Here is a 57,671-nt window from a genome sequence, read left to right as displayed (position 1 = left end):
TATTCCGAGCGCCTGTTTAGTCGTCGCGTACGCGACGGTGTTCTTGACCGCCCCAATTAGGCTATTCGCGCTCTCGCTCATCGGGCTAATCCCAGTGGCTCTCGGCTACATCGGGCTCGTGTTTCGCCCCTCGTTTGAAGGCGTAGTTGATCCCGTCGCAGATGATTTCATTGTGAGAATGGAATGAAGTTCAGCGACAAATTCTTGACCCCTCTGCGTGCCGAGACCTCGAGCACCGCCGGCGACCGGCCCGTACGGTTTTTCACTAGGGGAGAGAACGGCGATCAAGCGTTTGCTGAAAAGTACTTACCATCTCAACAGGTTCAAGACCGACCACGAGATTGATTGAGAGAGCTCGTCTATCTTAGAGGGACAATCTGCGAATTCCCAGGGACGTCAGTTTGTTTTGCGCCCCTCAGCAACACAGCGAACTCGCCACGTCGTACGCGTTCGAGATCGGCGTCGTGGAGACCGTACGAAATCGCCGGTTGGTCGGTCTCCGCCACGAGGACGATCGGCGTGGTGAGAACATCGTCCACATAGAGGTTGAGGAAGTACAGTCCATGCGACGGGATCACGATTTCACACTGCCCGTGAATTGTCGTGAAAACATAGCTTGAGGAAGAGGTGACGTGGGCGGTCGTTATTGGCGTTACCTGACGACTCGCTGCGTTTACGAGGTCGACTCGAATCGTATGCGCGCCGGCTGGCATGAAAAAGGCGCCCGCGAGCATCGCTGGAAATCGCAGGGGATACGAGCGCCAATAAACCACCATCAATTCACCCTCAAAGCGCAGGCGGGTGCCGTCAGCTATGCAGTTGTGGCAGATCGTCCAGTACACGACTTTGGATTCGCGTGACTCTTCTATTACAGCGTCGACGCAAGCTCGCTGCTGTTCAAGGAGCGCCCTGTTCAACGTCGCGGGATTCTGAGAAGGTGCCTCTTGCGTGAACTCGTGCGGCATTTCGCCAAAGTACAGGGGACGGCGCCCAAGAGTGTGCCCGTCAATGCTGAACTCCAAGAACGCCGGGCCGGGCCCCTGAATGCTCGCGGTCAGCACCCTTTCCAACTGAACATCCTCAGTCGCGTATAGAACGTTGACCGTCTCCGAGAGAAGCGACTGACGTTCATCTCCGCGAACCAGCACGAATGTCGCCTCGCGTTGACCCACGGGGCCCCAAAAACGGGCCGAGACCATGAAGGTAACGCGCGCGGGGTATTCACTTGACGCGAGTGCAGTGAAGACGCCGTTGAATTCCGTCGAGCCCGCATCTCGGTCGACGGTGAGACAGGTGAGGAACCGGGTGAGGTTCCACTTGAGTATGGGCGCGGAGACAGCGGGAGCATAGTCGTGCACCCGGCGCGGGACGGGCGGCCCTGACAACAGGGCCGCAGGTTCCGTGACGGCAATTTGATCGCCGGATGTTAGATCTGTCTGAATCCATCGTCCGGACACCATCTCCATAGTCCGAGCTGGCGATGCGGACCCTCGAGGGTCGACCGTCATGAATCCGTAGCGAAGAGGCTGAATCCCGCTCTGCGTGAGTGCCACCACTTGCGGCAGTCCGCCCACAGTCGGCACGCCGATCCGTGAAAGCTCGTCCATGAGTTCCCACAGCAGCGAGTCGGTCCGGTCCTTGAGGCCGGGGAGGCCGGCCAACGTTGGATAGACGACCGCAAGGCGGGACTCGACGACATCTCCGGATCCCAGCACCTTGTAGCCGCTTGCTAATTCATGCCCGACGAACGTCGGCGAGGCAAACCACCACGTAAGCACTGCCCCGGAATCCGTGACACCGCCCAGCATCAGGGCGACGGATGGCTTGTGGCCCGTACGACTCACGTAAACCCCGTAGTAGTACTTAGCTACGCGCGGGATGTCCGCGGCAAGTTTCCGCACCGTCCGCAGGCGTGGCTTTGCTCGCAATCGCTTGCGAATCTCGTTGATAATGAGACCGGCAGCACCGACGCCGCCGGCGTAGCCGATGGCGGAGCGCGGACCGAGCGGAAGTATCTTCTGAAGTGTGTCTTGAGAAACACTCGGCTTTGTCGGCGTTGTGGCGCGCTGCCAGACTGCGCGACTATCGGCGAGCATGATCGCGCCTTCGGGGACCCGGCACGTGAGAATGATAGTCATAAGGTTCAGCTGCTAACGTTGATGGTTCATCGGCGGTTTGCCGATTTTGGAAAGCGTAATCCCTCCGGACGGTTTGGTCAAGGCGCCTCGCTGACAGCTCAAAGTACACCCCAGGTCACGGACGGATGCAAGAGCCTTCGTGGCCTGAGCTTGCGCAAAGACAGGGGGTAGCGCACACCGAAGGAACACCCACCCTCCCACTCCCCCCTAGGCAACGGCAACGGACGGCTGTACGATCGTATCCAACATATCCTGTCGGGGAGATTCGACCGTGAGCCAGCTAAGCGTGGCCACAGATCTCGAGCACATCAACGAATTCCGGCGGCTCCACCGTCCGCCACTGACTCTCGCTGCCATGCACCCCCCAGTGGGCAACCCCAACGGCGACCACCTCGACGCCCTTCTCGAAACCGAGGACCACAGCGCCCGCATCGCTGTCGAAGTGACCCGCGTTTACCGCGGGGACCGTGCCTCGGGAGAGGCCAAGATCGAGGAGCAACTCCTCGGCCGGTGGTACACGTGGCTCCGAGACGTGGCCGTCACGTGCCTTGGAGCACGCGGGTATCGCGTCACGTTCACCATCTATCAAACCGTCGGGCTCATCGATTCAGTACCGTTGATTAAGGAGTTTCTGAGATCCTCTGGAGACCAGACGGCGGTAAGGACCGCCATCGAGCGAGCCCTTCGAACGGCCGAGCGAGACCGCCGGGCCGCCATGATTGGTGTGCGTGAACAGGATCCCACGCCGCTCTTCCGCTGGGCGAGCCATGTGTACGTGGAGCTAATCACTCCCGCGGCGTCGACTGAGGTTGAATACAAGTTTAAGGAACCAGTGCCAGGGGGCGATGCGTACGAGTGGCGGACTCCGATTCCAAGGGTCTTCTGGACGGATACACGATCGCTTATCGATGCGATCGCCGACAAGCAGGCGAAGCTTGACCGGTACCGCAAGCTGGCTGAGGCATCTGGTGCAGGAGCGCTTTCGCTGCTACTGGTCGTGGAAGAGTCCTGTGCCTGGGACCTAATCGGAGCCTTGCGTGGCGATAGGAGCGAGGAGTTCCGCGCGGCCTTGGCGGCGCACCCTCAGTTCGACGAAGTGTATGTGCTGACCAAAGGGCCGTGGCTGCCGGAGGGCTGGGACTTCAAGCGTGATGGTCTCCACAATGCAAGCGGGCCGATTTGGAAACTTGAGCGGCTGTGGCCTCTGCCGCAGCAAGGGCCGGCTGGCGCTCGCCAGAACCAGGCGCAGTCCTAGGATGCTAAGGCTTCGCTCCGAAGATCTCAACGATGGTTGAGTCTTCGTCGGACCGTGGCTCTCCGGCCACTTGGACGATCCGGACGTAATCAATCGTGTCGTAGGCGAAAAGGCCAACCTCGGGGTAGGCCGATCGATCTTTTCCAATTTGGTCTTTCGAAAAAGCATCCACAACGAGTTTCGGTATGTTCTCTATATCCCAATCGTCACCACGTTTGCGAGTGTACAGTCTAAGAGCCCACCAACGAGCCGGTGGAATATTGAGAGGGAAGCTTGGCGCAACAGCGCGGCGAATTTCCTCCCTCTTCTCGCGATCGGAGCCGCCCCAAGTGTGGGCATACGGTATCTTGGCACAGAGGAATTTGAAGTAAGAATCCGTATCGTCAAGGGTCCACGCTTTCATCTTCATCCTCCCACGTCGCTGAGACACTTAAGACTGCGCAGCAGGATCGGCAGACTGACTTGCTTCTGCTACGTGGCGGCGAGACCTACAGATCTACAAAGAGCATTAATTAAGCGCATCTGCTCGATCGTATCGGCCCGATTCGAGGAGCCGAGGACTTGCCACAACGAACGCCAAGCACATCGCGGGCGCAACCGCGACGTTGAGGCGGTTGCGGGAGAAGAGAAACTCTAGGTTGCGGGGCACGTCCTCGGCACTCGACGTGGCCATGGAACAGAAAACAATAGGCGCTTCGCGTCTCTTCCGTGAACACGTCACTCGCCCATACTATATTGTTGCCCAAGGCAGCGTTAGGGGTCTATCATCTGTGACATGTCTACTTTCCAGTCTCCGCGCGATGGGGTGATGTCGGCCGGTTAGTGATCTTTTACTCGAAATTTGGTGCGGCACCGACCAATCAGTCCACATTTGCGGTCATGGTGTCGACCGTGGCGGTGCATTAGAAATCGGTTTATTCATGGCGATGCGAACTTCTTGAGCGTTCTTTTCGGCGGCTGCGGTAGTTTGGTGCATGATAACCTTCATAGCAAAACCCTTGTCCGCGAAACCACTCTTAGAGAGGGTGATTGTGTAGGTAGAAGTCCAGGAGTCCGCTGACTCACCGGGCTTGTTCACGTGGTCGCTGTCGCCGCATATCTTCATATAGAGAGTAGTCGCTGCGTTCTGCATTGTGGTACCAAAATATGCGTGATCGCTTCCATATACGAATGCCCCTGTTGGATCGGACCAAATCTGAGCCACCGCATACCAATCTAATGTCTTCAAACCTATTGCGTTACCGTTATTATCACGGTACACTTGGCCAGCCCGATCGAGTTGCGTGCCAGGAAATGATTTGGCAGGGCACTCCAGATCTTGCGGCCCAAATCGATCCTTCGATACCACCAACTTGACCCGGTGAGCGTCCCACTCGCAGGGGTGCTTGGTTTTCTCCCATTCTTTCAGCGTTTTCCAGTATTCAGAAACTTTTGCTTCGAGAGCGGCGGGTCCAAGATCGATCAGTTCCGTCATCGACCTCGTCTTATCAATCTCGGCCGGTACCATTACAATGCGGCCGAGTTCGCAATCGGCCGCAGGCAAAGCATCGTGCCATTCATCTAGCGCTTCGGTTACCTGATTTGCCAGGAAGTCCTTGATGGTCTGATTCGCATCAATGGCATCCTTGTTGGCTTTGACAACCGCCGCAATCGTCGCTACCGTGAAATTGTATAGACTTCCGCCGAGGGCCGAGAAACGGAAAATTCTCGCCGGCACATTTTGTACTGACGCAGAGGGACCGGTGAGCGCTACAATGTTTGTTAGTGTGGCACTGCCAAGAGTGGAAGATCCCGAAGAGAAAGTAATAGGTCCTAGATCTCTTGACGTTAACACCCCGACAGGGTCGTCGACATACCGGCCGCCGTCGATTTCAGCATCCCGGCGAAGAAAGAGATAGTAACGAATGAGATGTTTCAGTGGTTCGTCGTGCGTTCTTTCGATATTCTTGGGGTCGTTAGGATCAACAGGTTCATCGGGTTGTGCGAGAGCAAGGAAATCTTGCAGCGACACCGGCGGGAGTTTTCCGAATTGCAATCGTATCTGTCTCAGTGTGCTACTAATCGGAACTGAGCATCCAGTAATTAGTAACGCAAGCAGCAGTGGCAGTAGAGTTCGCGCAATTCTGAAAGAAGAAATCCGACGCGCCATCCAGCATCCCCCCGATGGAATGGAACGGACTGTCGGTTTTCAATAGAGATTAAGCGAAACTTAACTACAATATTTAGGGTGATTTTTCTTTGTCGTCGACGAAATCCTCCTGCTTAGGGAGTGGCTGCGTCGCAGCCTCGCCTAGTGCGGGCACCAAAATGCTGCACCGCCGGCTCACCTCCCCTAAGGAGGGCTACTCGACCACGAACTATGGGCAGCGGCTAATGGCATGGCGGATCTGGAAGGCGCTTACGAGCAAATCGATAAGCGCCTGGGGTTTCTCGAGGGCGCCTCGGTTCTCCAGGGGCGGCTGTTCGCCATCTTCGTGGCGAGGTGCGTGGATTGCGTACCGAGCCGCTCGCCCGGATGGACCGTCAATTTTTCTGGGTTCTTGGCCTTCTGGTTATCTCGATACTATTCCCGTACGCCGGGCGAGTCGTCGGTCACTGGCGTCCGGCACGTACGCCTGCGGGCGCGCGCGTCGCTAGAAGTAAAACGCCGAGCCCGGCAGCGCCCTCGTCAGTCCCTGCCCCAGGAGCGCCGCCCAATATTTGGCGAGGTGCATCGGCGAGCCCGCGCCTTGGGCGTCCGCCGGCGTCACCATGAACACCAGGATATTGCCGACCGTGATCAGCGCGTTCGCGCCGTCCTGCTTGACCGAGACCACCGCGCCCTGCCGCAACTGCGGCGTGCTGAGCACCTGGGTGATCCGCCGCGTGATCTCCGTCGCGCGGTCGGCCGCGCTCACCCCGGCCCAGTCGTGCGTGATGCGCGTGATCCAGACCCCGCCGACCGAGACGTCGCGCGGATCCGCGAGCGCCGGCCTCGCGAGGCCGGCGACGACGGCGGCGCCGATGAGAACGGCTGCGATAATAATCGTGCGGCGAACCGGCATGAGAGGCCCTCTCCGTTCGTCTGGTTTAAGGGCTTCTTACCCACTCTGCCGGTAGTGCGGCGCGGACGCCGGGTGGCTAGAACCCGTGGAAGTTGGAGCCCGGAAGCGCCTTGGTGAGACCCTCCGCCAGAAGGCGCGCCCACTGCTTCGCTACATAGAGCGTGGTGCCCGAGCCCTTGGCGTCGGCCGGGGTGACGGTGAAGACGAGGATTTTCCCCACGGTGACCTGGGCGTCGGCCCCGCTCTGGGTGACGGTGACCACGGCCCCCTCCCGGAGCTCCGGGGTGCTGAGGATCTGCGTAATCCGCCGCGTGATTTCCGTCGCGCGCTGCTCGGCAGTGTAGCCGTTCGACGGCTGGGTGATTCTGGTGATGTAGACGCCGCCCACGGAAATGTCCCGCGGATCTGCGAACGCCGGATTCACCGTCCCCGCCACGACGGCGGCCCCGATCAACAGTATGATCGCGCGAAACGCGCCCCGAGCGTGCATGTGCACCCCCTATGTGTTTGGCTCCGGCGTGCCGACGTCCGGCCCGCCGCCCCGCGGTCTTCCGGTCAGGAGACCGGGGCGCCGCTCGGGACGTCCTTCTCCGGCGTCAGCAGAATCACCTGATCCCCGTGGCTGGCCGCGAGCAGCATACCCTGCGACTCCACGCCCCGCACCTTTCGCGGCTGGAGGTTGGCCACGACCACGATCTTCCGTCCGACGAGATCCGCCGGCCGGTAGTGCTGGGCGATCCCGGCCGCGAGCGTGCGGGTCTCGTCCCCGATCTTGATTCGCAATTCCAGCAACTTGTCCGCGCCCGCGACCACCTTGGCTTCGAGAATTTCGGCGATGCGAAGCTCGACCTTCTTGAATTCGTCGATCGAGATCTGGCTCACCACATTCCCCCTTGTCGTAACGTCTCCGTCCCCTGCGGCCTTGGCCTTCAGAGCGGGCGCGGAGCGGGCGACCGCCTGCCCTTTCGCCGCGGGCGTGGTTTCGATCCTCGGAAAGATCGGCTGCCCGGGCCGGACGCGCGTGCCGGCCTGGAGACCGCCCCACTGCGCGGCCTGCGCCAACCGCTGTGATGCAGGTGAGCCGTCGAGGCCCAATTGCTCCCAGGCCCGCTGCGTCGCGGTCGGCAGCCACGGCGAGAGCAGGACCGTCGCGACGCGCGCGGCCTCGAGCGTGTTGTAGAGGATCGTGCCGGCCCGCTCGGTATTGCCGGCGCCGATCTCGCGCCAGGGCGCCTCGCGGTCGAGGTACGCGTTCGCCGCGCCGAGGATCTCCCAGATCGTCTCGAGCGCCGCGCGGAAGTCGAGCCGGTCGATGAGCCCGTCCAGACGCCCGACGACCGCCGCGGCCGTCTCCCGGAGAATCGCGTCGCCCCCCGCCTCCGGGCCGGGGGCGGAGACGCGGCCGTCGAAGTGGCGCTCCACGAGCGGCAGCGTGCGGTTGAGGAGGTTGCCGTAGTCGTTCGCGAGATCGGCGTTGAAGCGGTGGATCAGCGCCGGCTTGCTGAAGTCCCCGTCGGACCCGAACGGAATCTCGCGCAGCAGGAAGTACCGGATCGCGTCGATCGCGACGTCCACCTCGGCCCCCGATTCGGCGGCGATCTCCTGCGCGAGCGCGTACGGATCGAGGACGGTGCCGAGCGACTTGCTGAACTTCTGGCCCCCGAACGTGAGCCACCCGTGCGCGAAGGTCTGCTTCGGGACGGGGATCTTGGCAGCGTGGAGGATGATCGGCCAGATCACCGCGTGGAAGCGCACGATCTCCTTGCCGACGAGGTGGACGTCGGCCGGCCAGTACCGAGCGAACCGCTCCGGGTTGTCGAGGTAGCCGGCCGCGGTGATGTAGTTGGTGAGCGCGTCGATCCAGACGTAGATCACGTGCTTGGGATCGAACGGCACCGGGATCCCCCACGTGAACGTGGTGCGGCTGACCGCGATGTCCTTGAGCCCCGAGCGGAGCAGCGACAGGACCTCGCTGCGCGGGCCCTCCGGCTGGAGCACGTGCGGGCGCGCCTCGATGTACTCGAGGAGCCAGTCGCGGTACTTCGAGAGCCGGAACAGGTACGATTCCTCGGACGTCCACTCGACCGGCCGGTTGGTGTGAATCGGGCAGGTCCTGCCGGGCCCCAACTCCGTCTCCGCGTAGTAGCTCTCGCACGGGGCGCAGTACCAGCCCTCGTAGATGCCCTTGTAGATGTCGCCGGTCTCGAAGAGCCGGGTGAAGATCGCCTGCACCACCCTGGCGTGGCGCGGCTCGGTCGTGCGGATGAAGTCGTCGTTGGAGATATTGAGGCGGCGCCACAGCGCCTGGAACTCGCCGGCGATCCGGTCGCACCACTGCTGCGGCGACACGCCGTTGCGCTCGGCGACGCGCGCGATGTTCACGCCGTGCTCGTCCGTGCCGGTGAGGAAAAACACGTCGTACCCGGCGAGCCGCTTGAACCGCGCCGCCACGTCGGCCGCGATCGTGGTGTAGGCGTGCCCGATGTGCGGTTCGCCGTTCACGTAGTAGATGGGCGTCGTAATATAGTAGGTCGCCATGATGCCCTCCACGGCCCGCTTCATTAAATGGTGGCCGGCGGCGGGCCGGACAAAATAAAATACCCCTCGTCTCGGGGACGAGAGGCGGACGCCTCCGTGGTACCACCCACGTTTGCCCGCGTTGCGCGGGCCTCGGCCGTTCCTCGGCCGGCCCCGTGAAACGGCGGGTCCCTGCCTGTAGAACGCCGCCCTCTCACGCGGGCGCAGCGTCCGCGCCTACTAGACCGGACGGAATCCTGTTCGGGATCCGCCGGGCGGTTCGGCCGGCAGCTCCGGAGCCATGTTCGGTCCGCCGCTCCCGCCGGCTTGCACCTGATCCGGCTCGCTCAGTTCGCGCGACTGCCGCGCGAACTCCGGGTCGGCGGGCGGACGTACTCCCGCTCCGTCATCGCTTTCACTCTACTCTAGGGGGACCGGCCGCGACTGTCAATGACCGCAGTCCGCCGCTCGGAAGTGGGGCCAACCGGCAGTCGCGACTAAGGCGGCACGATGGGCCGTGCGGAGGAGCCGCGCCGTGGTACCGGTGAACCTGGAAGGCATGGCCCCGCGATACGACCTGCTACTCGCCGGCGGCACGGTGCTCGACCCCGCCGAGGGGACGCGTGCCGCCGCGAACGTGGCGTTCGCCGGCGCGTACGTCGCGGCCGTGGATCCCGGCCTGCGGGTCGCGGACGCCGCGGAAACCGTCGACTGCTCGGGCCTCCTCGTCGCTCCCGGGATGATCGACCTCCACGTCCACGTCTTCTACGGCGTGAGCCACTACGGCATCGAGCCGGACCCGAACTGCGTCGCGAAGGGCGTGACGACCGCGGTGGACGCGGGCTCGGCGGGCGCCGACACGTTCCCGGGGTTCCGCAAGTACGTCATCGACGTGGCGGCGACGCGCCTCTACGCGCGGCTCAACATCTCCTCGATGGGCATGCTGAGCGCGGCGGTGGGCGAGCTCGACGACCTGCGATACGCCAGCGTGCCCAAGGCGATCGCGACGATCGAGCAGCACCGCGACGTCATCCTCGGCGTCAAGGTGCGCCTCACGCGGAATCAGATCGTGAGCCGGGACGCCGGGATGAAGCCGCTCTACCTGGCGCGGGAGGCCGCGGACGCGGTGCGCCTGCCGATTATGGTGCACCCGCAAGAAGCGTGGTGCGAGTCGCTCGACGACATTCTGGCCGTGATGCGGGACGGCGACATGCTGACCCACTGTTTCCACGGACAGTCGCACGGTATCTTGGACGACGACGGCAAGGTCCGCCGTTCGGTGTATGCGGCGATGGAGCGCGGCGTAATCTTCGACGTCGGGCACGGCCGCGGTAGCTTTTCGTGGCAGGTGGCGGAGCGCGCGCTGCGCCAGGGCGTGCAGCCGCAGACGATCTCGAGCGACCTGCACGCCTACAACGTAAACGGCCCGGCGTTCGACCTCGCCACGACGGTCAGCAAGTTTCTGCACCTCGGCATGTCCCTCGAGGACGCGCTGCGTAAGGTCACCGCGACGCCGGCGCAGACGCTCGGCATGGCCGACCGCATTGGCACGCTGCGGGCCGGTGCCTGGGGAGATGCGGTGGCCTTCGAGTTGCGCGAGGGCGAGTTCCGGTTCGAGGACTCGCACGGCGAGGTACGGACCGGACGGCAGCGCCTGGTGCCGAAGACGGTCGTGCGCGGCGGCCGGGTGTACCGCGAGACGGCGGCCCCGCACGCGGTGCACCACCTTCATCACCACCACGCCGGCTAGACGCCGGATCGATGGGTCGGACGTGCCCAGGGGTTTATGGTGGACAGGGTGCTTCGGATTTTCCTTGTTCTGTCCGGGATCACACTTGGCCAGTTTCGAGCCTCGCAACACCTTCCGTTGACAGGGATGGTTGGCCATCTCCTACGAACGCGCCAGAGGCGCCACCACCTCCGGGGAACCCCACCATCGCGATCGGCCAGCGCGTGACCGATTTTGAGAGATCTACCCGCCGCCGCCTTGTAGGATCCAACGATATCGCTATCAAGCGTTCGTAATGCGCAGGTCATCGGTTCAAATCCGATCGCCGGCTCCGGTAAAATAAGGGTTTTCGAAAGCCGCCAGTGGTCCAGAACCCCTCCGTTGGGGCACCCCTGGGGCACCGTTCAGACAGTCTGCCTCGGTCACCTTCCGGAGCGTCGTTACCTTGTCGAGTTTCCGGCCCTGTGGATCGGGTGGGCGTACACGCCAGGCTGAGAGACTGGCTGCAGTTGCCCCCATTTGCCGGGCTGACATTTCACCCGGTCAACCTGGCGGTACGGAGATCGAGGGGGGCGGAGGAAGGTGGTATTCGAACCCATGCACCTAGTCCCTATCGGGGGCGTCAGAATCGTGCCTCTTCATGCTCGGGCGTCCGGGCGAGGCCGCTCAGCGAGATGAAACTGGTTGCCGTCGAAGTCCGAAAATCGTGTCTCCCAGCTTCCCCAGGGCTGACGTTCGGGCGGCCCAGCGAACACGACGCCACGCCGTCTCCATAACTCGTAGGTCTCATAAATGTTGTCGGTAAGGAATACGATCCCAGTCCATGTGCCGATGCGCCGGCTCAACTCTTCGAACTCGTCGCCGTTGAAGTCTGGGATCGGGTGGTAGACGATGAGCTCTGTCTCGCCGGGTTCCCGTCCCACCGAAACCCACCGAAACGGACCGATCCGATAGTCGGCGAGCACTTTGAAGCCGAGTTTGCTGCAGAAGAAGTCGAGCGCGCGGTCCTGGTCCTGGGTGAAGATCGGCACCGCGCCCACCCTCGGTATCATGTCGGGCCTCGTGCCGCGGTCGCCCGGGCCGTGCGCCGCTCCGTCGGAGCACCGTCGTAGTCGACAGAAGGGGAAAGTCTAAGTAGTCGGCGTGCGTTGTTCGTGAAGATGGCAGCGCGATCGCGCTCGTCAACCTCGAGCCGCTCAAGGACCTCCTGTTGCTCGCGCACGATGTCCGCACGGTACCTCTCCGGTGCCGTCGAATCCGTTCCGAAGACGATGCGGTGCGGCCCGTAGGCGCGCGCGAGGTCGCGAAATAGGTCATCGAGGGACGGCGCGCCCAGCGTATACAGGCGCCAGTTGTTCGTACCCGACGTGTCGGTCCAGATGTTGTCCGTATGGTAGGCGAGCATGAGTGCTTCCCGGAGGAAGCCGGCGCCGCAGTGGGCGATCCCAAACGACACATCTGGAAAATCACGGGCCGCCACGGAAAGGCGCAGCGGGCTCGCGTGCGTCAAGTCGTATGTCGGCGCGATCGTGATGCCGAAACGAAATAGCACGGGGAGGTCCAGAGCAGCTGCGGCCTCGTGTACAGGGTAGATTGCGCGGTTGCCGGGACTGAACCACTGGAACGGTGGGTAAAGCTTCAGACCGGGCAACCCCCACTGCGGAAAGCGCCGTACGTCCGACGCGGCACCCGGCGCCGTGGCGTCGACGACGCTGCCCCAGGCATAGCACCGTGAGGGATGCTGCCGCACCAGTGTGGCGAGTTCTTCGCTGCCTTCACCGATCGCGATAAAGAACCCCGCATCGATTCTGTGTCGATCCAGGACCTCGATCCATTGCCGCGCCAGTTGCTCGGGGGGCACCGTCGCAGGTCCGTCCTCTGCCCGGCGCCCACGGGTTGCAGAGGCCGCCTGCGGCCGGCGTGGGCGCGGGAATTGCCTTGCCGCGCGCGTCAGCATCGCGCCGGTGACAAAGTGAAGATGCGCGTCGATGACACCGCCATGCCCAGCCCACGGGTAGCATAGCAACCGACCGATGGAGCCCTTTTCTCCAGGGTTGCGCTCTCGGCGTGCGGTGACGGCGACGCAACGCGCGTCGCCCAACGCCTATCCGGAAGCCAATTCAAGCCGTCGATGGCAATTGCATCGGCTTCCGAGTCGCCTGTCCTTCAGCGACGGGTGCGCGTGAAGATACATCGCGATGATCATGGGAATGAAAACCGCCGCGTTGTAGGCGAGGTGCAGCTCGACCCGTGGGAAGAACAGTTGCAGCACGCTCGTCGGCACGCGCGCCCCGAACAAATTCCGCCCGATCAGCACCTGCCCGAGCAGCAGCGCATGCTCGGCATGATGCCATATCTGAATTGCGATCGCCGCGTCCCACCACCCGCGGGCCGGTCCGCCGAATGCCGGACGCAGCGCGATCAGCCCGACCAACGTGACGAGCGCGTACCAATAGTGGAGCGTCTCCGACCCCACGAGCCACGGGAACAGCAGCCCCAGCGCCCCCAGCGCCTGGTATCGTGGCCAGCCGAGGACGAAAATCTGCACCGCCTGAACGATGTGCTCGACCCAGTGCGAGAGGACCAGGGTCAGGAAGACCAGCAAGGCTTCGCGGTGCCGCGGTCCGTTGAGGACGTCGAGGGTGTTCCAGATCGCGGGCTCCACGCGCGTCGCCTTTCCGGGGTCGATATCACCGGACGATGTAATCATGTCGTGCGCGCGCGCCGCTCGACCAGAAGGGCCGGCAGCGCGACCAGCATCGGCGGATCGGTCGCCTTCCAAGCACGTAGTTCGATTCGCCCCGGGGCATCGGCCCGGCCGTTGTGCGCCGTCAGGCCCTGAGACGCGGCGCCGACCCATAATGTCGCCGCCTCGGGCATGAGCATCGCGCTGAGACTTTCGAACGCGGGCGATCCAAGAGCAAATATGTGGTACGAACCGTCGGGCATTGACGGCATTTCGTACGGCCCGGGTGCCTCGAGCAGCGCGCACCTGACCGGCCGAGTCTGGGGGATTGGCGTCCGAAAAGCCCCGACGAATACGGATCCCGTGAACTCGGAGGGTGCCGTAACGGTGCCGCTGATGCCCCCGGGCGAAGCGGACGAGGCGCGCGCAGGCCGGTGAGAGTCCGCGACGACTGTGGAAACCGATGTCTCACCCAGGAGGAGACGGAGATGGCGCAGGCTGCGGGGAGGCAATCCCACCAGTTGCGTGAAGTTCGCGGTGAAGGTGCCGAGACTATTGTATCCGACCTCGTAACAGACGTCGGTCACGCGCAGCTGCGTTGTCAGCAGCAGCCGTTTGGCGGCCTCCATGCGGAGCGCGGCAAGAAAGCGAAACGGCGATATGCCGGTGACGTCGCGGAACATCCGGTCGAAGTGATACGGACTAAACAACGCGATCTCAGACAGGTCGCGCAGGGACAACGGTTCGTCGAGCCGCTCCCGCATTGCGTGGATAACTCGCTCCACCGCGTCGCGGTGATCGTCGACGGTCCCGGGACGCCGGGGCGGTCGCTGGCCGGTATCGCCCACGGCCGTTACCGGGCGCTCAGTGGGATAAGACGCAGGACCAGCTATAGCCGTCACGGTGGCCCTCCTCTCTCCTGCACGCTGCGTCCGCGCACGCGGCTAACCCCCGGCGTACGGGCGCAACGCGTCCCGCAGATCGTCCGGAATCATCGCGGCCACCCACTGGTCGCCGTCACGGCGCAGACAGGCGACCTGCTGTTCCCCGCGCCCGACGAGCTGCTCGCCGTCGCGCCCGCGCCGCCAGTATTCGAAGCTCAACGTTATCCGGCTTTGCATGATCGATCCAAGAAACATCCGCACCGCGACTTCGTCCAGCGCGGACAGCTCCGCGAGGTAATCGCACGAGCAGCGCACCGTAACTAAGCGAAGCCCACGGGCCAACTCCGTGAGCACGCTCGGCGCATGGTCGCGGAGGAACAGCTCGCGGCAACGGCCCTGCCACCGGAGATGGTTGACGTAGTAGACGTTGCCGACAACGTTGGTCTCCTCGAACCCGATGACGTGCCGATATTCATACGCGCGCACGGCCGCCGCCTCCGATCGCCGCGTCTTCCGAGGGGGACCTGCTGCCCGGGCGGTCGCCGGCCGGAACCGCCGCGCGGTGCCGGCTTTGGCTCGGGTCGCCGGGTGCGGGCACGGTAACGGCCAGTGCCACCCGGCCTTGGATGTCCTTGATGTCGGCGATGTAGGAGGCACAACAAAACGAGCCTGCGGCGAAGTGCGCCCAGCCGTCGTTGGACGCCGCGACGAACCGCATCGGCACCGTTGGTGAAACGCCGACTTTCGTGAGGCTCTCGCGGATGCTCCACAGACGGGTCGCTGTCTCCGCTTCGCATTCCCCAGTTTCCCGCGTCACCAAGCCGGTCAGCACGTAGTCGGCGCCGAGGAGCCCACGCCACATGACCGATCGCCGGTCGGTGACCGGCTCGAGATCGCACCCCACGGGGCCCGAGGCAGCGGCACCCATCACGAGCGCCCCGGCATGCGCGGCGGACACGCCGGTGCGTCCGGCGCCGGCGACATCGGGTTTCCCGTTGAGGCGGCGAACGATCCGCGCGTGGTCCCCTAACAGGAACCGGAGCACCTGATCGCCGCGCGAGCGGCGGGGATCGCACTCGCGTCTGATCACCACCGACACGGTTGAGCCCGGCGCCAGGACATCCCGGATGTGGCGCTCGACGCAGGGACCCAACAGCGCAGGAGGCCATCCCTGGCGAGGTTTCTGCGGGTGCATGCGGCGGAACTGAAGTCCTTCCCACCGCTCGCAGACCCGGCCGTCCGCGTCGCTTACGTCCACGTCGTACACGAATAGATCGCCGGCGCGGTGCCGCTCCCTCGCGTGCGCGAATCGCGGGCCCTTGGGAAGCTCGCCCGGCACGAATCGCGCGGCGCCAATTGGGAGCAGCGCCTCGGCGGGCACGCATGCCTGCACGGCGTGCACGGCGGCGTCCCGACCGGCAGGGTCGGCGAGCACCAGATGTTGCGGCAAGTAGTGTCCAAACCACGGCGTCGGGTCAACCGAAGCGAGTTGCGCGACGCACTCCGTCGTGCGCAGCCGGCGATATCCGGCGACTCGCCGGAAACGGCCCGTGTGAAAGAGCAGGTCGCCGTAGAGGTCAGTCGCCGGGTCAAGCGGGACTCTGCCGGGTGGCGCCGGGCGACAGGCAGGCGCGGCCGGCGGGATGGTCTGCATTGGTCCAATGCGGCAGACGGCACGGACGTGATCCACCCGGAAGGCGGTGGTGCTGCTGCGGAGCACCACCTCGATGCATCCCGGTTCGCGCACCAGCGCCGCCACCCGGACGGTGACGCGGTCGCGGGCGGGGACGACGATCGGACGATCAAACGAGATGCCGTCGATACTCGCCGGGGAGCCCGAGCCCGCAAGGGTGACGGCCGCCTGCGCCATCGCCTCCAACGCCATCACGGCCGGGAACACGCGGTCGTCGCCGAAGATATGATCGTCGAGATAGGGATCCGTCAGCGTGGACAGTTCGGCATCCGCGACCAGTTCCACGCCGGCGTAGTGGACTCTCGGTTGCTCGAGGAACCGCCACAGCGGGATCGGTGACGCGGCCATGCGCAACGTCGGCGGCGTTCCCAGCCGGCCGCCGACCACAACGGCGGACGGCAGGCTGGGCTGCGCGATCAACTGACGCAGGATGTCCACGCCCGCCGCCGGCGCGATCGGCGCAATCCCGGCGCGCTCGAGCGCGCCGATGCGCCCCAGACGCGCACCCATGCCTACGTCCGACCAGACCGACCACTCGACGACGAGACAGCGGCACGTCGGGTGCGCAGCTTGAAATTCACCCGTCAGGTGTGTCAGCCATTCGTTGGCGACCGCATAGTGCGCCTCACCGGCCAACCCCGTTTCGGCGATCGCCGAGCCAAACGCGATGAGCAACCGTAACCGGTCTTCGTTTAATGACGCGAGGACGTTCCGGAGCCCGTCCAGTTTGGGCGCCAGCGCCCCGCGAACTTCCTCGATGGTGAGCGTGGCGAGGAGTTGGGGAACGTTGGTGCCGGCCGCGTGGAGGACGGCGGTGATGGGACCTAGCGTCCCTTCCGCTTCGCGCACGGCCGCGCGTACGGCGTCGGCATCTGTGATGTCGGCCGCGAGATAGCGAAACGGTACCCCGGCGGCCCGCAGACGTTCCAGGTTCGCCGCCAACTCCGGCTCGGTGATCGGATCGGAGCGGCCAAGCAGAACCAGCCGGAGACTGGTGTTTTCCGCGAGCCCGAGCGCGCACTCGAAACCGATTCCGCGGCCTCCGCCGGTCACCAACAGCACGTCGCGGTCCGCGAGTTCTCCATCCGGCACCGCGGCGGTGGACAACGTCAGCGGGTTTAGGACGGGCGTGCGGCGCCGCCCGGTCGAGTCATAGCAGGCTTCGACGTAGCCGACCGCGGCGGCGGCTTCGGCGCGAATCCAGCCGGCCGCCTGGGGATGATCTCGCGGCACCGTCACGACGCACGTCGTCAGCGCTGGCGCTTCCAAGTGGAGCGTCTTGGCAACCGACGCGGCGGTGCGGTCATGCTGAACGAGCACAAATCGCGACCCGGCGCTAGCATGCAACGCTGCGCGGGCCCCTTCCAACAGCAGCGCAACGCAGCTGTCATCGTCCTCGGGCGGCAGGCAGACCGCGGTCCCTCCTTCCCCACAGCCCCGAAGGACCTCGGTGAGCTCCGCCGCAAGGGCGTGGCCCGGCGGCGCGATCACACGCCATGCACCGCCGCCCCCGGACGGCGCGGGCGGCGGGAGCGGTGCGTCGTCGAGACCGACCACAAATGGCCGAACCCACCGGTCGACGCCGGGCGGCGCGCCGCCCTCCTCATTCGACGCGGCGCCGCCGAGTCGCGCGGCCTCCTCGAGTGCCTGCGCAATCTCGGCGACGGACAGGTTGGCGAAATCGGTCGGGGCAGGCGGCGGCGGCACGGCCAGATGTCGGGCCGCATCGACCACGAGTTGTCCGACGCCGATGGAGTTGAGATGAAGGTCGGTGAGCATACGATCGCCATCTTTCACCACTTCAAGCGGGAGCGACACGCGCTCCGCCACCAGGCGCCGCACGAGGGTGAGGACGTCGGTCGCCGAGTCGGAGGCCGCGAATTCGGACGGCGCTCGGTGTGGCGCCTCGGCGGTCAGTACCGCCGGCGGCTGGTCGAATGGTCCTGCGGCGCTCTCGCAGGGGTTTTCCAGGAATCGCGGGGTCGTGTCGACCTCGAACGGCCGGGCGAAACGGTCGCCGAACAACCTCTCTTGACGGATCGGGACGCCGAGGGCGAAGACGGCGCCGGCCGCGCGGAGAATTCCGCCAAGCGAATCGCCGCCAGCGTCGAGAGCCACGACGGGGCCCTCGGTCGACTCGCGCACCAGTCCGCGCAATGCCTGTCCGGGACCCACCTCGAGCCAGAGGTCGATGTCCGGCGCGCAGGCCACGGCGTCCGCGAACCGGACCGGCGCCGTGATCTGCCGGCACAGCAGCGCGCGCAGGTCTTCCTCGGCCGCGAGCCGCGACCCGGTGACGGTCGAGATGACCGCTCTGCGGAGCGGCCGCAGGGTCTCACGCGCGAGGCTCTCCGCGAGACCGGATACTGCCCCTGCGACGAGTGGCGAATGAAATGCATGGGCCACCGGCAGCAGCGTCACGGCGAAGCCCGCAGCGCGGGCCCGCGCCGCGGCGTCCATGACCGCGGCGGCAGCACCGGACACCACGGTCTGCCGCGGAGCGTTCAACGCGGCGATGACCATGTCGTCTCCGTTGAGCAGACCGCGCACCTCCTCGGGCCCAGCCGCGATGCTGGCCATCGCCCCGTGCGGCCCTTTGAGCGCCGTCATCGCGGCTCCGCGCGCTGCCACGACGCGCAGCAGCGCCTCGCGATCGAGTGCGCCGGCCCAATGAAGCGCCGTGAGCTCTCCGAGGCTGTGCCCGATAGCGACGGCCGCCCCGATCCCGAGACTGTCCAGCGCATCAATCGCGATAAGCGATGCCATGACGATCGCGGATTGCACCATCGCCTGGGGGAACTCGCCATCGTGGCGGAGCCAGGGCGCATGCGCGTACGCGTCGTCCAACCAGCGGAACCGGCGGCCCAGGGCGCCGCCGTCCCGGCGGACAGGAGAGCCCTGTCCGGGGAACAGAAATGCGATGCGCGGCGCGGTCAGGCCGGTGGCGAAGAACACGCCGTCTGTGGGGTCCAGCCGGGTCCGAGCGTCCACGCCGGTCCATTGGTGGAGCGTTTCCAGCCGCGTCCCGAACTCGGCCGGCGTGGACGCTACGACGGCTGCTCGCGCGACGGGCGTCCGGATCTGCCGCGCGAGCGCCGCCGCCAAGTCCGTCATCTCCGCCCGCGACAGCGACGCCGCGCGGCGGCGGATCTGGTCCAGCTGCGCGCGCAGTTCACCGATCGACCGGCCTCCCAGCAGGAACAACTCCGCGTCTTGTGCTGATGACAGCAGCGTCTGTTCGTCCGACGTAAGCGCGCCGCGCCGGGCCGGCGTCGCGGCCTCGATGGCGACGTGCACGTTGATGCCCCCGAAACCCATCGCGCTGACGCCGCTCCGGAGCGGCTGATCGGAGGGCCATCGGACGCCTTCGTCCGGTACGCGGAGGACGCCCGAGCGTGCGGTGAGTGCCTGGTGCGGGTTCCTGCACCCGGTCACCGGCGGTACCACCTGCGTCCACACCGCCATTGTGCTCTTGAGAAGCCCTGCGATTCCCGCGGCGGCTTTGGTGTGGCCGATGTTCGCCTTTACCGTTCCAAGCGCCGCGGGACGGCTGGCCCCGGCTTCGGCCAGGCACGTCGACAACGTAAGGATCTCCGTGTTGTCGCCCACCGCCGTCCCCGTGCCGTGGCCCTCAAAATAGGCCACCGTGTCGATGCCAAAACCCGCGCGATCGTACGCCCGCCTGAGCGCCAGGCGCTGGCCGGCCATCTCCGGCCGCGTGATCCCGCCGTGCCCGTCCGACGAGATCCCCCAGCCGCGGACCTCCGCATAGACGCGACGCGCCTGCGCATTCGCGTCGGCGGACCGCATCAACACCACAAAACCGCATCCTTCGCCCGGCAAGAACCCGGTCGGACGGGTGTCGTAGACGCGCATCTCGTTGGCTGCGAGCGCGCCCGTGCGCGCAAAGCCTACGAGCTCGAACGGATCGAGACTGATGTCCACCCCGCCCGCGATCGCCACGTTAAGATCGCCGGCCTCGAGCGCCGCGCACGCCTGGGTGACCGCGAGCAGGGACGAGGCGCACGCGCCATCCGTGGCGTACCCGCCGCCTTTGAGGTCCAAGTAGTTGCAGATCCGGCCGGCGATCGTGTTGGAGAGATTGCCGGCAAGGGTCTCTTCGTTCGGCGCCGGGAACGGGGCTTTGAACCGTGCTTCGAGATCGGAGAGGAACGCCTGCTGGCGGTCGGTAGGCCAGTCCTCAGCCGCCAACGAGGCCTCGACCGTGCGCCGGACGAACGGCCAGCGCAACCGGAGCGCGTTGGCGCGCGAACCGTCCCCCGTGAGCGTGTTCCCGAGGACGACGCCGGTCGTATCGCGGGGGAGTCCGGCGCCGCCCGGGAATCCCGCGTCGGCGAGGGCCTGAACCGCGACATCCAGCGCGAGCCAGTGGGTCATGTCGGCCGCCCGGAAGGCATCGGCGGACACCCGGAAACGCACGCGGTCGAACTCGTAGCCTTCGAGTACCGCCGCTTCGGTCGAGTACGTCGTATCGGCGGCGGCGCGATCTTGCGCAAGGTAGTCTTCGAGGCGCAGCCGTTGCGGCGGGATGCGCCTGAAGGCTTGGCGCTGCGCGAGCACGTTTTCCCACAACTCTTGCGGTGTCCGTGCGTCCGGATACCGGCACGCCATCCCGACGATCGCGATGCTGGGCTTCACGGGTTTGTCGCTTCGAGGGCCGAAATCGCCGCAGGGGCGGTCTGCAGCCTCGCACGTTGCGCCGTCCAGGCGCCCGCGTACAAACTTGCGCCCCGCGCTGCGCATACAATCGTCAGCGCGAAGAACAGGGTGTAGGCGACGTGGAGAGCCATCAATGCCCCGTACGCGGCGGCGGTACCGAGTCCGAACTCGATTTGCCCGGCGGCGCTCCCCGGGCTCGATGCCGGGTCGGTCACCATGTACATACTGAAGAGCACAAAGGCGACGCCGGTCATCGGGGTCAGTTCCGCGGACAGCGGCGACGCGAAGAGGATGCTCCGAAGGACGGCCTGGGCCGCGAACCCCACGATCCAGGCGGCGGCCAGCGGTACCCGTTGGGCGAACCGCGAGAGCAGAAACGTCCCGGAGATGAGCACGCCGGCCGGGAGCAGCCACAGCGCCGCCCCACGGAGGTTTTCCGTAAACTCGTACGGGGCGGCGATCCCGACCCACGGGAAGACGAGCAACGTCAGGGTGATGCCCGAATTGGACGGGTTGAAGAAGTGGCGCATTCCGCGCTCCGTCGGCACGCGGAAGACCGCCTTTGACGCGATCGCGGCGGCCGAGGCGAACGCCAGCGGCCACAGCGCCCCTCCCGCATACAGCAGGAATCCCACGGACAGACTCGTGATGTGAGTGGGAAGCAGAAACTCGCCGAGGCCGCGCAGGCCCCATCCTCCGAGGAACCGGACAGGCCGTCGGGCGGCGTACGCATCGACAAGTTCGAGGAGGATCGCCATCCCGTACGCGGTTACGACCGAGACGACGATCTGCGCCCACGAGGGCTCGAAACCGAATACCGTCTCCCCCAATACCGTGAACACGGTAATGGCGATCGAAAACCGTCGCAGACCGGCCAGCCGGCGATCCTGGTACCATGGATCGCGCGCGGCCACAGCATTACCTCCGTTGGGGCCAACCGAGGACAACCGTATACCATCCCGGTGTCAGCCGTAGCGTTTCCCGTCGGATCATCCCATCAGGATCTCGCCAGGCAATCGCCGTCGTGAATGTCGTGAGCGCGGAGATTGCTCCAAGGCCGACGTGTACATCGGGACTGCTCTTGCCCGAGTGGCCGTTCCCGCCGTCGACGTCCGCCACGAAATGGCGACCGTTCGGGAGAATAACCTCGATCGTCGCGCCGAGCGCCGGGCGGCCGGCGACCCCAGGCCGCGGGCCACGGAATATCTGCGTCGTTGCGGGCGCCCCCCTCCGCACCGGCACGAGAAGATGGAGCCCCAAGCACCGCCCCACGGTCGCGCTCGTGTTGCGGTAGAAGTAGGAGCGGTCCCATTGGCTGGCGACCGCGAAATCCAATCGGCAGTCACCGAAGATGTCCGCGGCGGCAATTCCGCGGCTGACGCGCGGGGTGCCGAGGCCGATGCGCGTGGCGATGTCCACGAAATGGCCCGCCGCCGGGACGAAGAACCGCAGGTGCTCGTGACCGCTCAGGTCGTCGCCCGGCACGAAATTCGGCCACATCCGCGGATCGTGCAACAACAGATCGTTCCCCATCGCCAGCTGCTGCAGCTCGGGCCAGCGGTCCACGTCGCCCTTGACGAACCCCGTAGCCTGGAGCACGTTCGGCCGCCCGGCGTTATTGAAGTCTGCGATCTTCACGTCCCATCCCCAGCCGCTGCGCGCCAGTCCGAAGGCCTCGGCCCGGTTGACGAACGGCGCAATTCCGCGCTCCATGGCGGCGACGTCCCCCGTGTTGACCCATGCGAAGTTGCTCTCCTCAAGGCCGTACGGAGTCGTGATGTTGCTCACCACGATGTCCCGGTGCCCGGAGCCGGTCAGGTCGCCGAACGCGACCCCCATTCCTTTGAACGAATCGCGTCCAAGGACGAAGGAGGACGGGGTCGCGAAGCCGCGCCGCCCGTACAGCGGCACGAACCGGGGATGCCCAGGGGTGGAGCGGTTGTCCAGCAAGATGTCGGGCCCGAAGTCGTTGGCGACGTAAAGATCGGGGAGGAGGCTGCCGCGAAGATCCTGCGCGCCGAGCCCGAGCGTCCATCCATGTTCCGCGGCGTCGGGCAGCGCGCCACGCACGGCGCGGAATCTCACCTCCGGCCGAGGTCCGCGGACCTCGCCTTCCCACAGGAGCAGGACCAGCCCACCGCCGTTGCGGGCCCGGGACATCGACGCCTGCATCGTTTCCCGGCCGCCGGCGTTCGGATCGAGGATGCGTGCCCCGGCCGGAAAGTAGTTGCCGATGACGAGGTCCGGATGGCCGTCTCCGTCCACGTCGGCGAGAAGGGCCGCATTGGTGTACCATCGGAGCCCGCCGTTCACGAGCTCCTGTGGGACGAAACACTGCGCCCGCAACCCGCCGCATGGCTCCGTGCGTAGAAATGCGATCGGCGTCCGTCCCCAGTAGTACACGATCAGATCGGTGACACCACGCTCAGCGAGATCGCCCGCCAGACATCCCATTGGCGCCATGGTGGCGTTGTACGTCAGCGGTGCCGGGTCGAGCACAAACGGCGCATACCGCGGGCCGGTGCCGGGAACTGGCGCGACGATTACCTGGTTCGTTCGCGTCTCCACATAACAGAGATCCGCGGGCAGTCCCGTTCCGGCGATGTCCGCGAGCGCGACCGCGGCACCGACCGAGGAGATCCAGGCGGAGATGTGCCGAAGGCTGGGGTGGACCGGACGTACCGATCGCTCAATCTCGCCGGGCACACCCGGCAGCGGGGACGACGTAAAGGCGAACTCCGCAGCCAGGCGGTCCAGGTCGACCGGCGCAACGGTCGATGGCTGGGCAATCATGTAGAGTGCCAGCACGACGCCAATGGCTACCAACGCGGTGGCCCGCTGGCGAATCATGCGCTACGCCCGGCCGGCGGCGCGGCGGCCTCCACGGCAAAACAACGCCGGATCCGGGATCGCCACACCTCGTAGGCGGGCACCGGACCTTCGGCATGGAGATCCTGCAACGCCGCCTCAACGAGCTGCGCCGCCTCGGCGGCGGACATCGCGCAGAAGGCCCGGCACGCGGCCTCGGTGGACGGCGACGAATTGCCGGCGCGCTGTCGGGCGGTCGCAGCGAACGCGGCGCCCTGCGCCAGGCACGCACGGTACGCGCCGGCCGCCCGCGCGAGCGCGGATAACGCGGTCTCGGTTGCGCCGCCGGCGTACGCGCCGGCAAGGCCCACGCCGCTCCAAAGATCGCTATGGCGGTCGGGCGAAAACCTCGCCACCGCGGCGGCGATCCTCGCCGGATCCGCCCCGTCGACGAACCACAAGCTGCGCCCCAGGCCCTGATCGAAGACCCGCCGTTCGTACCCGTTGACCCGGACCGGCGGCCGGCACGCGCGGACATAGTGCCGCCAGGCGAAATACCCCTCGTGAAAGCCGTACCCGTCGACGGCCAGCCATCCGAGCAGGGGGTCGAGATGCGCCGGCGGACGGGCGCCCCGCCGCAGACGGGCGAGCGCCCAACCCGCGCCGACGTGAACCATGTAGACGTGCGCCGCCCCGCGGCCGCGCAGCAGCGCCGTCATCCGCCTGTTGCGTGACCACGGCGACAGAGCATCGAGGAGCGTCAATGCCATCGCGGCGCCCTCGAACGCAAAACCGCGGACATCGCGATCCACCGCGTCCAGGCCGCGGCCCAGTGCCTCGGGATCGTGTTCGAGCGCGGCGTGATACCCGGTGAGAAAGGTGCGGCCGATGTGCTCGAGCCACGAGCACGTCTGAGCGTCGCCGGCGTGGAAACCGCGCCGGGCGAAGGTGACTTCTGCAACCGGAATCGTGAGGAATCGCCGAGCCAACCAACTCATGACAACCGCTCCGTCGCGCCTCGGAGATGAGTCGGCGTTTTGTGTGAGATGTGTGAGAGTTGTAAGTTAAGTGGCGGTCAAAAGTAGTATCGGTAAAATTGATCGGCGAAACTTCTTTGATCTTGCGCTGCGGGAAATTCCTGCTCCACCTGGATTGCTATGGTCGACATTTTTGGCAAAGCGGTACGAACGTGGGTTCGTGCCCGGCGCCGATAAGGACCGCCTTGTTGTCGCCGCGGCATGATGTCCATTCGCTTGCAGATCGGCCTCGGTCTTGGCCGGCTTGCGTCCGCGCTTGCAGTTGCGCAACGCTGTCAGCGCCGCTTGACGGCACTTGCCCCTCCCAACTGTAGAACTATCCCAGGGCTATCTAGTGGCAGCGACACACCTCGCTTACTGTTTGGCCGGTCTTCCGCGTCTCGTCCAAGATCTGCAGCTTCCCCTCGGCCGTCCACCGTCGCTGCGTTGCGTCCCTCATGCAGCCGCACCCCCGTCCCATAAGTTCGACCTCCCCTCGGTCGACTCCGGGAAGCGCGGGACCTCTCACTCAATTTCCGACCGTTTTGTCCAAATACGATCTGAGCAATACATCAGCAACTTGAGAGAAACCATCGTGGCTGCTGCCCCCTATAGTCGCTATGTAGCGTTTGCTTGGGACAACTGAGGTCAGAAAGGAGCGAAACGATGCCTGAAGACAAGCATTCTGGGGAAGCGAATTTATCGAGATCTACCTCGTTTCGACGAGAGTTCTTACAGAAACTGGGAATCTCAGCTGCAGCAATCGCGGCCTCTCAATCTTTAGCGGCCGACCCGGCACAAGCGGAGCTGGAGGCTGGTTTCAATGAGATGGTTAACAAGATGGGAGATCACTTTGACCCATTCCCTCCCGAAGGAATTGACGGGTTTCTGAGTCACTTCATCATCATGATCGAGTTTCTCACAGGGTCGATGGCGGGGAAGATGGTTACTTTGGATATGCCGACTGCCGTACAGACAGTTTCGCGCTCGGCGCCATTCGTTTACAAAGGACGGTCCGCGAATCACTCCGTCAAAATTCCGATACCGGCGGGGTCCACGCTTCCGAGCAGGATCGCGGAAACGGATTTCTTAAATCGACCCGAAGAGTTCTTCCAGACGGGTCGAGAAACAGTGTGGATGCAGATTCTCAATCTTGACGCAAGAATGCAAGATCCCAGCATTGGGCCGATCCGGATCATACTCGGGGAGACCCTAAAGGAAAAGTACCCTGACATTTTCCTGCCATCCTATGGAATTGCGCAATCTCTGGGCGATTCCCGTTTTCCGGCGCGTTTGTACTTCAATCCTTACGCGATTATCGAAACCTCGTTTGGGGCGTTCCGAGCAATCCACGGAACACTCTCTTACGGGCGGGTCGTAGGGTTCCCGCCGGTCGGTACGCCAGTGAGCATCGCTCAGTGCATTCCACTGGAATCGGTCGATGAGGTTCGGAAATCGCGAAATTTGAAAGAGGCCAGCAAAAACCCTGTCGCACGCATCATCGCTCTTGCACACCCGATAGACGTGGGAATGCAACTTCCGGGAGATGAGGCTTTCAGAACCGTCGGGCGTCTCATTCAGACTGCAGAATAAAGCTCGAGATGCCGGAAGCAGCAACGAGCGAGAACTACATGAGGAGGTGGTGGTGAAGATGCTGTTCTTGGTGAATTTTGAGTATATCGAACCTGGCCCGGCGCATCCTCCCGAGAAGGTTGTTCACATGGTGGAGCATGCGATCATTCCTAGCCTGGATATGGTTGTCCAGTTGGAGAAGGCTGGGAAAATTAGAGCCGCCGGGGTGGTGGCAGGATCGAAGGCGTCTGCAATGATTCTGGATGTTGCAGACAACAATGAACTAAGCAGGACCCTGCAGAGTTTGCCTTTCTGGAGCTTCATGAAGGTCCAGATCACTCCGTTACAAAGCTTTGTCGATCGTGCAGCACAAGAAAAAGGGGCCGTTAAGTTCCTAAGAGACATGGAACAGAAAGGGACACTCAATATGTGGTAGTGAGCCTGCAGGGCCAGCGATCACGATCCCTCGTCTGGACTTACGGGATCTTGATGTCCAGCTGCGAGAATTTAGAGCCGTACCCAGCCGCCCCGCTGCGGACATGAATACTTTTCCAATGATGCCGCAACAGTGGAGAAAGTTGAATGAGGACAAAAACAAAGCTCGCCTCCGACCAAACAATTGAACGGCTGAAGTCGGTCCTGTGCGAAGCATCGCGGGGCCTGCCTGGCGTCACAGACCGGAAAATGTTTGGCTGTCACGCTTTGTTTGCTAACAACAATATCTATGCGTTGGTCTGGAAGACGGGTCGTATCGGCCTCAGACTTCCAGATGTCGAGCTATTCAATGAACTTATGTCGAAGGGTGGCTCTGAGCCCTGGACTGCAGGTAATCGAACGATGGCCCATTGGGTCTTAGTTCCAAAGATCTTCGAGCGGAAGGCGGACCTGCTGAGCAGGTGGGCGAATGCTGCCCATCACCTCGCCGCTAAGGCCCCCCGGGTTCCGGCGAAGAAGAAGTGACACCCGCGGCTTAGACAGTAGACCCAGGTCGCAAATCGGAGAATGTGCTGCAGTGAACGTGAACCGCCGCGTCCTGTCTATGGCAATAAGTGTTGTGGTAGGCTGCATCCTGCTGATCGGATATTCGCTGGTGACGGCTGATCGCCGAACCCGGCAGGTTCAGCGCTCCGTTCAAGGGCAACTCACCTTAGTAGAGCGAGGGCGATACCTTGCTACGATAGGGGCCTGCGCGGGATGCCACACACCGCCCGCTGTTGAGAACACGCGGCCGGCCGCTGAAGACGCGACAGCTGTTGAGAGAGATCGCAAGTTCCGTACAGATCCCGATTGGTATCGTTATCTGGATCCTAATCGATACCTCTCGGGCGGTGTCCCATTCTATTTGCGTTTTTCCGGAAAATCGAACGGAGTCGTGTACTCGTCGAACATAACACCTGATCCTGCGACCGGCTTGGAACCTTGTGGGGCAAGAGCCTCGAGTAGCTGCTGGACCGAAGACGATTTGGTAAATGTAATCCGGGCTGGTAAAAGGAAACAGGGTGCAAACCCTCAATTTCTGTTCTTATTTCCGCCGCACAGCTTCTACCGAAACATGGCCGATGATGATGTGCGCGCGCTGGTCGCCTACGTGCGAAGCCTAGCTCCCATCCGTAACGATTTCCTCCAAGGCCGACTGCGGTACCGTCGCCTTTCTCCTGAGCGATCGTCCACTCAAGTTGCGACGGTCAAGGCACCAGAGTTTGCACCTAAAGGCCGCTCCGCCGAACGTGGACTTTATCTGATGAACGCCTTGGTTGGCTGCCGTGAGTGTCATTCATTCCAGAAGTTTACTGCTAGTGGCCCCATTTTGCAGGAATTTGTAGGCGGGGACCCATCAGATCCCTTCCTTGGTGTATTTCGGCTCGGACCTGACCTGCCGTTGCGTGCCGATGAAAAGGGGTTCGCGGTGTTCCCCTATCCGGGATATGCAGTCTTGTACTCTTCGAATCTGACGCGTTTCGGAATAGGCGGAGATCTGAGGGGCGTCCCAGACGAGCAGGTAGTACGGGCGATTCGTGGAGGGATCTCAACCGAACCAGACAGATACGGCAGGCCGAGCCCCCTGGAGCACGTCATGCTATGGCAGTTCTACGCTAGCATGGCGGACGACGATGTCTACGCCATCGTGGCATACTTGAGGACGCTAAAATATGTCCCTCATGTCGTCGAACCTCGATTGTTGCGATATGGCACCGACTGGGAAGCCGCGTTTCGCCAGGTGTTCGGTCGCTTCAACGTCCTCACCGGGGAATCGTCGGATACGATCACAGAAACAGACAGGGAGTTGTTCGGAAAGGGCACACGATGAACGATCAGTCTATAGTTCCGGGGTTGGGTTCGGTTGCCCGGAAAACCTGGACAGAAAGTGACGAAGGCAAATTGATCGGAGGGCGAGGAATATGGCGAATCCATTTACGTATGTTCAGTTGCAAACCCAGGACCATAATAGAGCAAAAAGTTTTTACAGCCGGCTATTTGGATGGCGACTACGTGACGCGTCCAATGGTAAACATAAGTATACTGAGATCGACGTCGGGGCAGGGACGGCAGGCGGTATGATGCCAGTGGTAAATCGGACGGTGCCGTCACACTGGCTCCCTTTCGTCCAAGTGGCCAACGTGGACAAATCAACCGAGCAAGCTAAAGCTATGGGCGCGTCGATCATAGTTCTGCCATCGGATGTGCCGCGGAAGGGACGCTACAGCGTGATCAACGACCCGACGGGTGCTGCTCTTGCGTTGTGGACACCGATTCGGGCTTCGAAGCGCGCATTGCGGAAGCGAAGCTAAACGAAAGGCGGGTGTCGGGCCGGACCATCCTCCGCAACTTATCGGCGAGATAGAACCCGCCGAGCGCCAGTCCACTGAGTGCACCGCAAACCGTCCATCTTGGGCCCGACTTGCTCGATCTCGACGCTCGGGTTCGATCCGGAGAGCCGCCCTACGTCCGCGGAGTCGAGGCAGCGCAGAGCCGATGCGCAGGTCAACGATTCACATCCGATCGCTGGCCGATGTTTTTGAGGGTTTTTTGACGACCGGCCTCCGCCGCGCCGCTCCGTTGGGCACCCGCGGGGCACGGGGTCGGTGAGTCTGCCTAAGCGAGCTCCGGAGCATGCTTTCAGGAGCTCCGGCTAACGCGCCGAACTCGTCGGCGACATTCCGCTCACATTTGGGTGGGGCCTGGTGCTGGGGATCCTCCTGTGGCTTAAGGCACAACGGTGTGCGGATCCAGAATCTCGCGCATGCGCTCGCCGAGGAGATTGACCGCCAGCACGAGGACCAGCAGCGCGAGGCCGGGGATCGTGCTCACCCACCAGGCGATGAAGAGCACGCCGCGGCCGTCGCTGATCATGGAGCCCCACGCCGGGATGCTCGGGGGAATGCCGACGCCGAGAAACGACAGCGACGCCTCCAGCACCATGAAGTAGCCGAGCCGGAGGAGCGCCACGACCGTCACCGTGTTCACGATGTTCGGCAGGATCTCGCTCACGAGGATCCACGACGTCGGGTAGCCCATCGCCCGCGCCGCTTCCACGTACTCGCGGTTCGACTGCGCGAGCGTCTCGCCGCGGGCGAGCCGGTAGAACTCGATCCAGCCCTTGAGCGCGAGCGCCCAGATCAGGTTCCAGAAGCCCGGGCCGAGAAACGCCATCATCGCGATCGCGAAGATGAGATACGGGAACGCCTGCAGCAGCTCGACGACCCGGGCGCCCACCATGTCGAGAGCGCCGCGAAAGTAGGCGCCGGCCATGCCGAGCGCCGTGCCGATCACCGCGGAGAGCCCGACCGTGAGCGCGCCGACAAGCAGGCTGACCCGCGCGCCGTAGATCGTGCGGGAGAAGACGTCGCGGCCGAGCGCGTCCGTGCCGAACCAGTGGGCCGCGGACGGGGGCGCGAGGCGCGCGGCGAGATCGGTGGACGCGGGGCTGTACGGGGCGATCGCCGGCGCCAGGAGCGCGCTGAGGATGTAGACCAGCACCAGCACCGCCGCGGCCGCGCCGACCGGCTCCGCCGCGAGGCCTCGCGCGATGCGCCGGAGCGACGAGAGCGCGCGGACGCCGTGGCGCCGCACCGGGTAGAGGATCGGCAGCACGCCGGCGCGCAGCGGCTGGGCGCCCATCACGCCACTTCCATCTGCGGGTCGAGCACGGTATAGGCCACGTCGACGGCCAGGTTCGCGGCGACGTAGGTGAGGGCGTAGAGCATCACGGCCGCCTGCACCACGAGGTAGTCGCGGGCGAAGATCGAGTTGACGACGAGGCGCCCGAGGCCGGGCCAGGCGAAGACCGTTTCGACGATCATGTTCCCGCCGAGCAGCTCGCCGATCTGCAGCCCGGCGACCGTGATCGCCGGAATGAGCGCGTTGCGCAGCGCGTGCTTGATCACGACGGCCGTCTCGGGGAGCCCCTTCGCGCGCGCCGTGGTCACGTACTGGCGGTGCAGCACCTCGATCATGGACGACCGCACAGTTCGCGCGAGTACCGCGGCGAACACCACGCCCAGCGTGAGCGCCGGCATGACCAGGTGCCGCAGCACGCTCGCGACCGCGGCGCCGCTGCTGGCGAGCAGGCTGTCGACTAGGAGAAAGCCGGTGACCGTCGGCACGCCGATCGTCGGATCGATCTGCCCCGACGTCGGCAGCAGGCGCGCGTTCACCGCGAAGAAGAGGATGAGGAGCAGCCCGAACCAGAACGCCGGCATGCTCGCGCCGAGCAGCGAGGTCGACAGCACCGCGCGGTCGATCCACGAGCGCGGCCGCAGCGCGCTGGCGAGACCCATCGGGACCGCGATCAGCACGGCGATCACGATCGTCGCGACCGTGAGCTCGATCGTCGCCGGGAGGGCTTCCGCGATCAGGGCCGCCACCGGCCGCTGCTGCACGATCGACGCGCCGAGATCGCCGTGCGCGAGCCGGGCGAAGAACAGCCCCAACTGCACCTGGAGCGGCTGGTCGAGATGGAGTTCGTGCCGCACGGCGCGGATCGTCGCGGCGCTCGAGTTGGTGTCGCCCAGCATGATCTGGACCGGATCGCCGGGCAGCAGGTGCAGCGACAGGAACGCCAGGACGGCGACGCCCAGCGCCACCGGCACGGCGAGCAGCACCCGACGGACGATCCTCAGCATGCGCATCGCGAACTCCGCCGCCCGCCGGCTCCGCGGCGGGCCACCATGTAATTACGCCCCCGGTGCGCCGCTCTTAGTACCCCGCCTGTCTCAGGAGTTCCCGCGCCTTGGCCGGGTCGTACGGATAGGGTTTGAGCGATGCGTCGTACCCGAAGCCGCTCGGCAGAAACGCCGTGCTGAGGCGCTTCCCGTACCCGTGGTAGATGTCGCGGAGGATCGGGTCCCAGTTGATCGCGTAGTTCACCGCCTGCCGCACGCGCGGGTCGGTGAACGGCTCCGCCTTGGTGTTGAACTCGATCTCGTAGGACCGGGTGCCTTCCGCGGTTTTCACCTGGACGTTCGGGCTTGCCTTCAGACGGTCCACCAGGTCGGGCGGGACTTCCTGGATGACCTGTACTTCGCCGGAGAGGAGCGCCGCGATCCGGCTGGACGGCTCCGGCATCATGCGGAAGATGACCTGCCGCAGCTTGGCCGGTCCGGCCCAGTAGCCGTCGTAGCGCTCGAGCACGATCTCGGAGTTGAGGGCGCCCCGCACGAATCGGAACGGGCCGGCGCCGACCGGCTTTGCGATGAACCCCGCCTCGCCCATCTGCTGCACGTACTTCTGCGGGACGATCTGGAAGTGCACGAGCGACTGCAGCACGAGCGCCTCCGGGAACGAGGCGCTGTAGACGAACCGGACGTGCGACTCGTCCAGCTTCTGCACGCGCAGGATCGGGCCGAGCAGATCCTTGCGGGTGCTCGAGACGCCGGTGATGGCGCCGGGCGTGAGCACGCGCTGGAACGTGAAGACGACGTCGTCGGCCGTGACCGGGTCGCCGTTTTGGAATTTCACCCCGGGACGCAGCGTGAAGTCGTAGACGGCCGGCCCGACCTTGCGCCACGCCGTGGCGAGCTGCGGGACGACTTTGCCGTCTGGGGAGTGTCCCACGAGGCCGTCGTAGATGTTGCGCAGGACCGCTTCACGGTCGTTCGGCGAGATGCCGGGATCGAGCGGCGCGATCGTGTCGTTACGCATGCCCACGATGATCGCGTCGCCGCCGCGCACGCTCGCCGGGTACATCGTCTCGCTGTTGTCGGCCGCCGGCGTCCACCCCGTGACCGCGGACGACTGCGCCTCGATATTCTGCAGCACGTAGCCGAACGCCCACGGCGCGTCGGCGTAGATCTTCCGCTGCGCGTCGTTGTAGGCCGCCTGGCGCTGCGCCTCGTTCGGGGTGCTGGACGCGACGGCCATGTCGTGGTCCACCGCGGGGTTCGAGTAGAAGGAGAAGTTGCCGCGCGCCTTGGTCACGAATTTCGGCACCGCGAGATCGTACGGGTCGAAGTAGGCGCTGCCCCAGTCCGTCGTGTACGCTGCGCGTTGTCCGGCCTGGACCTGCGGGATCAGCACGGACAGCTGCCAGGCTCGAACCTGCGCGGTGATGCCGGCGCGGCTCAGCTGCGCGGCGATCGCCTGCGCCTCCGTCGTGCGGTTCGCCGTCGTGTCGAGGACGAACGACAGCGCCTTCGCCGCGTCGCCGCGCGTTCCGCCGAGCAGCGAGAGGCCGAGGACCGCGGCGATCAAGATGACGTAGATCCGTTTCCCCATCACGCACCTCCATTTGCGGCGCCGTCGTATACGATCCAGGCGCCGGAGCACGGATTGTCCGGCGAGAAATAGAGCCGCCGGCCGCGGCACGCAAAGACGCTGCCGGAGATCGTAGTCGCGCCCCGGTCCCTGCCGTGGCGGCAGAGCCCCGCGGTGCCGGCGTCGTCGTGGGAGGCCATGACGGCGGCGGCGTCCGCGACCCCCGGCGCCTCGCCGAGTCCATCGAGCCACGACCGGAGCCGCCGCAGGCGTCCGCCCGAATCGGCGCACCCGCCGCCCTCGATGTCGCGGCCCCGCAGTTCCGCCGAGACGAAGTGGTTGGTCCGGGCCACCCGGCCGCCGCCCCCTTCGACCGCGACCGCGTGATGTCCGAGCTCGACCGCGGCGGTGCGGCCGTCCGCGCCGGCCAGCACGAGACTCCCGCCGCCGGCGTGCCGCAGGCGGCGCAGTTCGTCGACGGCCTCGTCGACCGTGGCGCAGCGCGCCAGGAGCCGTGTCATCGCGAAGTAGCGTAGGGATCCGACGCCCTGGTCCGCCGCACGAATCTGCGTATCGGCGAGCGCGAGTCCGTCGGAATTTATGCCGCTCGAGTACACGCCGGGGCTCCCGAGGCTTCCGACGCAGAGGATCGTTCGGCCGTGCCACGCCGGGTCCCGGTGCCGGAACACCCGCTGCGTGCCGCGGAAAGGGGCGGCGAGGTCGCGGTTCTTTCCGAGCAGCGCGCCGAACTCGGGATGGCGGAGCGCCCATGCCGAGCAGCCGTCCGCCGCGGGCGAGGCTCCGAAGCCGGGCAGCATGCCGGCGTGCAGCGACGCAAAAAGATCGCGGACCGGCAGCCCGTATCCCGCGGCGATGCCTTCCGCCTCCGCGAGCGCGTCGGGATCATGCGTCGCCGTGAACTCCCACTGCCGCGCGAGAAAGTTCGCCGCCGCCGGGCGCGCGAGGATGTCCCGTACGGCGGCGAGCCGCCGGTCCACCGCGTCCCGCACGATCTGCTCGGTGCCCGGACACCGTTCCGCCTGGCCGCGGCCGCGGTCGAACGCGGATCCGTCCAATTCGACCGGCGCCGCCCCCGGGCCAAAGACCGCTGCCGGTGCCGTACGCATCACGCGAGAGGTCGCGCCCGCATCCGCCGTCCGGTCAGTCGAGCGGGATCTCGAGGTCGAGCAGCGGCGCGTACTGCTGCGCACCGAAGATGTCCGGGTCGCCGGGGCTGCCGCTCGGCCGGCTGCGGTACACGGTGAACTTGATCGCGCACCCGGGGTCGAACGCCACGAAGTCCGAGATGCGCGCCTCGGGAATGCCGTACAGGCGGGCCACCGACGCCTTCGTGATCGCGCCGCTCTTGAGCGTGCGCTCGTAGGTGCCGCGGTCGGCGAAGATGATGTCGAAGGTGATCTTGTCGACGCCCGCGTTCTTGCTGCGGACGACCTTGGCGAGGGTGGAGAGCTTCATCGCGCCGCCTTCCCGGCGCCGGCGGGGGCCGTGCGCCCCGCGACAGACGGGGTGCGTGCCCCGACGTCCGTCATGTGCAACGGGAACAGCTCGAGCGGATCGTTCACCCGCAGCGTGTGGTTCACCGTCCATCGGTAGGCGGCGCTGGCCGCAAGCACCTCGTCGAGCGGGAACGCCACGCCGCCGGCGGTGCCCTTCACCTCCGGCAGCCGCGCGTAGAAGAGCTGGCGCGTGCCGATCATGCACACTTCCTCGGCCATCTCCTTGGTCGGCGCGACGCCGTAGACGACGATGCCGAGCTCGTGGGCGGGCGTCTTCACGGGCTCGAGGTCGCCCATCACGCCGTTCCGGCCGAACACTTGGTAGTGCAGCTCGTAGCCGCTCGTGCCGAACTTCTCTTCGACCGCGTGGCGCGCCCAGCCGATGACGCGGTCGATGTTCGCGATGGTGTAGGGATCGCGGATCCCCGCGAGGCCGACGTAGCGCTCGCCGACTTTGCCGGCGCCCTCCAGCTTCACCCGCGGCTCCGCCGCCGGGTTCCACACCGGCCCGGTGATCCGCGTCGTCTTCGCGTCGAACTGCTCGTACTTACAGGTGTGCATGTCCAGCTCGCCGCCGAGCGCGTACTCGTAGAACGGGTTGGACCGCTCGTACATCGCGTGCCCGGCGACCGAGGCGATCGTGCACCGCTGCTCGGGGTGCATCGCGGTCACCTTCACGTCGTCCATCGAGATCTCGCCGATCACACTCTCCTTCGCGCCGTACGGCTCGGCGCAGAAGGACGCGCACTCGAGCACCTTGCCGAGATAGTAGGACAGCGCCTCCGGGAAGCCGGCGCGGATCGCCGGTCCGGCGCAAATCGCGAGGTCGCTCGAGCGGCCGCCGATGATGACGTCCGCGCCCCGGTCGAGCAGCGCGTTGTACGGGTGAATACCGGCCATCGCGACGATCCGGTCCGTCGCGTCGAGCTCCGCGAGTGTCAGATCGGACCGGCCGTTCAACCCGGCGACCGTCTCGCCGGCCGCGATCCGCTTGCGGATCAGGTCCTTCGAGACTTCGGAGTAGAAGTAGCCCAGCCGGAAGGGGGCGAGGTGATGGCGGGCGGCAATCTCCCGGATCATCTCGACGTACATGTCCACCCGGCTGTTCGAGCCGGTGTCCCCGGCCGAGCCGATCAGCATCGGCACGCCGATTTTGCGGGATGCGAGCAAGATGTGCTCGAGGTCGTGGCGCTGCCATTCCTTCGGGCTCGTGCAGGTGTCGGCGCCGAGGGGCCCCGGGCCGATGTCGTCGCTGCCCGAGTCCGAGACGATGAAGTCCGGGCGCGCCGCCACGCCGAGCTCGAAGCTCGCGGGCTTCAGCGGGGCGAACCCGAGATGCCCGTTCGGAGCCAGAAACCGCAGGGTCTTGCCGCTCATCCTCTGCCTCCCGTCACGCCATGATGTGGGCCAGGCGTTCGATGTTGAATTTGTACCGGTCGCCGCGGTAAACGGCCCGGCGGTATTCCACCGGCGCGCCCCCGAGCGCGGAGATCAGGGACGTCACGCTGAACACCGCCGCCGGCCGCGCGAGCGCGAGCAACGCGGCCTCCTCGGCGGTCGCGAGACGCACCTCAAACGTCTGCTCCGCCCGCAGCTCGGGCAGGCCGGCGCGCTCGGCGTACAATTCCGAGACCATGCGGGGCGGTATCTTGGACGCCGCGGCGCGGCAAAACTTGTCCACGGTCTCCGCCATCTTGCCCGCCGGCACATAGCTCCGGTAAAGCGCCAGCGGCTCCTCGTCGCCGAGCCCGAGATAGACGAGCTGCAGCAGCGCCGTTTCCGGCGGGACGCCGAGCAGCCGGCCCAGCACCACGTCGCACGGCTCCTGCGTCCGGCTGACCACGCGCAGGCCGGGCGTCATGCCCTGCGCCGCCAGCGCTTCGCGAAAGGCCGTGACGCGTCCCAGCGGCTGCGTGATCGGGCCGTGCGCCGCGACGAACGTGCCGCGGCCCTGGATCTTCTTGAGCAGGCCCGCGTGCGACAGCTGCTCGAGCGCCTGCCGGACCGTCGAGCGGCTGACCCCGAACTGCTCCGAGAGATCGCGCTCCGACGGCAGCTGCCCGCCCGCGCCCCAGTCGCCTTTCCGGATCCGCCCGTTGATGGAGCCGAGCAGCTGGCGGTAGAGCGGTCCCCGCCCCCGGGCGTGTGCCGCCGGGCCCTGCTTCCGCGGGCGCCTACCGGCGTCCGGACGCCGCGCCATGATCCCACCCTCTACTGGTTCATACCTGTCTCTGGTGGTACGTACCAGTGCGCGAACCAGTTCGCGGACGGGCACGTACCCTCCTCTGCGGGTCGGCGGCGCCGCCGACCGCATTTCTTCGAAGAAGGTGCCGGCGTAGATCTATTGATGTCTGTAAACCGGTGCAATTGTGTAACATTACTATGCCAGGGATTTGTACACCAACGCGGCGCCCGCGGGGGAGCGTTTGCTATGGCAAGCCGTGAGACAGGAACGTCCGGCCGCGGGTTGCCCGCGGCTCTGCAGTTTCTCAACAATCCCCTGCCGATGTGGGTGTACGACCTCCAAACGCTGCGGATCCTCGCGGTCAACACGGCGGCCGCGAACCTGTACGGGTATTCGCGCGACGAGATCGCGGGCAAGCGCGTCACGGATCTATGGGCAACGGGTCCCGCGATCAAGGCGGCGCCGGACGCGGGGTCCGAACCCGCGCAGCCCGTGTCGGTGACCCGGCGTCACCGCCGCAGGGACGGGACGCTGATCGACGTGCACGTCCTGGCCCAACCGATGGAATTTCGCGACCGCGCCGCCGTGCTCGTGGTCGCGCAGGACGTCACCGTGCTGAAGCAGGCGGCCGACGCGGCCGCCGAGGCGGCGGCAGAGCGCCTCGACACGGTCGGGACGTTTATCGCCCTGAGCAAGGACTTCCAGGCTGCGCGGACTGCGGAGGCGGCGTACGCCGCGCTGGCGGCGCACGCGATGATTCTGGCGAACGCGACCCACGCCTCGCTCGCGCTTCTTTCGGCGGACGGGCAGACGCTTTCGATCGCACACTCGACCGGCGCCCCGCTGTCCTGGCTGGATCCGGCCGTGCCCGATGTCAAGGGACGGCTGGGTCGGGTGATCCAGACCGGGCGGGCGTTCGCCGGCACCCTGCTCAGTACGGAGCCGCAGGCGTCTTCGGTCGACGACGGGGTGTATAAGGGCCTCCGCCCGCTGGCGATTGTGCCTCTCGGGTCGGGCGACCGCGCGATCGGCGCCCTCATCGTGGCGCGCGCCGGCGGGATGGACAGCACGCCGTTTGCCGCCCCCGAGGTGCACTTGCTGGAAGGCGTCGCGGAGATCGCGGCCGCGGCGATCCGGCGCATCCGGCTCATCCGGCGGCTGCAGCAGGCGCACACGCGGACCGCGCTGGCGCTCGCGCAGGCGATCGAGGCGCACGGGGGCGAGCCGGGTAGCCGTTCCGGCAGGCTGGTTGGCCTCGCGACGGCCACCGCCGGCGCGCTGGGATGCTCCGTCCAGGACGTGGAGGACGTGCGGTGGGGCGCGCGCCTCTACGACATCGGCATGGTGGCGATCCCGGACGACATCGCGCGGAAGCCGGAGCGGCTCTCCGACGAGGAGTGGGCCGTGGTCAGGCAGCATCCCCTCATCGCCGACGAAGTGCTCCGATCCGTCGATCAGCTGCGCCGGGCCGCCGCGCTGGTCCGCCATCATCAGGAACGCTGGGACGGATCGGGCTACCCGGACGGCCTGCGCGGCGAGCAGATCCCGATCGGGGCGCGGATTCTGGCGGTGCTGGAGGCCTACGCGGCCATGACGGCACCCCGGCCCTATCGCCCCGCGCTCCCGCACAGCGCCGTCATCGCCGAGCTCGGCCGGACCGCCGGCACGCAATTCGACCCCGCCGTCGTGGAGGCGTTTTGCGCCGTCGCGAGCGGGACGAAGGTGGGCGGCTTGGGCCGCGACCCGCACGACGCGTCGCGGACGGTGCAGAGCCTGCCCTTCGACGTCGCGCTACTGGCCGCGTTCCAAGGGTTGCCCGAGGGCGCGCGGCAGCTCGTGCACCGGCTCAACGTCGAGGACGTCGAGCTCGAAGTCGAAGCGCACCTGGCGCAGGTGGGCCGGTGGGCCGTGGAGCTGGCCGCGGCCGCGGGCGTGGCCCTCGAGCGGCGGCGCCTGCTGGCCCAGGCGGCCTTCGTCCACGACGTCGGCAAGCTCGCGCTCTCCCGAAGCCTCCTCCAGAAGCCCGGGCCGCTCTCGGCCGAGGAGCGGGCCCTCGTCGCGCAGCACGTCGGCAAGGGGGTGGCGCTGCTTCGCGCCCTCGAGGTCGACGACGCCGTGATCGACATCGTCGCCGCGCATCACGAACGCTGGGACGGCACCGGCTATCCAAACGGCCTCGCCGGGGAGGCGATCCCGCTCGAGGCGAGGATTCTCGCGATCGCCGACAGCTTCGACGCGATGACGAGCGAGCGCGTCTACCACGCCGCCCGCACGCGGGACGACGCGGCGGCCGAGCTCCGGCGGCAGGCCGGCCGGCAATTTGAGGCGGCGCTCGTCGAGCTGTTTCTCGAGCTGCCGCAGAACGCCCGCTAACCCCGCGCCGCGGCACCGGGCGCCGCGTCAGTCTTCGTCCAGCCTGAACTCGGCGTGCAGCACCCGTACGGCCTTCTCCGCCTCGTCGGCGCGGACCACACACGAGACCTTGATCTCGGACGTCGCGATCAATTCGATGTTGATGCCGTTGCGCGCGAGCACGCCGAACATCTGCGCCGCGACGCCGGGGTTCGTGATCATCCCGGCGCCCACGATGCTGACCATGGCGACGCCTTCGTCGGAGATGATGTCCCGCGCGCCGATCTCCCCGGCGACCGACCGGGCCGCCTCCACCGCGGCCGCCATATCTGAGCGCGCGACCGTGAAGGAGATGTCGGCGCCCTGCGCCTGCGGGACGCTCTGAATGATCAGGTTGACGTTGACGTGCCGGTCCGCGATCGCCCGGAACAGCGTGTGCGCGATGCCGGGGCGATCTTGAATTCCCGTCGCGGCGATCTTCGCCACGTTGCGGTCGTGCGTGACCGCGGTTACCAATCGCCGTCCCTCGATTGTCCGATCCGTCACCACCGTTCCCCCCCGGTCGACGAACGTGCTGCGCACCTCCAGCGGCACGCGGTACTGCTTGGCGAGCTCCGCGGCGCGGGTCTGCAGCACCAGCGCGCCTGAACTGGCCATCTCTAACATTTCATCGTAGGAGATCTCCGCGAGCTTCTTCGCCTCGGGCACGACGCGCGGGTCCGCGGTGAAGACCCCTTCGACGTCGGTGTAGATCTGGCAGATCCGCGCGTCGAGCACCGAGGCGAGGGCGACCGCGGTCGTATCCGACCCGCCGCGCCCGAGCGTCGTGATCTCGCCGTCGTCGGTGATCCCTTGGAAGCCGGCGACGATGACGATCCGGCCCGCGCCCAATTCCCGGTCGAGGCGGCTGCGGTCGACGCCCATGATCCGCGCCCGCAGGTGCACCGGCTCGGTGCGAATCAGGGCCTGCGCGCCCGTGAGCGAGACCGCCCGGTGGCCCCGCGTGTGCAGCGCCATCGCGAGGAGCGCGATCGACACCTGTTCGCCGGTCGACAGCAGCATGTCCATCTCGCGGTCGGCCGGGCTCGTGGTAATCTGCTCCGCCAGCCCGATCAGGTTGTCCGTCGTGTCGCCGGGCGCCGACACGACCACGACGACGTCGTGCCCCGATTCGCGCGTCGCCGCGACCCGGCCGGCCACGTGCTTGATGAGATCGGGCGTCGCGACCGAACTGCCCCCGAACTTCTGGACGATCAGGCTCACGTGCTTCCCTCCACGACCGTCCCCTCGGTATCGACCTCCGCGTCGACGACCCGGCACTCCGCGCCCGCGGACTCGAACGCGCGCCGCATCGCCTCGCCGATGCCCGGGGCCTCGCCGAACGCGACGACCGTCGGGCCGGAGCCGCTCAGCGCGACGCCGTGGGCGCCGGATGCGCGGGCCGCCGCGAAGACCGCATCCAGGCCGGGCACGAGCCGCGCGCGGTAGGGCTGGTGCAGGCGGTCGCGCGTTGCCTCGTCGAGCATGTCCATCCGTCCTTCGGCGAGCGACGCCACGAGCAGCGCCGTGCGGGTGACGTTGAACACGGCATCCCGGAACGGGACGGTCTCCGGGAGGAGCCGCCGGGCCTCCGCCGTCGACACCGCAAACTCCGGGATCGCGATCACCACGCGCAGCCGTTTGGGTATGAGACGTGTCCACCGGATTTTTCCCGCCTCCGTGGTCACGCACGCGACCAAGCCGCCGAGGACGGCCGGGGCGACGTTGTCCGGGTGGCCTTCGAGACCAGCGGCGAGGTCGATGAGCGCCTGGGCGTCCAGCGGACCGCCGAGCAGGGCGTTGGCCGCGGCGGCGCCGCCCACGATCGCCGCGGCGCTGCTGCCGAGGCCCCGGGCCAGCGGGATGCGGTTGTGCTGCCGCAGGTGGAAGGCCCGGGGCGCGGCGGCGCCCGTCTGCGCGCCGGCCACCGCGAGGGCCGCCCGGTACGCGAGGTGCGACGGGTCGCGCGGCAGCGCCATGGCGCCTTCGCCCTCGATCTCGATCCGCGGCTCCGGAGCTGCCTCGAGCGCGACCGAGTTGTGGAGGCGCAGGGCCAGGCCGAGCGCGTCGAATCCCGGCCCCAGGTTCGCCGTTGTCGCCGGCACGCGGACGCGGATCACCGGACGCCTACCGGACGCCCACAGGCTCGCCGATGACGCGCTCGATGGCCTCGATCGTCGCCGGCACCGGTTCGGGCCGGCGTTCCGTGCGGAGCACCGCCTCCGGATCTTTGAGGCCGTGGCCGGTGAGGATGCACGCGATCGAGGTGCCTTCGCGCAGCCGGCCCTCGCGCGACCGCCGGAGCACGCCGGCGACCGACGCCGCGGACGCCGGCTCGACGAAGATGCCTTCCTCCTGCGCGAGCAGGGTGCGCGCGGCGAGCAGCTCCTCGTCGCTCACGGCCTCGAAAGCGCCGCCGGATTCCTTGACCGCGGCGACGGCGCCGTCCCACGAGGCCGGCCGGCCGATCCTGATCGCGGACGCGACGGTCTCCGGCCGATCGACAGGATGTCCCAGGACGAGGGGCGCCGCTCCAGCCGCCTGGAACCCCCACATCTTCGGCCGGGAGGTCACGATATCGCGCGCGTGGTACTGGACGAAGCCGCGCCAGTACGCGGTGATGTTGCCGGCGTTCCCGACCGGGATCGCGAGCACGTCCGGGGCGCGCCCGAGCGCGTCGCAGATCTCGAAGGCGCCGGTCTTCTGGCCCTCGATCCGGTACGGATTCACCGAGTTGACCAGCGTGAGCCGGAAGCGCGGCGCGCCCTCGCGCACTAATCGCAGCGCCTCGTCGAAGGACCCTTCGATCGGCACGAGGCGCGCGCCGTGGGCGAGCGCCTGCACGACCTTGCCGAGCGCGATCCCGCCGGCCGGCACGACGACGAAGCAGACGATCCCGGCGCGCGAGGCGTAGGCCGCCGCGGACGCCGACGTGTTGCCGGTGCTCGCGCAGATGACGCCGCGGCTGCCCTCCTCGACCGCCTTCGAGATCGCGAGCGTCATCCCGCGGTCCTTGAACGAGCCGGTGGGGTTGACGCCTTCGTTCTTGAGGTACAGGATCGCCCCGGGCACGTGGCGCTCGAGGCGCTCCGCGCGCAGCAGCGGCGTGTCGCCTTCGCGCAGCGTCACGACCGGCGTGCCGTCCGAGACCGGGAGGAATGGCCGGTACTCCTCGATCACGCCGCGCCAGGCCGTTCTACTCACCGTCGACCACCCGGATGACGTTCCGGACGGTGCCGACCACGTCGAGCGCCTCGATCCGCGTGAGCACCCGCCGCATCTGGCCCTCGCGCGCGGTGTGCGTGATCATCACGATGTCGGCGTCCGCGCCGCGGCTCTTCTGCGAGATCGCCGAGATGCTGACGCCTTCCTCGCCGAAGATCGTCGCGATCCGGGCGAAGACGCCCGGCCGGTCGGTCACCTGCATCAGCAGATAGAACGGCGTCTCGACCTCTTCCATCGGGCGGAGCGGCCGCGCCTCGAGGCCGTCCCAGCCGACGCGCCCGTGCCCGCCGCGCCGGTGGCTGCGCGCCACGTCGACGAGATCCGCCACGACGGCGCTCGCCGTGGGATCGCCGCCGGCGCCGCGGCCGACGATCATCACCTCGCCCGCCGCGTCGCCGCGCACGAAGACCGCGTTCAACTCGTTGCGGATCGCGGCCAGCGGGTGCGCGCGCGGGAGGAACGCCGGGTGGACGTGCGCCTCCACGCGGCCGTCGTGCTCGCGCGCGATCGCGAGCAGCTTCAGCACGTAGCCCAGTTCGTCCGCGTACCGGATGTCCTGCGCCGAGACGCGGGTGATGCCCTCGCGGTAGACCCGGTCCGCGTGGATCGGGGTGTGAAACGCGATCGTCGCGAGAATGGCGAGCTTCGCCGCGGCGTCGTGGCCTTCCACGTCGTCCGTGGGGTCGGCCTCCGCGAAGCCGCGCCGCTGCGCGTCCGCGAGCGCGTCGCCGAACTCCGACCCGTCCTCCGCCATGCGCGTGAGGATGTAGTTGGTGGTGCCGTTCAGAATGCCCGCGACCTCCGTGATGCGGTTGGCCGCGAGCGACTCCTTCAGCATCTGGATCACGGGCACGCCCGCGCCGACGCTCGCCTCGAGCCGGAGATCGACGCCGGCCCGCGCGGCCGCGGCGAAGAGCTCCGGCCCGTGCCGGGCGATCAGCTGCTTGTTCGCGGTCACGATGTGCTTGCCGTGCTCGATCGCGTCGAGCAGGAGGGTCCGCGCCGGCTCGAGCCCGCCGACCACCTCGACGACCACGTCGATCGCGGGATCCGCGACCACGGCGGCCGGGTCGCCGGTCAGCACCCCGGGCTCGAACGAGAGGTCGCGCGCCCGGTCCGGCCGCGCCACCGCGACGCGGGAGAGCCGCAGCTCGGCGCCCGTCTGCCGCGCGATTTCGGCGCCGTTCTTCCGGAGAAGCCGCACCACCGCACTCCCGACGGTGCCGCAGCCGAGCAGGCCGATCGAGACGGGCCGATCCGGGGCCGGACCGCTCACCGGGACGCGCCCCCCGTTTCCGCGTCTTTGGCCCGCCCCGCGCCGACGCCGGCCGCTTCGAGGCCGCGCCGCAGCGCCCGCCGCTCATCCTCGGTCAGCGGCAGGGCGGGCGGCCGCGCCGTCGCGTGGGGGATCAGGCCGGCGATGACCATGGCCTCCTTGACGATGACGAACGCCGGCGCGTCGGCCGCGAACCACGCCGGAATCACGTTGAGGTGGCGCCGCGCGCGTTCGGCCGCGTCGGCGAGGCGTCCCTCCGTCGCCGCCTGATAGATCTCGACGAGCGGCTCCGGGCTGAAGTTCGCCGTCCCGGGCACGGCGCCGTCGCCGCCGAGCAGCAGCGTGTTGAGGAGGTGGTAGTCCATGCCGCACAGCACGACGAAGTCGGGTCGCGCGGGGCGCACGGTCATGATCAGCTCCTGGATGTGCGCGATGCTGTCGATCGTGTCCTTGATCCCCGCGATGTTGGCGTGGTTCTGCGCCAGCCGGAGGACCAGGCGCGGCGGGATGTTGCGGCCGGTGAGACCCGGAAAGTTGTAGATATAGACCGGCAGCCGCGTCGCGATCGCGATGAGGCGGAAGTGCTCGTAGATCGAGCGGTCCGGCGGGACCCAATAATAAGGAAGAACGACGGCGACCCCGGCGGCGCCGATCTCCTCCGCGTGTTCCGCGTACGCCACGGCCTCCTCGGTCCCCGGCGCGCCGCAGCCGACCAGCACCGGCACCCGGCCGCGCGCCGCGCGGACGACGAGCTCGGCCATCGCCCGCCGCTCGTCACGCGACAGCGACGTGAACTCGCCGGTCGTGCCGAGGGGGAACAGGCCGTGCACGCCGCGCCCGATCAGCCACTCGACGTGGCGGACGTTGGCGGCCTCGTCGAGCCGGCCCCGCTCGTCGAACAGCGTCGGGATCGGCACCACGATGCCGGCGAGCCCCTGGGAGGCGGCGGCGCGGGACGCGCCTTTCGGCTGCGCCGCGAGGTAGTCGTGGATCAGGGCGCGGGCGTCGGGGGCGCGTTCGTCCGGGACGAGCAGATCCCCCCAGACCCCCGTGGCCTTCTCGAACACCGCGCCGTAGCCCGGCATCTGCCGGGAGCGCAGCACGACCGGAATGCCGGCCTGCTCCAGGACGCCCTGGAGCATCAGCGCTTCGACCTCGTCACCGGCGGTGTGGACGTTCTTCATTGGCGTGCCTCCCGCTTGATCGCGAGCCACAGACGGTACACCTCGTTGCGTCGGAGGCCGCTCGCCTCCACCGCGCGCCGAACCGACTCCCGCGGGGAGCAGCCGCCGGCCGCGGCCCGCGTCAACGCCTCGCGGGCCGCTTCGCGCGCCGCGTCGACCGCCGCCGCGGCGTCGCCGGTCCCGATTTCGCCCAACCGTGTTCCTTCGATGACGAGCGTGAATTCCCCACGCGGAGGGTGAGCGGAAAAGTTCCGGACGGCTTCGCTGAGCGTCGCCCGATACACCTCTTCATGCACCTTGGTGAGCTCCCGCGCCACCGCGATCCGCCGGTCGCCGAGGACCGCCAGCAGATCGTCGAGCGTCTCGCGCAGCCGGTGGGGGGCCTCGAAGAGGACGAGTGTGTGCGGCAGGTCGCGCATCGCCTCGAATGCCCGGCGGCGCTCCGCGTCCCGCGCCGGCGGAAATCCGAAGAACGTGGCCGGCTCGGCCGGCAGCCCCGAGGCGACCAGCGCGGCGAGGACCGCGCTCGCCCCCGGCACCGGCACGACCGGCACCCCCGCGTCGGCGGCGGCCCGGACGAGCGTGGCGCCGGGGTCGCTGAGCCCGGGCGTTCCCGCGTCCGAGACGAGCGCGATCGAGCCGCCGTCGAGGAGCCGGCGGACGAGGACCGGCGCGCGCGCCCGTTCGTTGTGCTCGCGCAGGCTGACGAGACGCCCCCGGATCCCGTGGTGCGTCAGCAGCTTGCGGGTGCGGCGCGTGTCTTCCGCGGCGATCAGCGTCGCTTCGCGGAGCACGCGGAGCGCGCGGAGCGAAATATCTTCGAGGTTGCCGATGGGGGTTGCGACGACGTAGAGCGTCCCTGGGCCGGACGTCACGTTCCCACTATAGCACGGAGGCTACCGGCTACCGCAGCGCCGAGGCGATGCCGAGCAGCCCCACCACCACGAGAAACCCGAGCACGGTGACCTCGAAGTGGCGCTCGGAGAGTCCGTGGACGGCCGCCACGCCGGCCACGAACCCGACGATCAGCACCGGGGTCACCTTCGCCGCGAGCAGCAGCGTCTGCGCGGTGATGCTGCCTCCCGCCGCGAGCAGCACCACGCTCGTCACGGTGGCCAGAAACACGTAGACCACCATGTTGCCGCGAAAGCGGTTCTTCGCGAGCCCGCGCGCCATCAAGTAGAGCGCGACCGGCGGCCCGTTCAGGCTGGTGCTGGTGGACAGGATGCCGCTGAGGAATCCGACGGCGATCGTGTCGAGCATCCCGCCGGAAAGACGAGGACGGAATCGCGTCAGCATCACGATCGCGAAGGCCGCGGTGACCGCCGCGATCACGGCCTTGAGCAGACGCGCGGGGCCCCACATCAGCAGCGCGACCCCAAGCGGCATGCCGGCCAGGCTCGACAGGAAGAGCGGCCGCACCACGCGCCACTCGACTTCCCGGCGGATCTCGCGCCGCAGGAGCAGCAGGCCGCTCGCGCAGATCCCAAGCAGCAGCGTCAAGACGACGACGAAGCGCGGCGGGTAGGCCAGTGTGAGCAGCGGCACGCTGACGAGGTTGAAGCCAAAGCCCGTCACCGCCGCCGCGGCCGCCGAGAGGCCGACGATGACCGAGATCGTGATCAGCACTGGGGCGGGCGGCGGATCAAGACCGCCGCTCGAGCGACAGGAGGCCCGTTTCCTCGCCCAACGCTACTGCTGCTTGTGGCGCTCGTAGTAGCGCTTCGCCTTCGCGCGGTTGCCGCAGCTCTTCATGTCGCACCAGCGGCGACTGTGGTTGCGGCTCGTATCCATGAAGAGCCAGGCGCACGTTGGGCTCTCGCATTTGTGAATTCGGCCGCGCTCCTCCTCGGAGGTGAGGACATCCATCGCCGATCGGAGCACGGGCCAGAGCATCCGGTCCGGCGCGGCGTCGCCGGCCCACGCCCGGACGCAGCCCTCCTCGTTTACGTCAATCCGTACGTGTGAGAGCGCCCGGCACAGCGCCGTGTTGAGAATCTCCATGTCCTCCGGCCGCTGCGGGCGGCGCTCCGCGGCGCCGGTGAAGATCCGGAAGAGCGCTTCCCGCAGGGATATCGCGACGGCCAGGGTGCGCGCCGCTTCGTCGGGCTGACGCGTTGCCATGTCCTCGAGGTGCTGGGCCTCGCGGTCGCTGAGCACGCCCCCTTGCCGGCCCCACGACACCAGATCGTGATAGGTGTTGAAGTGCTCCTTCGTCCGCGAGCCGCTGATGGTATTGACGAAATCCAGGCAGAGCCGCCCGCCGGAGAAATCGAACGCGTATTCCGGCGGCGCTGTCATGGTCGCCGGACGCCGCATACCCGCCTCACGTTTCGCCATATAACCCTCTATTAGAGGTTGACAAGTTATGTCATGCCTGTTACGATATCACCTGTAAAAATAAGATAGCAGGTTAGATGAGCCGGCGCAAGTGCACAAGCACAAGAACGGCCCGGTTCGTAGGAGGCACGGAAGCATGTGGCCTTATCTGTTCGGATCCGGCTGGCTGTGGGAAGCAGCGCTGTCGGCCGGGGTGCTAGCGGCAATCGTCCTCGCGATCGCGGTGATGCTGTCGCGTAGGCAGGCCGGGCACGCGGACGCGGCGCACGACCGCATCCAGATGATCTGGCATGCGTACGAGCAAGGCGACCTCACCGAGTGGGAGTTTGCGCGGCTGATCACCCCGCGGCCGGCAGTGCAGCCGCGGTACATATTCCCGCCCGCCGGCGCGATGCCGCGCCACGAGACGGTCGCGACGCACGACGCCGCCGCCGACTGAGTTTGCGCAACCGGAAAGTTTGCACGATCAGAAGCGGATAGTTTCAGCGTCCGGGTCCGGCTACGATCAGTAGCGTCAAACGCACGAAGGAGGGACGAACCATGATCGACGTCCGCACGGCCAGCGTCCGGAACAGCATGATCTTTTCGCCGGTGATCACACCGCGCACCACCGTCGCGACGGCCCTCAGGCTGCTTCGCGAGCACGACACGGCGGCGCTGCCGGTCTGTGAAGGCGATCGACTCCTCGGAGTCGTCCGGGAAACCGGGCTCCTGCGGCTCACGCCGTCGGACGTCACGACCCTCGACGTGTACGAGCTTCGCAACGTGCTCGACGGTCTGACCGTGGCGCGCGTCATCGAGCCGGTCCCGGCGATCGCGGCGGACGCATCGCTCGAAGATGCGGCCGTCCTGATGCGCACGGGACGCCACGAGGCGCTTCCGGTCGTGGACGGCGGACGTCTTGTCGGCCTGCTGCCCTGGACCGCCGTTCTGCCGTAGGTCGAAAGGGGTCCCACATGTGGAATGACAGGATGTACGAATGGCTCGCGAACGAGCGGCTCGCGAACTACCGGCGGGAGGCCGAGCAGGATGGACGGCTGCGCCTCGCCGAGGCACCGCCGCGCGGCACCGAGCTTCCGTCGGCCGTGGCCACCGCCGCGCCGTCCAGCCGGCGTGCGCTGGCCGCGACGTTCCTCGGGCTTTTGGCACTGGGCGCGCTCAGGCGGAGGGGGTAACCGCGGCGGATCCCCGCGCTGCGGGCGAGTTCCTCGGGGCGCCGTGACGGCTGACGCCGGCAGTGCTCCGGCCGCGGCTTTCGAATTTCGGCTCGCCGGTCCCGGCGGCGAGCCGGTGCATTTGTGGCGCACGTGCATGTCCCACGGGCTCACGGAACTGCCGCCGATGCGTCTCGACGCGGCGGCGCGGATGCTCGAGCTCACGCTGCCCATTAACGGCGGACGTCCCCGGCTGATTCAAATCGGCGAGGGACGCGCGGGATTCGGCGTCGTGCGGATCCTCGGGCCGGCGCCCGGGCCGCGCGTGGTCCAGCGGGCCGCCGCGGCGGTACGCCACGTGCTCCGGCTGGACGAGCGGCTCGCCGAGTTCTACGCGCTTGCCGCCGAAGACGCGGATCTCGCCTGGGCGTGCGCGGGCGCGGGACGTCTGATCCGCAGTCCGACCGTGTTCGAAGACGTGGTCAAGACGATCTGCACGACGAACTGCTCGTGGGCGCTGACGCGCCGGATGATCACGGGCCTCGTCGAGCATCTCGGCGAGCCCGCGCCGGGCGCGCCCGCCCGCGGGTGGATCGGCCGGGCCTTTCCGGGGCCGGAGGCGATGGCGGACGCCCGTCCGTCCTTCTACAAGAACGTCGTCCGCGCCGGATACCGGGGACCGTATCTCCGGGCGCTGGCGCGCGGCGTCGTCCGCGGCGGGGTCGATCTCGAACTGCTCGACCGCCGCCCCGGCACGCCGGGGGCCGTATCGGACGAAGAAATGGCCGAGCGCCTCTTGGATCTTCCCGGCGTCGGACCGTACGCCGCCGCGCACATCATGATGCTGTTGGGCCGGTACTCGCGGCTCGTGTTCGATTCGTGGACGCGCCCGGCGTTTGCGCGCCTGTCCGGCCGCCGCCGGCCGGTGACCGACCGGACCATCACACGGCGGTTTCGCCTCTACGGTCCGTACGCGGGCCTCGCGTTTTGGCTCTTTCTCACGCGCGGGTGGATCGACGACGCGGCGGACGTCCGGACATAACGCCATTCGGCGCGGCGGGTCTAAAGCGCGCGCAGCCTGGGCATGAAGCGACCGTCGCGGAGGTGACAGAGATGTCCGGCGTACGGGCGCAACCGGAGCGGCGAGATACGTCTCCCGCCGGTGTGTGGAACCGCGAAAAGTTCGAAGCCTCGCTGGGATTGCTGCACGCGCTGGGTCTTTCGCGGTCGGTCATCGAGCACTACCGCGCACGCGCCCGCGACACCGATCAGCTGCCCCATGAGCTCGTCGCCACAATGGTCGAGGACGCCGCCCGCCGTTCGGATTGACGGTACAACCTAGCCTCGCTCCCGACACCTCGTAACCGGGGTATGATGTAAGGTGATGCCCAAGACGGTTCACGTGATCCTGGCTTTTCATGCCCACGAGCCGCTTTGGGACCTGCCGGCGCACCTCCAGAGCGCCGTTCCGGACATGCGCATCGCGCAGGCGGTGCCGCCGGAGAACTATCTGCGCCGGCGGGCCAAAGAGGGCCGGAACATCTACCGCGATCTCGTCGCGTTCGCGAGCGCGATGGGCGTCCGCGTCACGGTCGACATCTCGAACGACCTGCTCTTTCAGATCCGCACGATTCTGCCGCGCACCTTCGAGGAACTGCGCCGCGCGTACCGTGACCACACGATCTACCCGCTGTACACGACGGCGCATCACACCCACGCCGCGCTGCTCGAACCCGGCGAGATGGTGGAGGAGCTGCGGCTCAACCAGGAGATCCTCCACGACGTCGTCGGCGCGCCGAAGCCGCGGCACCGCGTTTTCTTCTTTACCGAATGCTCGGTGCATCCGCGGTTTGCGCCTGCGCTCGAGGACGCCGGCATCGACGCGATCGTCCACCCGCACCTGAGCGACCGCAAGGGCGTCTACACCGCGTCGAACCCGTCGCACGACTACGTGCACAGGCCGTTTCTGATCGGCCGGCGGCTCGTCGCGCTGCCTCGGCATTTCCGGGTATCCCAGGAGATCTGGCGCCCCGTCACCCGGATGTATCCGCAGGAAGTGCGGTCGCAGGGCTACATGATGGGGGCGTACTACATCTTCGATACAGAGTACAAGGAGCACCGCTACCTCGATTTTCCGATCGACCGCGCGCGCGGCGTCGAGGAATACGCGACGACGCTCCGCGAGGCGCTCGCGGCCGCCCCCGACGGCGGCCTGATTCTCTACATCCAGGATCTCGAGCTGATGGACTTCGGCGACGTGGCGCTCGACGTGCTGCAGGCCGCGTGGCGGCAGGTGCTCGGATCGCAGGACGTGACGGTGAAGTTCTCGACGCCGGACGAATATCTGGAGACGGTGCCCCAGGGGCCGGAGGCGCGCGTGGAGCACCAGGGGATGGGATGGGCGCCGGAGACGCGCGTGCTGCTCCGGTCGGACGGGCACTATCCGCCGCTCTACGCCGGGGAGTACGGCGGGATCGACGCGGTGCCGGCGATCTTCCGCGCGCACCCCTTCATCTACTGGGAACCCGGCAAGTACGTGGCCGGCCTGTTCGGGTGGATGCTGCGGGCGTTCGGCCTGCTCGCGCCGGTGGGCGTGCACGCCTCGGTGCTGTGCGACGAGGGCTACCAGCTGTACCGCTTCCCGATCGAGAAGCGGATCGCGGTCGGCTATCGCCTCTTGAAGCAGGCCGACAACTGGGGCTGGCAGCCGAGCGAAGCGCTCAACAAGCGGCCGTACCTCTACGGCCTCGTGCTCGCGGACGCGCTGATGATGATGCTGCAGTTCTATCCGGAGCGGTACCCGGCGAACGAGGACCGCCTCGATCCGCGGTTGCTGGTGGGCCTCGGCCGCCTGCCGGAGGGTCTGCTCGATACCCGCATCGCCTATCTCCGGTTCGCGCTCGAACGCCTCCGCGAGGAGCGCCACGATTACGATCCCAGCGAGGCGTTCCGGCAGCTGGACTACGCGACCGACTTTCGCGACAAGGCGGGGCGCGGCGCCGAGCAGATGCTCGACGCCTACCGCGCGCTCGACGAGGACTTCCACAACGCCGCGCGCTGGCGGCGCGTCCTGCTCGAGGCGCGGGAGCACTGCCGCAACGTGTTCTTGAGCCTGGACCATCTGCAGCGGACCTGGATGGCGGGCGGCGAAACAGACTTCATGATCGACGCGATGTACCGGTATCTGTACGATTTGTATCCGCCGCGGTTTCCGGAGATCCTCGACGAGGTGGACCGGGGGACGGAGGCGGAGCGCGTCTATCTCGGCACGCGGCTCGTCCATTTCGCGATCCCGGCCGAGTCGGCGGTCGCGGGGCGGCCGCTGAGCGCGCTCGCCGTGTCGCCCGACAGCCTCGTCGTGACGCTGCGCCGCGGCACCCGGATGCTCGTGCCGCGCGGCGATACCGTCCTGCACGGCGGCGACCACATCACCGTGGCGACGACGCGCGGCAACGGGGTGCGGTTGGAGGACATCATCGCGCCGCGCTGACGCCGGCCGACGGCCTACGGCGTGAGTCATAACGTCCGCGGCCGGCAACCGTGACACTGACGCGGTGCCGACTACGCCCACGCAGGTGACACCCATGGAGGCGAAGTCCCGAGTCGCCATAGAGGCCGTCACGCCTCAGATCGACGGCGGACGGTTCCCCGTCAAGCGCACCGCCGGCGAGACGGTCGTCGTCGAATGCGACGCGTTCGCGGACGGCCACGATCTGCTGGCGGGCGTGCTGCGGTACCGTTGGGAGGGCGACCCCGCCTCCGCGGGGTGGAGCGAGGCGCCGCTCCAGGCGCTGGACAACGACCGCTGGCGCGGCACGTTTGTCGCGGCGCAGACCGGCCGGTACCGCTACACGGTGGAAGTGTGGATCGACCATTTCGCGACGTGGGCGCGGGATCTCGCGAAGCGGGTGGACGCGGGACAGGATGTGGGGGTGGATCTCCGGATCGGCGCCGAGCTCGTCCGGGCCGCCGTGTTCGGGGCCCGAGGACCGGATGCCGAACAGCTGTCAGCGTGGGCGGACCATCTCGACGCGGGGAACGGTGACGCGGTGCGGATTGCCCTCTCGGCCGAACTGGCCGCCGCGATGCGGGGCTACCCGCCGCGTGAGGGGGCGGCGCGCTACGCGCCCGAGCTGCCGGTCGTCGTCGACCGCGCGCGCGCGCGGTTCGGCGCGTGGTACGAGATGTTTCCCCGTTCGACGTCGCTCGAACCGGGGCGGCACGCGACGTTCAGGGACTGCGAGGCGCGGCTGCCGTATGTCGCGAGCATGGGGTTTGACATCCTCTACCTGCCGCCGATCCATCCGATCGGCCGCGACCACCGCAAGGGGCGCAACAACGCCGAGGCGGCGGGCGCGGGCGATCCGGGAAGCCCCTGGGCCATCGGCGCCGCGGAGGGCGGCCACACCGCCATTCATCCCGAGCTCGGGACGTTCGAGGATTTCCGCCGCCTCATCATCCGCGCCCGGGGCTGCGGCCTGGAGATCGCGCTCGACCTCGCCTACCAGTGCGCGCCTGATCATCCGTACGTGCGCGAGCACCCGGAGTGGTTCCGGCGGCGGCCCGACGCCACGATCCAGTACGCGGAAAACCCGCCCAAGAAGTACCAGGACATCTACCCGTTCGATTTCGATTCGTCCGACTGGCGAGGTCTGTGGAACGAGCTGCTCGGCGTCGTGCGCTTCTGGATCGGCGAGGGGGTGCGCATCTTCCGGGTGGACAACCCGCACACGAAGCCGTTCCCGTTCTGGGAATGGCTGATCGACGAGATCCACGGCACCGACCCCGACGTCATCTTTCTCGCGGAGGCGTTCACGCGTCCCAAGGTGATGTACCGGCTGGCCAAGCTGGGATTCACGCAGTCGTACACCTACTTTACGTGGCGCAACACGAAGGCCGAGTTGATCGAGTACTTCACCGACCTCACGCGCCCGCCGGTGAGTGAATTTTTCAGGCCCAATCTCTGGCCGAACACGCCGGATATTCTGCACAAGTACCTGCAGGACGGCGGCCGGCCGGCGTTCGCCGTGCGTCTCGTGCTCGCGGCGACGCTGGGGGCGAACTACGGCATCTACGGGCCGGCGTACGAACTCATCGAGCACCAGTCGGCCGCCCCGGGGAGTCCGCCGCCGGCGAGCGAGGAGTATCTCAACGCGGAGAAGTACGAGATCAAACACTGGGACGTCGGCCGGCCGGAAAGTCTGCGCGGCCTGATCGCGAGCGTGAACGCAGTCCGCCGGGAGTACACGGCGCTCCAGCGGGACGACACCCTGGTGTTTCACGGAATCGACAACGATCAGCTCATCTGTTACAGCAAGACGAGTCCGGACGGCGGCCCGCCGGTGCTCGTCGTCGTGAACCTCGACCCGCACGTCGCGCAGGCGGGCTGGACCGCGCTTTCGCTGCCGGCGCTCGGGCTCGGCCCGGACGAGCCCTTCGCCGTGACGGACCTGCTGAGCGGCACCCGGTACACCTGGCGCGGGGGCCGCAACTACGTCTCGCTGCATCCGGCCGAGCAGCCGGGGCACATCTTCCGGGTGGAGCGGAGCCCGTGAGCCCCTCTCCGCGGCGCAATGGAGCCGCCGGCGCCCCGTCCCTGACGCGGCGCCGGCCCGCGGCGGCGTCACAGGGCCGCGCGGCCGCCGCGCGCGCGCGCACCGCGCCGGCCGATCCGCTCTGGTACAAAGACGGCGTCATCTACGAAGTGCACGTCCGCGCGTTCGCCGACAGCAACGGCGACGGAATCGGCGACTTCCCGGGGTTGACGGCGCGGCTCGACTACATTCAAAGCCTCGGCGTGACGGCGCTGTGGCTGCTGCCGTTCTACCCGTCGCCGCTCAAGGACGACGGCTACGACATCGCCGACTACACCGGCATCCATCCGTCCTACGGGACGATGCGGGACTTCCGGACGTTTCTGGGCGAGGCGCACGCCCGGGGGATCCGCGTCATCACCGAGCTCGTGCTCAACCACACTTCCGACCGCCATCCGTGGTTCCAGCGCGCCCGCCGCGCCCGGTCGGGGACGGTCGCCCGCGACTTCTACGTGTGGAGCGACACCCCCGACCGCTACCGCGAGGCGCGCATCATCTTCCGCGATTTCGAGCCGTCCAACTGGACGCTCGATCCGGTGGCCCACGCCTATTACTGGCACCGCTTCTACTCGCACCAGCCGGACCTCAATTTCGACTCGCCGGCGGTGCGCGAGGCGATGCTGGAAGTCGTCGACTTCTGGATGGAGATGGGCGTCGACGGGATGCGCCTGGACGCGGTTCCCTACCTGTACGAGCGGGAAGACACCATCTGCGAGAACCTGCCCGAGACCCACGCGTTCTTGAAGGCGCTGCGCCGGCATATCGACGACCGCTTCCCCGCGCGCGTCCTGCTGGCCGAGGCCAACCAGTGGCCGGAGGACGCGATCGCCTACTTCGGCGGCGGCGACGAGTGTCAGATGGCGTTCCACTTCCCGCTCATGCCGCGGTTGTTCATGGCGATCCGGCAGGAGGACCGCTTTCCGGTCATCGAGATCCTCTCGCAGACGCCGCCGATTCCGCCGACGTGCCAGTGGGCGATGTTTCTGCGCAACCACGACGAGCTGACGCTCGAGATGGTGACCGACGAGGACCGCGACTACATGTACCGGGTGTACGCGCACGATCCCGCGGCGCGGATCAACCTCGGCATCCGCCGCCGTCTCGCGCCGCTGCTCGGCAACCACCGCCGCCGGATCGAGCTGATGAACGGCCTGCTCTTCTCGATCCCCGGCACGCCGGTGATCTACTACGGCGACGAGATCGGGATGGGCGACAATATCTACCTCGGCGACCGGAACAGCGTGCGGACGCCGATGCAGTGGAGCGCCGACCGCAACGCCGGATTCTCGCGGGCCAACCCGCAGCGGCTCTTCCTGCCGGCGACCATCGACCCCGAGTATCACTACGAGACCGTGAACGTCGAGGCGCAGCACGACAACCCGCACTCCCTGCTCTGGTGGATGCGGCGGCTCGTCGCGATGCGCCAGCGCTACCGCGCGTTCGGCCGCGGCACGCTCGAGTTTCTCCAGCCGGACAACCGCCGGGTGCTGGCGTTCATGCGGCGGTACGGCGACGAGCAGCTCCTCATCGTCGCGAACCTCTCGCGGTTCGTGCAGTACGTCGAGCTGCCGCTGCAGGCCTGGAGCGGGATGGTGCCGGTGGAGGTTTTCGGCCGCACGCCGTTCCCTCCGATCGGCGAGCTGCCGTACCTGCTGACGCTCGGCCCGCACACCTTCTACTGGTTCTCGCTGGAACGCCCCGCGTCGCGCGCCGCCCGCGAGCCCGAGCTGCCCGTGCGCGCGCCGCTGGCCGCGCCGGACGGCTGGGAGGCGCTCGTGACCGGTCAAGACCGCGCGCTCGTCGACGCCGTCTGGACCTACATCCGCGGGCGCCGCTGGTTCGGCGGCAAGGGCCGCGCGGTCCGGGCCGTGGCGATCCAAAACGCGGTCCGGCTGCCACTCGATCCCGGCGCGTCGCACGTCGTGCTGCTGCGCGTCGACTATGTGGAGGGCGAGCCCGAAGTTTACGCGCTGCCGCTCGCCTTCGTAGCGGCGGGGACCGGGGCGGACACGGTCCGGCGGGATCTGCCGGGGGCGCTGATCGCGGACGTTCGCGAGCCGGGTGGCGACGGCGTGCTCTACGATGGCGTCTACGACCGGGCCACCCAGCTGGCGCTGCTCGACGTCATCGCGCGGCGGCGGCGGGCTCGAACCGGGCACGCCGACCTCGCCGGCGTGCAGACGCAGGCGTTCCGAGAAGTGGTGCCCTGGGCCGGGCAGGCCGGCGCCACCGTCCCCGAATCCACGGTGCTGCGCGGCGAGCAGAGCAACACGTCGCTCGTGTACGGCGACCGGTGCATCCTGAAGCTGTTCCGCAAGCCCGAGGCCGGGCGGCATCCGGACTTCGAGATCAGCCGCTTCCTCACGGAGAAGGCGGCGTTCCCGCACGCCCCGCGGGCCGGCGGCGCGATCGAGTATCGCTTCGGCGACGAGACGCGCACGGTCGCGATCCTCTCGCAATTCGTCGCGAACGAGGGCGACGCGTGGCGGTACACGGTCGACGAGCTGGGTCACTATTTCGAACGGGTGGCGGCGGGCATGGAGATCCCGGCGCCGCCCGGCGGCGCGCTCATTGCGGCCGCCCGGGTGGACCCGTCTCCCGAGGCCGTCGCGGCGGTCGGACCCTACCTCGACGACGCGCGGCTGCTCGGGCAGCGCACCGCCGAGATGCACGTCGCGCTCGCGTCCGATCCGGCCGATCCCGACTTCGCGCCCGAGCCGCTGACCGCGATGTATCAGCGCTCGATCTATCAATCGGTGCGGTCCACCGTCCGCGGCGCGCTGCAGACCCTCCGGCGGAACATGGCGGGCCTCGACGAAGCCGCCCGTCCGATCGCGGAGCGGGTCGCGGCCGCGGAAGACGACCTGCTCGGACGCCTGCATCCGCTGCTCGAAGGGCGGATCACGGCCGCCCGAATCCGCTGCCACGGCGACTACCATCTCGGCCAGGTGCTGTGGACCGGCAAGGATTTCGTCATCATCGATTTCGAGGGTGAACCCGCCCGCCCGCTCTCGGAGCGCCGGCACAAGCGCCCTCCGCTGCGCGACGTCGCCGGGATGCTGCGGTCCTTCGACTACGCGGCGCTGACGGCGCTCGCGGACCACACCGCGCGCGGACTCGCACCGGCGCCCGATCTCGAGGCCCGCCTGCGGGCCGGCGCGCGGCTGTGGACCCACTGGATCTCCGCGTCGTTCCTCGGTGGCTACCTCACCGCGGCGGGTGCGCCGCCGTCCACGAAAGGGAACCGGTCCCGGGGACCAGCCGCCCCGATCGTCCCGTCCGACCCCCGCGCGGCGCAGCTGCTGCTCGACGCGTTCTTGATCGACAAGGCCGCGTACGAGCTCGGATACGAGCTCAACAATCGCCCGGCGTGGGCATGGATCCCGCTCACGGGCATCCTGGCGCTCCTCGGGCGCCTCCCGGCGGGAGGCCGCTGACGGGCGGCGAGTCCGCGCCGGGCCCGGAGCCGGCCGGCGCGGTCCTGCTCCCCGGGGGCGGCTGCCGTTTTCGCGTGTGGGCGCCCAACGCCCGTGCCGTGCAGGTGCACCTGTTGAGTCCGGCGGACCGCGTGATCCCGCTCGACCGGCGCGAGCGCGGCTACCACGAGGCCGACGTCCCGGGCGTCGACGCCGGCGCGCGCTACCGCTACGTTCTGGACTGCGGCGCCGAGTACCCCGACCCTGCCTCGCGGCTGCAGCCTGACGGCGTGCACGGGCCGTCGCAGGTCGTCGATCCGGCGTTCACGTGGGAGGACGCGGGCTGGCGCGGGCTCGCGCTCGCCGGCCACATCATCTACGAGCTGCACGTCGGCACGTTTTCACCGGACGGCACGTTCGGCGGCGTGGTCGGTGAGCTCGACGCGCTGGCCGCGCTCGGCGTGACGGCGATCGAATTGATGCCGGTCGCGCACTTTCCGGGCACGCGCAACTGGGGCTACGACGGAGCCTACCCGTACGCGGTGCACACCGCCTACGGCGGGCCCGACGGGCTGAAGCGGCTTGTGGACGCGTGCCACCGCCGGGGAATCGCGGTCATCCTCGACGTCGTCTACAACCACCTCGGTCCCGAAGGCAACTATCTCGCGGCCTAC

The 57,671-nt window shown here is 67.3% G+C and carries 45 protein-coding genes (1 of these 45 only partly in view); 15 read left to right on the top strand and 30 right to left on the bottom strand.

Translation table 11 applies throughout. The features are described from left to right. Positions 1–359: 359 nt before the first annotated feature. Positions 360–2,096: a hypothetical protein gene (locus tag VKT83_06115; protein ID HLY22026.1), complete on the bottom strand. Its 1,737-nt coding sequence runs from the start codon at positions 2,094–2,096 to the stop codon at positions 360–362. Between the two features lie 313 nt (positions 2,097–2,409). Between VKT83_06115 and VKT83_06110 the strand changes: the two genes are divergently transcribed. After that, the gene (locus VKT83_06110) at positions 2,410–3,393 is read left to right on the top strand and encodes a hypothetical protein (protein HLY22025.1); all 984 of its coding nucleotides are present in this window, start codon (positions 2,410–2,412) and stop codon (positions 3,391–3,393) included. 4 nt (positions 3,394–3,397) lie between these two features. Here VKT83_06110 and VKT83_06105 read toward each other — a convergent pair whose 3' ends face one another. The 5 genes from VKT83_06105 to metG all read right to left on the bottom strand — a co-directional run bounded on the left by VKT83_06105 (position 3,398) and on the right by metG (position 8,975). Next, a complete protein-coding gene (locus VKT83_06105) occupies positions 3,398–3,796 on the bottom strand; it encodes a hypothetical protein (GenBank protein ID HLY22024.1) in 399 nt (132 codons plus the stop codon). Between the two features lie 474 nt (positions 3,797–4,270). Continuing rightward, positions 4,271–5,404 carry a hypothetical protein gene (locus tag VKT83_06100; GenBank protein HLY22023.1) on the bottom strand — a complete coding sequence of 378 codons (1,134 nt, stop codon included), beginning with the start codon at positions 5,402–5,404 and terminating at the stop codon, positions 4,271–4,273. 622 nt (positions 5,405–6,026) lie between these two features. Then, complete coding sequence (locus tag VKT83_06095) at positions 6,027–6,437, bottom strand: hypothetical protein (GenBank protein ID HLY22022.1); 411 nt, start codon at positions 6,435–6,437, stop codon at positions 6,027–6,029. Positions 6,438–6,513: 76 nt separating this feature from the next. Next, positions 6,514–6,927 (bottom strand): hypothetical protein, encoded by a 414-nt coding sequence (locus tag VKT83_06090; GenBank protein HLY22021.1) that lies wholly within the window; start codon positions 6,925–6,927, stop codon positions 6,514–6,516. 65 nt (positions 6,928–6,992) lie between these two features. After that, the gene (gene metG / locus VKT83_06085; GenBank protein ID HLY22020.1) at positions 6,993–8,975 is read right to left on the bottom strand and encodes a methionine--tRNA ligase; all 1,983 of its coding nucleotides are present in this window, start codon (positions 8,973–8,975) and stop codon (positions 6,993–6,995) included. A gap of 514 nt (positions 8,976–9,489) precedes the next feature. Between metG and VKT83_06080 the strand changes: the two genes are divergently transcribed. Beyond that, positions 9,490–10,704: an amidohydrolase/deacetylase family metallohydrolase gene (locus VKT83_06080; GenBank protein HLY22019.1), complete on the top strand. Its 1,215-nt coding sequence runs from the start codon at positions 9,490–9,492 to the stop codon at positions 10,702–10,704. Between the two features lie 617 nt (positions 10,705–11,321). Here VKT83_06080 and VKT83_06075 read toward each other — a convergent pair. The 9 genes from VKT83_06075 to VKT83_06035 form a co-directional block, all read right to left on the bottom strand. Then, positions 11,322–11,723: a VOC family protein gene (locus VKT83_06075; protein ID HLY22018.1), complete on the bottom strand. Its 402-nt coding sequence runs from the start codon at positions 11,721–11,723 to the stop codon at positions 11,322–11,324. An 8-nt stretch (positions 11,724–11,731) separates the two neighbouring features. Further along, complete coding sequence (locus VKT83_06070; GenBank protein HLY22017.1) at positions 11,732–12,709, bottom strand: amidohydrolase family protein; 978 nt, start codon at positions 12,707–12,709, stop codon at positions 11,732–11,734. 78 nt (positions 12,710–12,787) lie between these two features. After that, positions 12,788–13,348: a hypothetical protein gene (locus VKT83_06065; GenBank protein ID HLY22016.1), complete on the bottom strand. Its 561-nt coding sequence runs from the start codon at positions 13,346–13,348 to the stop codon at positions 12,788–12,790. 41 nt (positions 13,349–13,389) lie between these two features. Beyond that, complete coding sequence (locus tag VKT83_06060) at positions 13,390–14,133, bottom strand: helix-turn-helix transcriptional regulator (GenBank protein ID HLY22015.1); 744 nt, start codon at positions 14,131–14,133, stop codon at positions 13,390–13,392. 180 nt (positions 14,134–14,313) lie between these two features. Beyond that, the gene (locus tag VKT83_06055) at positions 14,314–14,739 is read right to left on the bottom strand and encodes an acyl-CoA thioesterase (GenBank protein ID HLY22014.1); all 426 of its coding nucleotides are present in this window, start codon (positions 14,737–14,739) and stop codon (positions 14,314–14,316) included. Beyond that, positions 14,726–20,605 carry a type I polyketide synthase gene (locus tag VKT83_06050; protein HLY22013.1) on the bottom strand — a complete coding sequence of 1,960 codons (5,880 nt, stop codon included), beginning with the start codon at positions 20,603–20,605 and terminating at the stop codon, positions 14,726–14,728. Before VKT83_06050 ends, VKT83_06055 begins: the two co-directional genes overlap by 14 nt. Beyond that, positions 20,602–21,540, bottom strand: a complete 939-nt coding sequence (locus tag VKT83_06045; GenBank protein ID HLY22012.1) for an enediyne biosynthesis protein UnbU — start codon at positions 21,538–21,540, stop codon at positions 20,602–20,604. Before VKT83_06045 ends, VKT83_06050 begins: the two co-directional genes overlap by 4 nt. 4 nt (positions 21,541–21,544) lie before the next feature. Continuing rightward, positions 21,545–23,476 carry an ASPIC/UnbV domain-containing protein gene (locus VKT83_06040; GenBank protein HLY22011.1) on the bottom strand — a complete coding sequence of 644 codons (1,932 nt, stop codon included), beginning with the start codon at positions 23,474–23,476 and terminating at the stop codon, positions 21,545–21,547. Next, positions 23,473–24,432 (bottom strand): DUF1702 family protein, encoded by a 960-nt coding sequence (locus VKT83_06035; GenBank protein ID HLY22010.1) that lies wholly within the window; start codon positions 24,430–24,432, stop codon positions 23,473–23,475. The genes VKT83_06040 and VKT83_06035 overlap by 4 nt, the downstream gene beginning before the upstream one ends. Before the next feature lie 684 nt (positions 24,433–25,116). Between VKT83_06035 and VKT83_06030 the strand changes: the two genes are divergently transcribed. The 3 genes from VKT83_06030 (at position 25,117) to VKT83_06020 (ending at position 28,330) form a co-directional block, all read left to right on the top strand. Next, positions 25,117–26,043, top strand: coding sequence for a hypothetical protein (locus VKT83_06030; GenBank protein HLY22009.1), 927 nt, complete (start codon positions 25,117–25,119; stop codon positions 26,041–26,043). 58 nt (positions 26,044–26,101) lie between these two features. After that, positions 26,102–26,458 (top strand): muconolactone Delta-isomerase family protein, encoded by a 357-nt coding sequence (locus VKT83_06025; protein ID HLY22008.1) that lies wholly within the window; start codon positions 26,102–26,104, stop codon positions 26,456–26,458. A gap of 576 nt (positions 26,459–27,034) precedes the next feature. Continuing rightward, complete coding sequence (locus VKT83_06020) at positions 27,035–28,330, top strand: hypothetical protein (GenBank protein ID HLY22007.1); 1,296 nt, start codon at positions 27,035–27,037, stop codon at positions 28,328–28,330. An 896-nt stretch (positions 28,331–29,226) separates the two neighbouring features. On the opposite strand, the gene VKT83_06015 is transcribed toward VKT83_06020, so the two are convergent. The 7 genes from VKT83_06015 to VKT83_05985 all read right to left on the bottom strand — a co-directional run bounded on the left by VKT83_06015 (position 29,227) and on the right by VKT83_05985 (position 36,432). Further along, positions 29,227–30,141: an ABC transporter permease gene (locus VKT83_06015; protein ID HLY22006.1), complete on the bottom strand. Its 915-nt coding sequence runs from the start codon at positions 30,139–30,141 to the stop codon at positions 29,227–29,229. Continuing rightward, positions 30,141–31,151 carry an ABC transporter permease gene (locus VKT83_06010; GenBank protein ID HLY22005.1) on the bottom strand — a complete coding sequence of 337 codons (1,011 nt, stop codon included), beginning with the start codon at positions 31,149–31,151 and terminating at the stop codon, positions 30,141–30,143. Before VKT83_06010 ends, VKT83_06015 begins: the two co-directional genes overlap by 1 nt. A 67-nt stretch (positions 31,152–31,218) precedes the next feature. Then, on the bottom strand, positions 31,219–32,736 hold the full coding sequence (locus VKT83_06005) for an ABC transporter substrate-binding protein (protein HLY22004.1): 1,518 nt from the start codon (positions 32,734–32,736) through the stop codon (positions 31,219–31,221). Beyond that, the gene (locus VKT83_06000) at positions 32,736–33,842 is read right to left on the bottom strand and encodes a C45 family peptidase (protein ID HLY22003.1); all 1,107 of its coding nucleotides are present in this window, start codon (positions 33,840–33,842) and stop codon (positions 32,736–32,738) included. Before VKT83_06000 ends, VKT83_06005 begins: the two co-directional genes overlap by 1 nt. 34 nt (positions 33,843–33,876) lie before the next feature. After that, the gene (locus VKT83_05995) at positions 33,877–34,191 is read right to left on the bottom strand and encodes a DUF4387 domain-containing protein (GenBank protein HLY22002.1); all 315 of its coding nucleotides are present in this window, start codon (positions 34,189–34,191) and stop codon (positions 33,877–33,879) included. Next, positions 34,188–35,609 (bottom strand): acyclic terpene utilization AtuA family protein, encoded by a 1,422-nt coding sequence (locus tag VKT83_05990; protein HLY22001.1) that lies wholly within the window; start codon positions 35,607–35,609, stop codon positions 34,188–34,190. The genes VKT83_05995 and VKT83_05990 overlap by 4 nt, the downstream gene beginning before the upstream one ends. A gap of 13 nt (positions 35,610–35,622) precedes the next feature. Further along, positions 35,623–36,432, bottom strand: a complete 810-nt coding sequence (locus tag VKT83_05985; protein HLY22000.1) for a GntR family transcriptional regulator — start codon at positions 36,430–36,432, stop codon at positions 35,623–35,625. Between the two features lie 231 nt (positions 36,433–36,663). Here VKT83_05985 and VKT83_05980 point away from each other — a divergent pair, with 231 nt between their 5' ends. Further along, positions 36,664–38,790: an HD domain-containing phosphohydrolase gene (locus VKT83_05980; protein HLY21999.1), complete on the top strand. Its 2,127-nt coding sequence runs from the start codon at positions 36,664–36,666 to the stop codon at positions 38,788–38,790. A 27-nt stretch (positions 38,791–38,817) separates the two neighbouring features. Here the strand turns inward: VKT83_05980 and VKT83_05975 are convergent, their stop codons facing one another. The 8 genes from VKT83_05975 to VKT83_05940 all read right to left on the bottom strand — a co-directional run bounded on the left by VKT83_05975 (position 38,818) and on the right by VKT83_05940 (position 46,812). Then, positions 38,818–40,032 (bottom strand): aspartate kinase, encoded by a 1,215-nt coding sequence (locus tag VKT83_05975; GenBank protein HLY21998.1) that lies wholly within the window; start codon positions 40,030–40,032, stop codon positions 38,818–38,820. Further along, positions 40,029–40,928 carry a homoserine kinase gene (thrB, locus tag VKT83_05970; GenBank protein HLY21997.1) on the bottom strand — a complete coding sequence of 300 codons (900 nt, stop codon included), beginning with the start codon at positions 40,926–40,928 and terminating at the stop codon, positions 40,029–40,031. Before thrB ends, VKT83_05975 begins: the two co-directional genes overlap by 4 nt. Positions 40,929–40,935: 7 nt before the next feature. Beyond that, positions 40,936–42,012, bottom strand: a complete 1,077-nt coding sequence (thrC, locus tag VKT83_05965; protein ID HLY21996.1) for a threonine synthase — start codon at positions 42,010–42,012, stop codon at positions 40,936–40,938. Beyond that, positions 42,005–43,309: a homoserine dehydrogenase gene (locus VKT83_05960; GenBank protein HLY21995.1), complete on the bottom strand. Its 1,305-nt coding sequence runs from the start codon at positions 43,307–43,309 to the stop codon at positions 42,005–42,007. Before VKT83_05960 ends, thrC begins: the two co-directional genes overlap by 8 nt. Then, a complete protein-coding gene (locus VKT83_05955) occupies positions 43,306–44,493 on the bottom strand; it encodes a dihydrodipicolinate synthase family protein (protein ID HLY21994.1) in 1,188 nt (395 codons plus the stop codon). Before VKT83_05955 ends, VKT83_05960 begins: the two co-directional genes overlap by 4 nt. Continuing rightward, positions 44,490–45,368 carry a 16S rRNA (cytidine(1402)-2'-O)-methyltransferase gene (gene rsmI / locus VKT83_05950; protein HLY21993.1) on the bottom strand — a complete coding sequence of 293 codons (879 nt, stop codon included), beginning with the start codon at positions 45,366–45,368 and terminating at the stop codon, positions 44,490–44,492. Before rsmI ends, VKT83_05955 begins: the two co-directional genes overlap by 4 nt. A gap of 28 nt (positions 45,369–45,396) precedes the next feature. After that, positions 45,397–46,122 (bottom strand): sulfite exporter TauE/SafE family protein, encoded by a 726-nt coding sequence (locus VKT83_05945; GenBank protein ID HLY21992.1) that lies wholly within the window; start codon positions 46,120–46,122, stop codon positions 45,397–45,399. A gap of 63 nt (positions 46,123–46,185) precedes the next feature. After that, entirely contained in the window at positions 46,186–46,812 is a 627-nt protein-coding gene (locus tag VKT83_05940; protein ID HLY21991.1) for an ABATE domain-containing protein, read from the bottom strand. Between the two features lie 157 nt (positions 46,813–46,969). On the opposite strand from VKT83_05940, the gene VKT83_05935 reads away from it, so the two are divergent. The 9 genes from VKT83_05935 to treZ all read left to right on the top strand — a co-directional run. After that, entirely contained in the window at positions 46,970–47,272 is a 303-nt protein-coding gene (locus VKT83_05935) for a hypothetical protein (GenBank protein HLY21990.1), read from the top strand. Positions 47,273–47,373: 101 nt separating this feature from the next. Further along, positions 47,374–47,772: a CBS domain-containing protein gene (locus VKT83_05930; GenBank protein HLY21989.1), complete on the top strand. Its 399-nt coding sequence runs from the start codon at positions 47,374–47,376 to the stop codon at positions 47,770–47,772. A gap of 32 nt (positions 47,773–47,804) precedes the next feature. Continuing rightward, positions 47,805–48,008 (top strand): hypothetical protein, encoded by a 204-nt coding sequence (locus VKT83_05925; GenBank protein HLY21988.1) that lies wholly within the window; start codon positions 47,805–47,807, stop codon positions 48,006–48,008. A gap of 43 nt (positions 48,009–48,051) precedes the next feature. Continuing rightward, on the top strand, positions 48,052–49,029 hold the full coding sequence (locus VKT83_05920; protein ID HLY21987.1) for a Fe-S cluster assembly protein HesB: 978 nt from the start codon (positions 48,052–48,054) through the stop codon (positions 49,027–49,029). Between the two features lie 71 nt (positions 49,030–49,100). Next, complete coding sequence (locus VKT83_05915) at positions 49,101–49,316, top strand: hypothetical protein (GenBank protein ID HLY21986.1); 216 nt, start codon at positions 49,101–49,103, stop codon at positions 49,314–49,316. Between the two features lie 55 nt (positions 49,317–49,371). Then, positions 49,372–51,477 carry a TrkA C-terminal domain-containing protein gene (locus VKT83_05910; protein HLY21985.1) on the top strand — a complete coding sequence of 702 codons (2,106 nt, stop codon included), beginning with the start codon at positions 49,372–49,374 and terminating at the stop codon, positions 51,475–51,477. A 94-nt stretch (positions 51,478–51,571) separates the two neighbouring features. After that, positions 51,572–53,542, top strand: coding sequence for an alpha-1,4-glucan--maltose-1-phosphate maltosyltransferase (locus VKT83_05905; protein ID HLY21984.1), 1,971 nt, complete (start codon positions 51,572–51,574; stop codon positions 53,540–53,542). Beyond that, positions 53,539–57,018 carry a maltose alpha-D-glucosyltransferase gene (treS, locus tag VKT83_05900; protein HLY21983.1) on the top strand — a complete coding sequence of 1,160 codons (3,480 nt, stop codon included), beginning with the start codon at positions 53,539–53,541 and terminating at the stop codon, positions 57,016–57,018. The genes VKT83_05905 and treS overlap by 4 nt, the downstream gene beginning before the upstream one ends. Beyond that, positions 57,015–57,671: the 5' portion of a malto-oligosyltrehalose trehalohydrolase gene (gene treZ / locus VKT83_05895; protein ID HLY21982.1), read on the top strand. Its footprint extends 1,251 nt past the window's final position; only the first 657 of its 1,908 coding nucleotides appear in the window; the start codon lies at positions 57,015–57,017; the stop codon falls past the right edge of the window. Before treS ends, treZ begins: the two co-directional genes overlap by 4 nt.

It is taken from the genome of bacterium, from assembly GCA_035308905.1.
Taxonomy (GTDB): domain Bacteria; phylum Sysuimicrobiota; class Sysuimicrobiia; order Sysuimicrobiales; family Segetimicrobiaceae; genus DASSJF01.
The sequence above is the reverse complement of the archived record's forward strand: the minus strand, read 5'-3'. Positions and strand labels throughout refer to the sequence as shown.

Coding starts and splice junctions, on each gene's coding strand:
- VKT83_06095 (HLY22022.1), bottom strand. CDS start 6,437: ATGCCGGTTCGCCGCACGATTATTATCGCAGCCGTTCTCATCGGCGCC.
- metG (HLY22020.1), bottom strand. CDS start 8,975: ATGGCGACCTACTATATTACGACGCCCATCTACTACGTGAACGGCGAA.
- VKT83_06010 (HLY22005.1), bottom strand. CDS start 31,151: ATGCGCATGCTGAGGATCGTCCGTCGGGTGCTGCTCGCCGTGCCGGTG.
- VKT83_05955 (HLY21994.1), bottom strand. CDS start 44,493: ATGAAGAACGTCCACACCGCCGGTGACGAGGTCGAAGCGCTGATGCTC.
- VKT83_05990 (HLY22001.1), bottom strand. CDS start 35,609: ATGAGCGGCAAGACCCTGCGGTTTCTGGCTCCGAACGGGCATCTCGGG.
- VKT83_05925 (HLY21988.1), top strand. CDS start 47,805: ATGTACGAATGGCTCGCGAACGAGCGGCTCGCGAACTACCGGCGGGAG.
- VKT83_06060 (HLY22015.1), bottom strand. CDS start 14,133: ATGCGGGAGCGGCTCGACGAACCGTTGTCCCTGCGCGACCTGTCTGAG.
- VKT83_06005 (HLY22004.1), bottom strand. CDS start 32,736: ATGGGGAAACGGATCTACGTCATCTTGATCGCCGCGGTCCTCGGCCTC.
- VKT83_06040 (HLY22011.1), bottom strand. CDS start 23,476: ATGATTCGCCAGCGGGCCACCGCGTTGGTAGCCATTGGCGTCGTGCTG.
- VKT83_05930 (HLY21989.1), top strand. CDS start 47,374: ATGATCGACGTCCGCACGGCCAGCGTCCGGAACAGCATGATCTTTTCG.
- VKT83_06030 (HLY22009.1), top strand. CDS start 25,117: ATGCCTGAAGACAAGCATTCTGGGGAAGCGAATTTATCGAGATCTACC.
- VKT83_06105 (HLY22024.1), bottom strand. CDS start 3,796: ATGAAAGCGTGGACCCTTGACGATACGGATTCTTACTTCAAATTCCTC.
- VKT83_05910 (HLY21985.1), top strand. CDS start 49,372: ATGCCCAAGACGGTTCACGTGATCCTGGCTTTTCATGCCCACGAGCCG.
- VKT83_05980 (HLY21999.1), top strand. CDS start 36,664: ATGGCAAGCCGTGAGACAGGAACGTCCGGCCGCGGGTTGCCCGCGGCT.
- VKT83_06000 (HLY22003.1), bottom strand. CDS start 33,842: ATGCGTACGGCACCGGCAGCGGTCTTTGGCCCGGGGGCGGCGCCGGTC.
- VKT83_06015 (HLY22006.1), bottom strand. CDS start 30,141: ATGGGCGCCCAGCCGCTGCGCGCCGGCGTGCTGCCGATCCTCTACCCG.
- VKT83_06035 (HLY22010.1), bottom strand. CDS start 24,432: ATGAGTTGGTTGGCTCGGCGATTCCTCACGATTCCGGTTGCAGAAGTC.
- VKT83_06115 (HLY22026.1), bottom strand. CDS start 2,096: ATGCTCGCCGATAGTCGCGCAGTCTGGCAGCGCGCCACAACGCCGACA.
- VKT83_05995 (HLY22002.1), bottom strand. CDS start 34,191: ATGAAGCTCTCCACCCTCGCCAAGGTCGTCCGCAGCAAGAACGCGGGC.
- VKT83_05985 (HLY22000.1), bottom strand. CDS start 36,432: ATGGCGCGGCGTCCGGACGCCGGTAGGCGCCCGCGGAAGCAGGGCCCG.
- VKT83_06025 (HLY22008.1), top strand. CDS start 26,102: ATGCTGTTCTTGGTGAATTTTGAGTATATCGAACCTGGCCCGGCGCAT.
- VKT83_05915 (HLY21986.1), top strand. CDS start 49,101: ATGTCCGGCGTACGGGCGCAACCGGAGCGGCGAGATACGTCTCCCGCC.
- VKT83_05935 (HLY21990.1), top strand. CDS start 46,970: ATGTGGCCTTATCTGTTCGGATCCGGCTGGCTGTGGGAAGCAGCGCTG.
- VKT83_06090 (HLY22021.1), bottom strand. CDS start 6,927: ATGCACGCTCGGGGCGCGTTTCGCGCGATCATACTGTTGATCGGGGCC.
- VKT83_05940 (HLY21991.1), bottom strand. CDS start 46,812: ATGCGGCGTCCGGCGACCATGACAGCGCCGCCGGAATACGCGTTCGAT.
- VKT83_05905 (HLY21984.1), top strand. CDS start 51,572: ATGGAGGCGAAGTCCCGAGTCGCCATAGAGGCCGTCACGCCTCAGATC.